Origin of the sequence: Sphingomonas sp. DBB INV C78 (assembly GCF_042693015.1) — a bacterium.
In the GTDB taxonomy this organism is placed as follows: Bacteria; Pseudomonadota; Alphaproteobacteria; order Sphingomonadales; family Sphingomonadaceae; genus Sphingomonas_E.
Genome location: NZ_CP170544.1, coordinates 4,828,995 through 4,884,827, shown reverse-complemented (window position 1 = coordinate 4,884,827; position 55,833 = coordinate 4,828,995). Strand labels below are relative to the sequence as shown.

56 protein-coding genes and 1 tRNA gene (2 of these 57 running past the window's edge) are annotated in these 55,833 nt (G+C 65.2%); 40 read left to right on the top strand and 17 right to left on the bottom strand.

The genetic code is table 11. The features are described 5' to 3' along the window. Both ACFB49_RS23355 and ACFB49_RS23350 read right to left on the bottom strand, forming a co-directional pair. A protein-coding gene (locus ACFB49_RS23355; protein WP_380874208.1) for an MFS transporter crosses the window boundary here: on the bottom strand, positions 1-11 show its 5' end (the start). The gene continues 1,672 nt to the left of window position 1, outside the view; 11 of the gene's 1,683 nt are visible here — the first part of the coding sequence; its start codon is at positions 9-11; its stop codon lies beyond the left edge, outside the window. Between the two features lie 86 nt (positions 12-97). Next, on the bottom strand, positions 98-610 hold the full coding sequence (locus tag ACFB49_RS23350) for a GNAT family N-acetyltransferase (protein ID WP_380874206.1): 513 nt from the start codon (positions 608-610) through the stop codon (positions 98-100). Positions 611-770: 160 nt separating this feature from the next. Between ACFB49_RS23350 and ACFB49_RS23345 the strand changes: the two genes are divergently transcribed. Beyond that, complete coding sequence (locus ACFB49_RS23345) at positions 771-1,796, top strand: YncE family protein (protein ID WP_380874204.1); 1,026 nt, start codon at positions 771-773, stop codon at positions 1,794-1,796. Positions 1,797-1,839: 43 nt separating this feature from the next. On the opposite strand, the gene ACFB49_RS23340 is transcribed toward ACFB49_RS23345, so the two are convergent. Then, entirely contained in the window at positions 1,840-2,556 is a 717-nt protein-coding gene (locus ACFB49_RS23340; RefSeq protein ID WP_380874203.1) for a hypothetical protein, read from the bottom strand. A 22-nt stretch (positions 2,557-2,578) separates the two neighbouring features. Further along, a complete protein-coding gene (gene bla / locus ACFB49_RS23335; RefSeq protein ID WP_380874201.1) occupies positions 2,579-3,475 on the bottom strand; it encodes a subclass B3 metallo-beta-lactamase in 897 nt (298 codons plus the stop codon). 276 nt (positions 3,476-3,751) lie between these two features. On the opposite strand from bla, the gene ACFB49_RS23330 reads away from it, so the two are divergent. Beyond that, entirely contained in the window at positions 3,752-4,543 is a 792-nt protein-coding gene (locus ACFB49_RS23330; RefSeq protein ID WP_380874199.1) for a hypothetical protein, read from the top strand. 1 nt (position 4,544) lies between these two features. On the opposite strand, the gene ACFB49_RS23325 is transcribed toward ACFB49_RS23330, so the two are convergent. Beyond that, the gene (locus tag ACFB49_RS23325; protein ID WP_380874198.1) at positions 4,545-5,414 is read right to left on the bottom strand and encodes a caspase domain-containing protein; all 870 of its coding nucleotides are present in this window, start codon (positions 5,412-5,414) and stop codon (positions 4,545-4,547) included. A 200-nt stretch (positions 5,415-5,614) separates the two neighbouring features. On the opposite strand from ACFB49_RS23325, the gene ACFB49_RS23320 reads away from it, so the two are divergent. Further along, positions 5,615-6,967: a hypothetical protein gene (locus ACFB49_RS23320; RefSeq protein WP_380874197.1), complete on the top strand. Its 1,353-nt coding sequence runs from the start codon at positions 5,615-5,617 to the stop codon at positions 6,965-6,967. A gap of 10 nt (positions 6,968-6,977) precedes the next feature. On the opposite strand, the gene ACFB49_RS23315 is transcribed toward ACFB49_RS23320, so the two are convergent. Then, positions 6,978-7,538: a hemerythrin domain-containing protein gene (locus ACFB49_RS23315; RefSeq protein WP_380874196.1), complete on the bottom strand. Its 561-nt coding sequence runs from the start codon at positions 7,536-7,538 to the stop codon at positions 6,978-6,980. A 127-nt stretch (positions 7,539-7,665) separates the two neighbouring features. On the opposite strand from ACFB49_RS23315, the gene ACFB49_RS23310 reads away from it, so the two are divergent. Then, a complete protein-coding gene (locus ACFB49_RS23310; RefSeq protein ID WP_380874194.1) occupies positions 7,666-8,643 on the top strand; it encodes a MarR family transcriptional regulator in 978 nt (325 codons plus the stop codon). On the opposite strand, the gene ACFB49_RS23305 is transcribed toward ACFB49_RS23310, so the two are convergent. Continuing rightward, positions 8,601-8,795 (bottom strand): hypothetical protein, encoded by a 195-nt coding sequence (locus ACFB49_RS23305; RefSeq protein WP_380874192.1) that lies wholly within the window; start codon positions 8,793-8,795, stop codon positions 8,601-8,603. The genes ACFB49_RS23310 and ACFB49_RS23305 overlap by 43 nt on opposite strands. A gap of 308 nt (positions 8,796-9,103) precedes the next feature. Here ACFB49_RS23305 and ACFB49_RS23300 point away from each other — a divergent pair, with 308 nt between their 5' ends. Next, positions 9,104-9,280 (top strand): hypothetical protein, encoded by a 177-nt coding sequence (locus ACFB49_RS23300; RefSeq protein ID WP_380874191.1) that lies wholly within the window; start codon positions 9,104-9,106, stop codon positions 9,278-9,280. A gap of 102 nt (positions 9,281-9,382) precedes the next feature. Next, positions 9,383-9,457 (top strand) — tRNA-Val (locus ACFB49_RS23295). Between the two features lie 21 nt (positions 9,458-9,478). On the opposite strand, the gene ACFB49_RS23290 is transcribed toward ACFB49_RS23295, so the two are convergent. Beyond that, a complete protein-coding gene (locus ACFB49_RS23290; protein ID WP_380874190.1) occupies positions 9,479-10,042 on the bottom strand; it encodes a helix-turn-helix domain-containing protein in 564 nt (187 codons plus the stop codon). A gap of 335 nt (positions 10,043-10,377) precedes the next feature. On the opposite strand from ACFB49_RS23290, the gene ACFB49_RS23285 reads away from it, so the two are divergent. After that, entirely contained in the window at positions 10,378-10,824 is a 447-nt protein-coding gene (locus ACFB49_RS23285) for a DUF6456 domain-containing protein (RefSeq protein ID WP_380880090.1), read from the top strand. A gap of 239 nt (positions 10,825-11,063) precedes the next feature. Here the strand turns inward: ACFB49_RS23285 and ACFB49_RS23280 are convergent, their stop codons facing one another. From ACFB49_RS23280 to ACFB49_RS23265, 4 genes are all read right to left on the bottom strand, one after another. Further along, positions 11,064-12,530 (bottom strand): NAD(P)(+) transhydrogenase (Re/Si-specific) subunit beta, encoded by a 1,467-nt coding sequence (locus tag ACFB49_RS23280; RefSeq protein WP_380874189.1) that lies wholly within the window; start codon positions 12,528-12,530, stop codon positions 11,064-11,066. Between the two features lie 99 nt (positions 12,531-12,629). Continuing rightward, on the bottom strand, positions 12,630-12,917 hold the full coding sequence (locus tag ACFB49_RS23275) for an NAD(P) transhydrogenase subunit alpha (protein ID WP_380874188.1): 288 nt from the start codon (positions 12,915-12,917) through the stop codon (positions 12,630-12,632). Between the two features lie 131 nt (positions 12,918-13,048). Further along, complete coding sequence (locus ACFB49_RS23270; protein WP_380874186.1) at positions 13,049-14,176, bottom strand: Re/Si-specific NAD(P)(+) transhydrogenase subunit alpha; 1,128 nt, start codon at positions 14,174-14,176, stop codon at positions 13,049-13,051. An 11-nt stretch (positions 14,177-14,187) separates the two neighbouring features. After that, on the bottom strand, positions 14,188-14,325 hold the full coding sequence (locus tag ACFB49_RS23265; protein WP_380874185.1) for an aa3-type cytochrome c oxidase subunit IV: 138 nt from the start codon (positions 14,323-14,325) through the stop codon (positions 14,188-14,190). A 170-nt stretch (positions 14,326-14,495) separates the two neighbouring features. On the opposite strand from ACFB49_RS23265, the gene ACFB49_RS23260 reads away from it, so the two are divergent. Beyond that, a complete protein-coding gene (locus ACFB49_RS23260) occupies positions 14,496-15,914 on the top strand; it encodes a sigma-54-dependent transcriptional regulator (protein WP_380874183.1) in 1,419 nt (472 codons plus the stop codon). 385 nt (positions 15,915-16,299) lie between these two features. On the opposite strand, the gene ACFB49_RS23255 is transcribed toward ACFB49_RS23260, so the two are convergent. Further along, on the bottom strand, positions 16,300-16,674 hold the full coding sequence (locus ACFB49_RS23255; protein WP_380874181.1) for a VOC family protein: 375 nt from the start codon (positions 16,672-16,674) through the stop codon (positions 16,300-16,302). 250 nt (positions 16,675-16,924) lie between these two features. On the opposite strand from ACFB49_RS23255, the gene ACFB49_RS23250 reads away from it, so the two are divergent. The 7 genes from ACFB49_RS23250 (at position 16,925) to ACFB49_RS23220 (ending at position 23,395) form a co-directional block, all read left to right on the top strand. Beyond that, positions 16,925-17,248: an endonuclease domain-containing protein gene (locus ACFB49_RS23250; RefSeq protein ID WP_380874179.1), complete on the top strand. Its 324-nt coding sequence runs from the start codon at positions 16,925-16,927 to the stop codon at positions 17,246-17,248. Positions 17,249-17,460: 212 nt separating this feature from the next. Next, positions 17,461-19,770, top strand: a complete 2,310-nt coding sequence (locus tag ACFB49_RS23245; RefSeq protein WP_380874177.1) for a bifunctional salicylyl-CoA 5-hydroxylase/oxidoreductase — start codon at positions 17,461-17,463, stop codon at positions 19,768-19,770. 11 nt (positions 19,771-19,781) lie between these two features. Next, positions 19,782-20,534, top strand: coding sequence for an SDR family NAD(P)-dependent oxidoreductase (locus ACFB49_RS23240; protein ID WP_380874175.1), 753 nt, complete (start codon positions 19,782-19,784; stop codon positions 20,532-20,534). Beyond that, entirely contained in the window at positions 20,531-20,998 is a 468-nt protein-coding gene (locus ACFB49_RS23235) for a MarR family winged helix-turn-helix transcriptional regulator (protein WP_380874174.1), read from the top strand. The genes ACFB49_RS23240 and ACFB49_RS23235 overlap by 4 nt, the downstream gene beginning before the upstream one ends. After that, complete coding sequence (locus ACFB49_RS23230) at positions 20,995-21,810, top strand: enoyl-CoA hydratase family protein (protein ID WP_380874172.1); 816 nt, start codon at positions 20,995-20,997, stop codon at positions 21,808-21,810. The genes ACFB49_RS23235 and ACFB49_RS23230 overlap by 4 nt, the downstream gene beginning before the upstream one ends. 2 nt (positions 21,811-21,812) lie before the next feature. Further along, positions 21,813-22,991, top strand: coding sequence for an acyl-CoA dehydrogenase family protein (locus ACFB49_RS23225; protein WP_380874171.1), 1,179 nt, complete (start codon positions 21,813-21,815; stop codon positions 22,989-22,991). Between the two features lie 11 nt (positions 22,992-23,002). Then, positions 23,003-23,395, top strand: coding sequence for a RidA family protein (locus ACFB49_RS23220; protein WP_380874169.1), 393 nt, complete (start codon positions 23,003-23,005; stop codon positions 23,393-23,395). 140 nt (positions 23,396-23,535) lie between these two features. Here ACFB49_RS23220 and ACFB49_RS23215 read toward each other — a convergent pair whose 3' ends face one another. Further along, complete coding sequence (locus ACFB49_RS23215) at positions 23,536-25,344, bottom strand: DUF885 domain-containing protein (RefSeq protein WP_380874167.1); 1,809 nt, start codon at positions 25,342-25,344, stop codon at positions 23,536-23,538. A gap of 202 nt (positions 25,345-25,546) precedes the next feature. Between ACFB49_RS23215 and ACFB49_RS23210 the strand changes: the two genes are divergently transcribed. From ACFB49_RS23210 to ACFB49_RS23190, 5 genes are all read left to right on the top strand, one after another. Further along, positions 25,547-26,842 (top strand): amidohydrolase family protein, encoded by a 1,296-nt coding sequence (locus tag ACFB49_RS23210; protein WP_380874166.1) that lies wholly within the window; start codon positions 25,547-25,549, stop codon positions 26,840-26,842. A gap of 14 nt (positions 26,843-26,856) precedes the next feature. Then, on the top strand, positions 26,857-28,116 hold the full coding sequence (locus ACFB49_RS23205) for an amidohydrolase family protein (protein ID WP_380874164.1): 1,260 nt from the start codon (positions 26,857-26,859) through the stop codon (positions 28,114-28,116). A 329-nt stretch (positions 28,117-28,445) separates the two neighbouring features. Next, positions 28,446-28,925 carry a hypothetical protein gene (locus ACFB49_RS23200; RefSeq protein ID WP_380874163.1) on the top strand — a complete coding sequence of 160 codons (480 nt, stop codon included), beginning with the start codon at positions 28,446-28,448 and terminating at the stop codon, positions 28,923-28,925. A gap of 101 nt (positions 28,926-29,026) precedes the next feature. Continuing rightward, positions 29,027-31,297 (top strand): TonB-dependent receptor, encoded by a 2,271-nt coding sequence (locus ACFB49_RS23195; protein WP_380874162.1) that lies wholly within the window; start codon positions 29,027-29,029, stop codon positions 31,295-31,297. Positions 31,298-31,393: 96 nt separating this feature from the next. Next, a complete protein-coding gene (locus ACFB49_RS23190) occupies positions 31,394-33,214 on the top strand; it encodes a DUF885 domain-containing protein (protein ID WP_380874160.1) in 1,821 nt (606 codons plus the stop codon). Here ACFB49_RS23190 and ACFB49_RS23185 read toward each other — a convergent pair. Then, positions 33,198-33,689: a MarR family winged helix-turn-helix transcriptional regulator gene (locus tag ACFB49_RS23185; protein WP_380874158.1), complete on the bottom strand. Its 492-nt coding sequence runs from the start codon at positions 33,687-33,689 to the stop codon at positions 33,198-33,200. The two genes, ACFB49_RS23190 and ACFB49_RS23185, sit on opposite strands and share 17 nt — an antisense overlap. A 96-nt stretch (positions 33,690-33,785) precedes the next feature. Between ACFB49_RS23185 and ACFB49_RS23180 the strand changes: the two genes are divergently transcribed. The 5 genes from ACFB49_RS23180 (at position 33,786) to ACFB49_RS23160 (ending at position 40,030) form a co-directional block, all read left to right on the top strand. Then, positions 33,786-34,574, top strand: coding sequence for a cyclase family protein (locus tag ACFB49_RS23180; protein WP_380874156.1), 789 nt, complete (start codon positions 33,786-33,788; stop codon positions 34,572-34,574). Positions 34,575-34,577: 3 nt separating this feature from the next. Further along, positions 34,578-36,701, top strand: coding sequence for a thiamine pyrophosphate-dependent enzyme (locus ACFB49_RS23175; protein WP_380874154.1), 2,124 nt, complete (start codon positions 34,578-34,580; stop codon positions 36,699-36,701). 145 nt (positions 36,702-36,846) lie between these two features. After that, positions 36,847-38,316: an indolepyruvate oxidoreductase subunit beta family protein gene (locus ACFB49_RS23170; protein WP_380874152.1), complete on the top strand. Its 1,470-nt coding sequence runs from the start codon at positions 36,847-36,849 to the stop codon at positions 38,314-38,316. Then, a complete protein-coding gene (locus tag ACFB49_RS23165; protein WP_380874150.1) occupies positions 38,313-38,579 on the top strand; it encodes a DUF3311 domain-containing protein in 267 nt (88 codons plus the stop codon). Before ACFB49_RS23170 ends, ACFB49_RS23165 begins: the two co-directional genes overlap by 4 nt. Next, positions 38,576-40,030, top strand: a complete 1,455-nt coding sequence (locus tag ACFB49_RS23160) for a sodium:solute symporter (protein ID WP_380874148.1) — start codon at positions 38,576-38,578, stop codon at positions 40,028-40,030. The genes ACFB49_RS23165 and ACFB49_RS23160 overlap by 4 nt, the downstream gene beginning before the upstream one ends. 4 nt (positions 40,031-40,034) lie before the next feature. Here the strand turns inward: ACFB49_RS23160 and ACFB49_RS23155 are convergent, their stop codons facing one another. Further along, positions 40,035-40,955, bottom strand: a complete 921-nt coding sequence (locus ACFB49_RS23155; RefSeq protein ID WP_380874146.1) for a LysR family transcriptional regulator — start codon at positions 40,953-40,955, stop codon at positions 40,035-40,037. A gap of 192 nt (positions 40,956-41,147) precedes the next feature. Between ACFB49_RS23155 and ACFB49_RS23150 the strand changes: the two genes are divergently transcribed. The 11 genes from ACFB49_RS23150 (at position 41,148) to ACFB49_RS23100 (ending at position 49,550) form a co-directional block, all read left to right on the top strand. Then, positions 41,148-42,071, top strand: coding sequence for a dihydrodipicolinate synthase family protein (locus ACFB49_RS23150; RefSeq protein WP_380874145.1), 924 nt, complete (start codon positions 41,148-41,150; stop codon positions 42,069-42,071). A 118-nt stretch (positions 42,072-42,189) separates the two neighbouring features. After that, complete coding sequence (locus ACFB49_RS23145) at positions 42,190-43,371, top strand: NAD(P)/FAD-dependent oxidoreductase (RefSeq protein WP_380874143.1); 1,182 nt, start codon at positions 42,190-42,192, stop codon at positions 43,369-43,371. 132 nt (positions 43,372-43,503) lie between these two features. After that, a complete protein-coding gene (locus ACFB49_RS23140) occupies positions 43,504-43,779 on the top strand; it encodes a (2Fe-2S)-binding protein (RefSeq protein WP_380874141.1) in 276 nt (91 codons plus the stop codon). After that, positions 43,772-45,130 carry an NAD(P)/FAD-dependent oxidoreductase gene (locus ACFB49_RS23135; protein ID WP_380874140.1) on the top strand — a complete coding sequence of 453 codons (1,359 nt, stop codon included), beginning with the start codon at positions 43,772-43,774 and terminating at the stop codon, positions 45,128-45,130. Before ACFB49_RS23140 ends, ACFB49_RS23135 begins: the two co-directional genes overlap by 8 nt. Positions 45,131-45,402: 272 nt before the next feature. Beyond that, positions 45,403-45,891 carry a VOC family protein gene (locus ACFB49_RS23130; RefSeq protein WP_380874139.1) on the top strand — a complete coding sequence of 163 codons (489 nt, stop codon included), beginning with the start codon at positions 45,403-45,405 and terminating at the stop codon, positions 45,889-45,891. Positions 45,892-45,912: 21 nt separating this feature from the next. Further along, positions 45,913-46,320, top strand: coding sequence for a RidA family protein (locus ACFB49_RS23125; protein ID WP_380874137.1), 408 nt, complete (start codon positions 45,913-45,915; stop codon positions 46,318-46,320). A 171-nt stretch (positions 46,321-46,491) separates the two neighbouring features. After that, a complete protein-coding gene (locus tag ACFB49_RS23120) occupies positions 46,492-46,872 on the top strand; it encodes a fluoride efflux transporter FluC (RefSeq protein ID WP_380874136.1) in 381 nt (126 codons plus the stop codon). After that, positions 46,869-47,969, top strand: a complete 1,101-nt coding sequence (locus ACFB49_RS23115; protein WP_380874134.1) for an RluA family pseudouridine synthase — start codon at positions 46,869-46,871, stop codon at positions 47,967-47,969. Before ACFB49_RS23120 ends, ACFB49_RS23115 begins: the two co-directional genes overlap by 4 nt. Continuing rightward, positions 47,966-48,628 (top strand): HAD-IA family hydrolase, encoded by a 663-nt coding sequence (locus ACFB49_RS23110; RefSeq protein ID WP_380874133.1) that lies wholly within the window; start codon positions 47,966-47,968, stop codon positions 48,626-48,628. The genes ACFB49_RS23115 and ACFB49_RS23110 overlap by 4 nt, the downstream gene beginning before the upstream one ends. Beyond that, the gene (locus tag ACFB49_RS23105) at positions 48,625-48,858 is read left to right on the top strand and encodes a hypothetical protein (RefSeq protein WP_380874131.1); all 234 of its coding nucleotides are present in this window, start codon (positions 48,625-48,627) and stop codon (positions 48,856-48,858) included. The genes ACFB49_RS23110 and ACFB49_RS23105 overlap by 4 nt, the downstream gene beginning before the upstream one ends. Next, positions 48,855-49,550, top strand: coding sequence for an ATP12 family chaperone protein (locus ACFB49_RS23100; RefSeq protein ID WP_380874129.1), 696 nt, complete (start codon positions 48,855-48,857; stop codon positions 49,548-49,550). The genes ACFB49_RS23105 and ACFB49_RS23100 overlap by 4 nt, the downstream gene beginning before the upstream one ends. Positions 49,551-49,554: 4 nt before the next feature. Here ACFB49_RS23100 and ACFB49_RS23095 read toward each other — a convergent pair whose 3' ends face one another. Beyond that, positions 49,555-51,177: an NAD(P)/FAD-dependent oxidoreductase gene (locus ACFB49_RS23095; protein WP_380874127.1), complete on the bottom strand. Its 1,623-nt coding sequence runs from the start codon at positions 51,175-51,177 to the stop codon at positions 49,555-49,557. A gap of 421 nt (positions 51,178-51,598) precedes the next feature. On the opposite strand from ACFB49_RS23095, the gene hrcA reads away from it, so the two are divergent. From hrcA to ACFB49_RS23075, 4 genes are all read left to right on the top strand, one after another. Further along, positions 51,599-52,642: a heat-inducible transcriptional repressor HrcA gene (gene hrcA, locus ACFB49_RS23090; RefSeq protein ID WP_380874125.1), complete on the top strand. Its 1,044-nt coding sequence runs from the start codon at positions 51,599-51,601 to the stop codon at positions 52,640-52,642. Continuing rightward, entirely contained in the window at positions 52,639-53,202 is a 564-nt protein-coding gene (gene grpE, locus ACFB49_RS23085; RefSeq protein WP_380874124.1) for a nucleotide exchange factor GrpE, read from the top strand. Before hrcA ends, grpE begins: the two co-directional genes overlap by 4 nt. A gap of 100 nt (positions 53,203-53,302) precedes the next feature. Next, a complete protein-coding gene (locus ACFB49_RS23080) occupies positions 53,303-54,679 on the top strand; it encodes an oligosaccharide flippase family protein (RefSeq protein ID WP_380874122.1) in 1,377 nt (458 codons plus the stop codon). Positions 54,680-54,798: 119 nt separating this feature from the next. Next, on the top strand, positions 54,799-55,833 hold the 5' portion of the coding sequence (locus ACFB49_RS23075; RefSeq protein ID WP_380874120.1) for a multidrug effflux MFS transporter. Its footprint extends 228 nt past the window's final position; 1,035 of the gene's 1,263 nt are visible here — the first part of the coding sequence; its start codon is at positions 54,799-54,801; its stop codon lies beyond the right edge, outside the window.

Genomic DNA, 55,833 nt, shown 5'->3' with positions numbered 1-55,833 from the left:
CGATGCGACATTGAACCTTCTCCCGCAAGCGGGAGAAGGATACGAAGCCTTATGAGCGCAGCGAATTAGGCGAAGTTGGATGGGGGCAAGTGCCCCCTCACAACGCCTTCACCAACACCGCGAAGGTCAGCGGCGGCTCCACCACCACCGGGAATGGCCTTTTCTCGTCAGTCACAACATAGCCGCGCCGCTCATAATAACGGATCAGTTCGGCGCGGAGGTCGATCACCGTCATCTCCATCCGTTCCGCCGCGAAACCACGCCGCGCTTCCGCCTCGGCCGCCGCCACCAGCAACTTGCCCAGCCCGCCCGCCTGCAAATCGGGATCGACGCACAGCAGCCCCAGATAACTGGTGCCTTCGCCTTTGTCGGTGATCTGCACGCAGCCGATGATCGCACCGTCCCGCTCCGCCACCAGCAGCCGCGTCTCGGGGTTCGCCAGGATCGCCTCCAGCGTCGCCATGTCGGTGCGCTGGTCGTCGAGCAGATCCGCCTCATGCGTCCAACCCTTGCGCGCGCTGTCGCCGCGATAGGCCCGCTCGATCACGGGATGGAGCGCGGCCAGGTCGGCCGCCGTGGCAAAGCGAATAGCGATGGGCGCATCGGTCATGCCGCTTCCCTAATCCGGAACGTCCCGAACGGGAATGCCCACCCGATCGAACGGGCCGATCTACGCCGCGGCCGGGCCAGATCGCCTTTCCCGGCTTGCTCGTCCGCCCAACCTCCCGAAAATGCGCCGCAATCACCATAGCAGCGGACGGGGTTCAGGGATGAAGCAGAGTTTCAGCGCATCGGTCATGCTGGCCGTCACGATGCTCGCCGGCTGCGCGAAGAGTGAGGCGGACAAGGCCGCGGCCCCCGCGACGCCGGTCTATCAGGTGGTGGATCGCATCAAGGGCGCCGACGGCAAATATGATTATGCCTCGGTCGACAGCGCCGCCAACCGCCTGTTCGTCGGCCGCGGTTATGGCGTGATGACCGTGGATCTCGCCACCAACGAGATGAGGACGCTGATCGAACGCGACAATGTCGCCGCCGTCCTCCTCATCCCCGGCACCAACCTGCTGCTCAGCACCAATGCCGAGACCAACAATGCGACGCTGCTCGATCGCACCACCGGCGCGGTCCAGGCGGACATCCCCACCGGTCGCGACCCCGATGGCGCGTTGTTCGATGCGCAGAGCGGCCTCGCCTTCGTGATGAACGGCGACAGCGAGGACATCACCCTAATCGACATCGCCACCGCGACCGCGGTCGCCACCATCCCCGCCGGCGGCAAGCCCGAAGCCGCAACCAGCAACGGCAAGGGCCGCGCCTTCGTCAATATCGAGGACGCCAACGCGATCGCGGTGATCGACATCGCCGCCCGCAAGGTTGCGACGCGCTATCCGCTGGCCGGGTGCAACGAACCGACCGGCATCGCTTATGACGCCGCGACCAATCTGCTGATCTCGGTCTGCCACAACAATATCGCCCGGCTGGTCGATGCCGATACCGGCGCCGACCGCGGCAGCTTCGCGGTCGGGGCGGGTGCCGATGGCGTGTTGTTCGATGCGGACAAGCGGATCGGCTTCGTCCCCTGCATCGATGGCACGCTGACCGTCTTCGCGCTCGATGCGAAGGGCAAGGCCACCGTCCTCCAGACGATCAAGACTGCCGATGGCGCCCGCACGGCGGCCTATGACGCGAAGACCGGCCGCCTCTATCTCCCCGCCGCCACCGTCGAACGCGACGACAAGGGCGAATATCTCACCGCGGCGCGCGATTTCAGCATCGTCGTGGTCGCTCCGCGCTAGAATATATCGTCCAGCCGCAGCGCCCCCGCCCCGACCCGGTCGATCACCGATAATCGACTTCAGGAAAGGGGGCGCGGGTCGCTCCGCGGCTCTTGGCGAAGGCGTTGGCACTGCGCCGCCCCTCGTCGAAGGCTTCACGCGCCAGCGCCCGGATCGCCTCATTCTGTCGCGCCCCGAAGCTCTGCTTGAAGTTCACGAACTCCGCGATCATCGCAGCACCGCCAGGCTTCCGGGCCAGTTGCTCGATATGGGCCTGCGTCTGGCCTTGCGCCGCTTGCGCAGCCGGATCGCCCTCCAGACGGGCCATCGCCTGCGTCGCCGTGTCGCCAGGCTCGAAGCTGATCTTCATCTGTCCCAGATAATCGTGCAGCGGGCGCAGTGCCGCCGCCAGTTCCAGCAATTGGCCGTCCTTCAGATCGCCTCCGAAGCTGCTGCGGATCTCGCCCTGAAGCCCGGCCGTCACCGTGGCCGATCTTTGCCGGACATGGGCGATCGACGCCGCGATGACGACATCCACGATGCCGGGATATTGTTTCTCCAGCTTCGTGATCTCGGGCGTGTCGATCAGGCGCTTTTTCAGGCCGCTGTCGATCATGCCTGCGCCAAGCTGCTCGATCGCCGTGTCCGGCACGATGGTTTGCGCGACGATCGCCAGCGATTGATCGCGCGATACCGACGTCCGCTCCAACTGGGCCAAGGCCGGGGACGCCGCGAGTATCGGCGCTGCCAGGCAATAGAGGATCGCCAGTCCGATTTTCATGCCGCCCCCCGCCGTGCTTTCCCTACCAGGCGCCTTCCGATTTCTCGGCCGCCACCAGCTTCATCTGCTGCGCCTCCACCCAGCGTGCATAACCGTCGGGGTCGATCCACCCACTCACGCCCTTTTTCGCGGCAAGCGCACGCTTTGCCTCGAAATTCGCGGCCTCGGGATGCGGCGTCAGCCAAATGTCCGGCTTCAGCGCCTGCAATATGTGGAATGTGCGCCGATAATCCTCATCGATGCCGGGATAGGACGGATCCTTGATCAGCCGATAGCCGGGGTTGACGCCGGTGCCGTCGGGAAAGGCGATGGTCAGCTTGCGGCCGTCCTCCTGCAGTTTCATCACCCAGCTCGTCGTACCGCGGGTGTGGCCGGGGGTCAGCCGCGCTGCCATCACCACATTGCCCAGCTTCACCGTGTCGCCGTCGCGCAGCACGCGATCGACCTTCACCGGATCGAAAGCGAAGTCGGATACCCCGCCATAGCGGAAGTCCGTGGCCCCGCCCGATTGGATCAGTTCGACCTCTGCGGCCATCATCGCCACCTCGGCCCCCGAAATATGCTGCAGATAGGCATGGCCGCCGACATGATCGACATGCGCATGGCCCGCTATCATCACCCGTATATCCTCGGGCCTGAAACCCAGCTTGCGGATCGACGCCGCGATCATCGGCCCCGATCCCGGCATACCGCTGTTGAGCAGGATATGCCCTTCCGTCGTCGTGATCAGCCAGGCGGAAAGCCCGCGCGTGCCGACGAAATATACCGGCCCGGCCACCCGCACCGGATCGACCGGCTCGTTCCAGTGGAGCGCCACAGCGGTCTTGTCGATCGCGAAGCCTGCGTCGGGCGCCGCCATGACCGGCGATGCCACGCAGGCCAGGCCCATCAGCAGCCGGACGGGAAATGGGATGCTCATGCGCTTCACCTACCATGCCGCCCGATCGGTGACGAGCCACCGCTCCACCCGGCAGGCCGGCCGCCCATCGCGCTGGCGATTTCCCTGACAGATGATCAAGCTATTCGCATGTCTAATCCGATCGCACTTCAGATCGTCTCCAGAAAATCTGAGCATCTCCTGAAATTCGTTGACGCACCGATATTTATTGATAGTCGGCCAACCCAAAGAACAGGGGGCGTCTGACCTTCTGGAGGGTCGCGGAAGGTTCGTTTTACTTTTCGCAGGGGGGTATTAATGCAGGTTAAAATTCTAACCGCCGCGCTTGCGGCGATGGGTTCGCTGTGCGCTTTTTCTTCGGCTGCCCAGGCGCAGGATGAGGCAGCGGAAAAATGGTCGGTGACGATCACGCCACGCTATCAGCAGCTTTTCTTCGACGCGAGCGGTGGCGAGGGCGACGCCATCACCTCGATGCCGACCTATGGCGGCTCGGTCGCGGTGCGCACGCCCGATACGCGCTGGGGCGTCATGGCCACCTACCTCACGGGGGACAAGAAGGGCGACTATGAATATGACAACGGCCCGAGCGTCTACAAATTCGATGCCGAGCGCGAGGAATATAGCCTGACCGGCGAATATACGCCGTCCGAAACCGGCATCACCCTGCTGTTCGGCTATCGCCATTTCAAGGCGGGCGCGGACGAGGTGCTGACCAACCCGCTGCCGGGCAATAGCGAAACCAACAGCAACACCTACAAGATCGACGCTGCCGAAATCGGCTTCCGCCTCTCCAGCCGTCTAGGCGTGGAAAGCAGCCAGTCGCTCTCGGCGCAGTTCACCGTCGGCATCGGCGGCGGCAAGCTCAACCGCAGCGAGGTGGAAGTGTTCGGCACCGGCACCAACTCGGATATCCGCAAGGATAGCGGCACCGGCTACACCGGTGAAATGGCGATCGGCTACAACATCTTCCTGACCAACAACCTGTCGCTCGGCGCTCGCGCTCGCGCCTATATCTTCTATGTCGACGTCAGCGACGCGGATCCGATATTCGCGCTGGCGCCGGAAGCCAATCTCTCGTTCCGCTTCTGATTCAGCCCGGCACCTGGAAGGGCGGCCTGGCCGGATTCTTTGGCTTGGGCGGCCCTGCCAGATAGATCGGCTGGCCCAGCGACCCCTGGCTCCAGGGGGATTGGGCGCCTTGGGTCACGCTCACGACATCGCCGGTCGTGAGCGTGATCACATCGTCCAGGCTGCGCCGTTCGCTCAATCGCTGGGCGATCGCCGTCGCGAACGGGCTGTTGGCGTCATAGGCCGATACATAATCGGCGGCCGTATTCTGCGGGTCGGTCGCAAAGACGACGCGCACGCCGGTGCCGCGCAGCTCGAACGCGCCCACCTTGCCGACGCCGCCTGATCGCGCCCCGAATGCGGTGAAGTTGAAATCGAGGCCCGCCGCATCGCCCGGCGCGGCGATGCTGCCCGCCGCCAGCGCACGGCTCGCGCCGCGGATCGCGCGCACGCCGGTCGCGTCACTGGGCAGGGCGCGGAACGGGTTGTTGCGGCACATATCGAGCATGAACACGGACGTGCCCGTCGCCGGCCGCACCGTCTCGATGATCGATTGCATGTCGATGAAGGTCTTGCCGTCGGCCAGCAGCAGATAATTGGCGCCGTCGATCTGCACGCCATGGCCGGCGATATAGACGAAGGCCAGCCCATCGCTGCGCAATTGCCCGACGAAGCTCGCGAGCAGGGCCTCCAGTTTCGTCAGGTCGGCATCTTCCACGCGCACGACCTGGCCGAACTTCAGCGCCTTCAGCCGCCGTTCGACCAGCGCCGCATCGGCGCGCGTATTGGCCAGCGCCAGATCGGCATGGCCGGCATAGCCGAACGCCAGCAACAGCGCCGAATGCTTGCGGTTATCCGCTTCCTGCGCGGCCAGCAACGGCCGCCCGAACATCAAGGCCGCCCCGCCGCCGAATATCACGCCCCGTCTCGAAACCACGCCCCCGCCCCGTCCGCTTCGCGATCAATCATCCCTTGTAGAGATGGACTATTAACGAGCCTGCCGGCCACCGCCAGTGGCTGAGGCGCGATACGGCTGACGACGCTCCATCGAAGCTGTGTTAGCTTCGGGCTTCCAGCGGGGGGCCTTGAAGCATGCGAGCGAGGGTCTGGGCAGCCATTACGGCCGGTGCGGCGGCGATCGCCGCGATCGCGGCTCTTCTCACCAATGTCGACACGATCCTGTCCAAACCGGATTCGATCCTGACCAAGAGCGGGCTGAAGAAGCCGTCCGCCGTCGCCGTCACCGTGCGGCTGGCCGATATCTCGCAGAAGGATCGCGAGACGCTGGTGCTCGGCTCGATCGCCAAGGATGTGGATGCGTCGCTCGTCACTTTCCTGGATTATGCGCAGGTGGGCGACGAATTCTGCCTGCAGGGCAAGCCGATGGACGGGTGCACCGGCGCGCCGGCAATCCTCTACCAGCCTCCGTATGACGCGATCGACTATTTCGACGGAGACGAGCCGCTGGTCGGGCCGTGGGGGCCGGCGGTGCCGGTGTTCGACGTGGTTTCGGTCCGCAGCGACGAGCGCGATATCCTGCTCGTCCAGCAATCGGTGGAATATGAGCTGGTCGCGGCGGATGATCGGCCGTTCATCCAGATCATGGGCAATGCCAACCGCGAAGGCACGGTGACGCTGGTCAACCAGTCATCGGCCAGGATCGACCATGTCGAGATCGACTATAAATTCGCCGATATCATCAATGCCGAAGCCGTCGAGACATGGCAGAAGGCCGAACGGAAGCGGATCGACTTCACCGGTTTCGATCACCAGGCGCGACTGGATGCGGGCTTCTTCACCGCCGCCAATTTGGTGCGCGATATCGAAACCGGCGAACCGATGACTGAGCGGGCTGCCTATACGCTGGACCTCAGCGGCGAGATATTGAAGGCTTATCCGGGCGCCCATTGGGAGGGCTATGCCGGGCCCTACGCCCCTGGCGGCGCGATCAAGCCGAAATATCTGACCGGGGTCGGGGAAACCCGGAAATATGCGCTGCCGAAGGAAGCGAGTTCCTGCGGCGAGGGCCGGGAATGCGACCGGGTGGTGATGATCGTCGGGCAGATCCGCGCCGTTTCAGCCAAGGGCGTCGCGTTCCGGTCCAACTTCGTGACGCCGGTCTACGTCTATTCCAACCGCGAATTCGGCGCGGGCGATGTGACGGTCGACAATTCGCAGCTGATGATGATCGGCGGCGATCGCGGCACCGTCACCAGGCCCGTCAATCTCGTGCTCAATGACGCCAGCCCGACGGTGCGCAGCCAGGTCGCTTTGATGTTCCGGCAAAGCGGCAAATATCGTGTCCGCTTCCTGTTCGGCACCAATGAGAAGAAGGAATATATGGCGAGCGACTGGCTGACGGTGCAGGCTTTTGCTCCGCCGGCCTTCATCGCCACCTATGATGCGATGCTGGCCGAGCGCGGGCAGAGCGGCGGCGAGGATTGAGCGGGGCGGATCAGGTGGACGCCACCTCGTCCGCCTCCGCCTCGCACGTCTTGCCGACCTCGCCGGTCGCCGCGACCTGATCGTAGAGCTGGCGCTGGCGTTCGCGCAGCTTCTCGCCGATCGCGTCGAGGTCGATCTTGCCCTTGGCATGCGCCTCTTTCGCGTCGGCGAACAGATCCTCGTCCTCCTCGTCGATATGGTGGATGGTTTCTTCGCCCAGCACATGCACCTTGGCCGCGAACAGTTCCTCGCTGCCATCGAGCTGTTCGAGCTCGGCGACGATGCGCTTGGCGGATTGGTGCTCGACGATGCCTTCATTCACCTCGTCATCGCCGATCACCGGCTTCAGCGCCGGGTAGAGGATCTCCTCCTCGATCGTCATATGGACGGTGAGGCGCAGGCAAAGCTCGGCGGCGATGTTGGCGAGTGCCGCCCCCTTTGTCCCTTCGGCCTGGTCGAACAATTCGCGAAAGCGGTGATGCTCCTCCTTCAATATCTCCAGCGCCAGGGGATCGTCCTTGGCAATGGCATGATCTCCCTGGCCATTCCGTGCCGCATATTTTCCAGCCATTCCCGTTCATCCCACCGTTGATATTTCCTCCAGAACGGAGGCGATTGGCCGGAGTTCCCGCATGACCATCCGGAACGGATATGGAACGAGGTTGAAATATCCAGAATGATGCGGGATTTGATCGGAGATGGACAAGATCGCCGACTATATCCCGCACGAACCGGTGGATTACCGGATGCCTTCGCTGCTCGCGGTCGGGGATGATATCCTCCTGCTAAGCGACATGGCGGATGCAGGCCGCGGGCTCGGCCTGCTGGTGGAAACGATCGCGCTCGACGATGCCGGGCTGCGCCGGATGGCGGAGGCCGGGCCCGGCGTGACCATGATGCTGGCGCTGGCCGCCGCTGATGGGCCAGCGACGGAGACGGCACTGGCGATCCTGCGGCAGCGTGCGGACCGCGGCATGGCCGGCCTGATCTGTGTGCCGCTGGCGGCGATCGATCGGGTGCAGGCAGGCGCCGAGCATCCCGGCATTCTGCTGCTGTGCGAGCCTTCGACAACGGATCTCGCCGCGGCGCTCGCCATCACCCATGCGCCGCCGCCGGCGCGGCTGAACGACAGCGGCAAGGCGGCCTCGCTCTATCCCCAGCTTCAGCAGCTGAGCGAACAGATGAGCCAGATCGCGCGGGCGCTGGCAAGCATATCGGGGGAAGAAGGGGGCGCCGCGGCTTCCACCGCGGCGCCCATACCGGCTTATGCGCCGGCACGTTGGCCCGCCCTGGAGGGGGCGGACGGGGAGCAACCCCCGGTGCGACCCGAAGGAGATGCAGCCCATGTTCGCGCCATCATTCGTGGACGGCGCTTGCGAGACAGCTATTTCCCCGCGGACCTGTTTGCCGATCCTGCCTGGGATATGCTGCTCGATCTGACAGCTGCCCGCCTGGAGGGGCGGCACGTCGCTGTTTCAAGCCTTTGTATCGCGGCCGCCGTTCCGCCGACGACGGCGCTCCGCTGGATCAAGACGCTCACCGAAGCGGGCACCTTCATCCGTATTGCCGATCCGCATGATGGCCGGCGCGTCTTCATCACGCTGTCCGATCCCGCGGCCGACGCGGTATTGAATTATCTCGCGGCGGCGCGGCGGATGACCTGCCCGGTGGTGTGATAGCTGCCGTTACGGCTCATGATATCGAGCTGAGCGCTGAACGCTTCCGCCAGCTTCGCATGCGCTTCCCGCAATTCCGGGCATTCAGCTTCGCACGCGCGCTTGGCTTCCTCCTGGTAGCGCTTCCAAAGATAATCCCAATTATAACGCATTACGCCCCTGCCCGCCGTCGGCGATCGATACACGGGGGCCGATCACCAGATTGCCCCCACGGCAGGCGGGGCTATTGCACCCGCCCCGGCGATTCGCGATTACGTAGAGTCCCTGAGCCGGATTCAATTTGTGGCTGATGCCGTAGCGGAAGGTGCGCGGAACACAGGCAAAACAATCTCGTAATGAAACTGATCGATGTCGTGGCGCGGTATGGCGGCGGGCGTATGGTGGGGCATTGGCGTCAGGGGTTTGCAAGCATAGCGCCAGCCTTGGGGAAGCTGCCGCTTGGAATGTGGAGGAGGCTTCCATGCCTGGTACCAACAGCGATTATTATGAACGGCGGCGGCAGCAATGCCTGCAATCCGCTGATAGTGCTGCGGATGCAGCGGTGGCCAAGGTGCATCGGAACTTCGCCGCCCATTACCGGACGGCAGCCAAATTGGCCGCGCGGCAGGAGGTATCGGGCCGGGCACCCAACGAATAAGGCCCGCCAATCGGCGAGTCGCGCGGGCGACTCGCCGGCGCCCGTGAAACAGGGCTTGGCGATCGGGAAAATGACGCTAAAACGCCCCGCACTTCATGGCGTGGGCGGTTAGCTCAGCGGTAGAGCGCCTCGTTTACACCGAGGATGTCGGGGGTTCGAAACCCTCACCGCCCACCATTTCCGACAAACCGACAGCAATCAGAGCGCGCGGACGAGCCGCGTGGCGACGGCGATCCAGGCCGGATCGGCGACGACCTGTTGGCGCGATCCCGCGCCAGGCGGCAGGATCAGCAGCTTGCCGCCCTCGCGCCCGATCAGCCGGCCGAAGACGAAGCGGCCTGCGGGGCGCGGCACCAGCACGTCGCGGTTGAGTGCATTGGCAAAGGCTTCGGGCGCGAGCCGGTCGCACCAGATCTCGTCCCCGCTGCGATAATCGCCCACCGCCGATTCGACGCGCAGGGCGAGCGCGCCATCGCCCGGCACCGGCGGGACGGCGGCGAGCGTCCGCCGCGGCGCGTGGGCGCCGTCCGCGCCGATCAATGCAGCCACCGGCAGATCGGTACGATCGGGCAATTGCACGAGATCGGCGGCGGCCACCCCCAGCGCATCGGCGATACGGTTGAGCCAGCCGACCGAAACCGTGCGCGTGCCGGTTTCCAGCCGGCCGATCGTCTGCGCCGTCGTCGGCGGCACGCAGCGATCGGCCACATCTTGAAGCGTCAAACCCTTGGCACGGCGTACATCACGGATACAGGTAATCATGACGTCTAACCTATCTGGTTCACAACTTTCCTACACCAACACCCCTATGGCAAGTCAATCCCGAACCATGGGAGAATCGGAAAATGGCTATGCCGATCGGCGCTGAAGCGAGGCGGATCATCGCAGCCCTGGAGGAAGGACAGCCGGCAAGGCGCCAGGCGGCCGGTTGGCGGGTGGGTGCGATCGACGCGCCTGACGATGTGATCGAACAGCTTTCGCGCGCCGACCTGGTGAAACAGACGCCGACCCGGCTGGCGCTGACGCCGGCGGGCCGCGGCTTCACCGCGCGCGCCACCCGGCCCGAAGCCGCGAACCGGCTGCTGACGGAAAAGGCGCTGCCGGGCGACGGCGCGGCACGGAACAGGCGCCCCGCCCGCAGCGTGACGGTGAACGGGGCAGAGTCGCCATTGGGCTGGCTGATGGCACGTGGGCTGGTCAGCCGCCGCCAGTTCGACGCGGGCGAACGGCTGCGGGCCGATTGGGAGATGGCCGGGCTATCGCCGCGGGTTACGATGCGCTGGGATGCGGCGCCGGTGGCGCGCGGCGCCAGGGGAGCCGACGCACCGCTCGATCCCACGCTTGCCCAGATCGCCGCCCGCCGCCGCTTCGACGCCGCGATCGCTGCAGCGGGGCCGGGACTTTCCGATATAGGCTGGCGGGTGGTGTGCGCCGGCGAGGGCCTGGAAGCCGCCGAACGCGCCCTCGCCTGGCCCAAGCGCGCGGGGAAGCTGGTTCTACTGCTGGCGCTCGACCGGGTAGCGGATTTCTACGGGATCGGGTGAGAGGGGCCGGGATACCGGCGGGCGCCACTTAGCCCCTCTCCCGCTTTCGCGGGAGAGGTTGGGTGAGGGTCTTCTTCTTACTTCTTTCCAACAAGAAATAAGAAGACCCTCATCCCCCCACCGCCTCTGGCGGCGGGTCCCTCCTTCTCCCGCGAACGCGAGAGAAGGCAGCTAACGCCCAAGACAGATCCCACGTCCCCAAAACAAGCCGGCAGGTCACCCCGCCGGCCGTCTGTTCATCAGTGGGCCATTGCCTTGACGATGTCGTCGACCATCTTCTTGGCGTCGGCGAGCAGCATCATGGTGTTGTCCATGTAGAAGACGTCGTTGTCGACGCCGGCATAGCCGACACCGCCCATTGAGCGTTTCACGAACAATACGGTCTTGGCCTTTTCGACGTCGAGCACCGGCATGCCGTAGATCGGCGAGGTCTTGTCGGTCTTGGCGGCCGGGTTGGTGACGTCGTTGGCACCGATCACGAAGGCCACGTCGGTCTGCGCGAACTCGCCGTTGATGTCCTCCAGCTCGAACACCTCGTCATAAGGCACCGATGCTTCGGCCAGCAGCACGTTCATGTGGCCGGGCATGCGGCCGGCGACCGGGTGGATGGCATATTTCACCTTCACGCCCTCGGCCTTCAGCAAGTCGCCCATTTCGCGCAGCGCATGCTGCGCCTGGGCGACGGCCATGCCGTAACCGGGGACGATGATGACCTGTTCGGCCTGCTTCATCAGGAAGGCGGCGTCTTCGGCCGAGCCGCGCTTCCACGGGCGCTGCTCCTTCGCCTCGCCACCGGCAGACGACGTATCAGCGCCGAAGCCGCCGGCGATCACCGAGATGAAGCTGCGGTTCATCGCCTTGCACATGATGTAGCTGAGGATGGCGCCCGACGAGCCGACCAGCGCGCCGGTGACGATCATCGCGGTGTTGTGGAGCGTGAAGCCCATCGCCGCCGCGGCCCAGCCCGAATAGGAATTGAGCATCGAGACGACGACCGGCATGTCTGCGCCACCGATCGGGATGATCAGCAGGAAGCCGATGACGAAGCTGAGCGCCGTCACGGTCCAGAACACCCAAGGTGCCTGATCGGTCAGGAAATAGGCGACGAGGCCGATGATCGCGGCGAGCGTGCCGAGGTTGATGACATGGCGCGCCGGCAGCATGATCGGCTTGCCGCTCATATTGCCGTTGAGCTTCAGGAAGGCGATCACCGAGCCTGAGAAGGTGATGGCGCCGATGGCGATGCCCAGGCCCATCTCGACGCGGCTGACCAGATGGATCAGCGGCCGTCCGACCGAATCCACGACGTCGGGCGAGGCGATGCCGAACGCCACCGGGTTGAGGTAGGCGGCCGCCGCCACCAGCACCGCGGCCAGGCCGACGAGCGAGTGGAAGGCGGCGACGAGCTGGGGCATCGCCGTCATCGCGATGCGCTTGGCGATCACGAAGCCGATGCCGCCGCCGACCGCGATGGCGATGGCGATCTCGATCAGCCCGGTATTGTGCAGGATCAGCGTGGTCGCGACCGCAATCAGCATGCCGATCATGCCGAAGCGGTTGCCCCGGCGCGAGCTGGTCGGGCTCGAAAGGCCGCGCAGCGCCAGGATGAACAGCACGCCCGCCACGAGATAGGCGAGCGCCGCCCAGCTCGGCACCGCGATATGTTCGGCCGCGGCGTGGGCCACATTGGTAGCGGCTTCGTTCATCTTCCTACTTCCCCCTCGTCACCCCCGGATTTCCGGGGGCCGGTCCCGCCGCCGGCGCGTCTCGCCGGCTGCGGGTGAGTTTGCTTCAGGCGAAGGGCCTCAGCCCTTCTTCTCCTTCTTCTTGTACATCGCCAGCATCCGCTCGGTGACTGCGAAGCCGCCGAAGATGTTGACGCTCGCCAGCGCCACCGCGATCAGCCCGAGCCATTTGGCGCCCGGCGCCTCGCTCGCCGCCGCCGCGATCAGCGCGCCGACGATGATGACCGACGAAATCGCATTGGTGACGGCCATCAGCGGCGTGTGCAGCGCCGGCGTCACCGACCAGACGACGTAATAGCCCACGAAGCAGGCCAGCACGAAGATCGACAGGATCGATATGAAGTCCATTGGGTCTTCCTCGCCTCAATCCCCCTCCCACTTGCGGGAGGGGTTAGGGGTGGGCAACCACCTCGAAACCTAGTTCAACCCTGGTCGGGGAGCCCACTCCCGACCCCTCCCGCAAGCGGGAGGGGAGCAATTCACCCCAGCAGCCGCTCGTGGACGACCTTGCCGTCCTTGGTCAGGCGGATGCCCTGCGTGATTTCGTCCTCGTCGGGCAGCACCGGGCCGCCTTTCTCCTTGTCCCAGAAAGCGGACAGGAAGTTGAAGAGGTTGCGCGCGAACAGCGCCGACGCGTCCGACGCGAGCCGGCCCGGCACGTTCCTGAAGCCGACGATCTTCACGCCATGCTTCTCGACGATCTCGCCGGCGACGGCGCCTTCGACGTTGCCACCGGCTTCGACCGCGAGATCGACGATCACGCTGCCGGGACGCATCGTCGCGATCTGCGCGTCCGAAATCAGGCGCGGCGCGGGCCGCCCCGGGATCAGCGCAGTCGTAATGACGATGTCCTGCTTGGCGAGGTGTCCGGAAACCAGCTCGGCCTGCGCCTTCTGATATTCCTCGGACATTTCGGTGGCATAGCCGCCCGCGCCCTCACCCTCGATGCCCGCGACATTCTCGACGAAGATCGGCTTGGCGCCCAAGGACATGATCTGTTCCTTGGTCGCGGAACGCACGTCTGTGGCGGAAACCTGCGCGCCCAGGCGGCGCGCGGTGGCGATCGCCTGGAGGCCGGCGACGCCGACGCCCATGATGAAGGCGCGCGCGGCCGAAACCGTGCCCGCCGCGGTCATCATCATCGGGAAGGCGCGGCCATAGACCGAGGCCGCGTCCACCACCGCCTTGTATCCGGCGAGGTTCGACTGCGACGACAGGATGTCCATCGACTGCGCACGGGTGATGCGCGGCATGAACTCCATCGCCAGCGCCTCGATGCCGGCTGCGGCATAAGCGTCCACGCGGGCGCGTTCACCGAACGGGTTGAGGCCGGCGACCAGCCACGCGCCCGGCTTGGCGCCGTTGAGCGATGCCGGCTCCGGCCCCTGCACGCCGAGCAGGATGTCGGCATCCTTGAGCACCGAAGCGCGGTCGGCGACGGTGGCGCCGGCGGCGGCATAGTCGGCGTCAGCGATCTTCGCGCCTTCGCCCGCACCCGACTCGACCGCCAGCGTCGCGCCGAGACCGATGAACTTCTTCACCGTCTCGGGCGAGGCGGCGACGCGGGGCTCACCCGCTGCGGTCTCCTTCAGGACCGCGATCTTCACGCCCGCCACTATCAGTTGGAGATCAGATAGATGACGAGCGCGGCGATGATCACGCACGCGATGGTGCCGATCTTCAGCAGCGAAAGAAATCCGCCATAAGTGCCCTCATGCGGCTTCATATCGTTCCCGGCGTCTTTATTTTCCGCCATTTTGTTTCCCCCAAGGGTAGTCGAGTGGGTGGGCCATAACGCCGCTCCTTGCCTGCCTCAAGCCTTAAGCGATGCCATGAAACTCTGATGTCCGCTTAAGCGTAGCTTTACCTGACTGGCATATTGGTGTGCGGACGGGTAATAATATTCGTTGGGGATAGGGGACTCGGATGGGGCGGGAAACGACGCGTGCGTTGCTGCTGATCGACGATGAGCCGGCACAGGGCCGCCTTGTCGCCGCGATCGCTGCGCGCGCGGGCTGGCGCACCCTCGTCGCCCGCGACGGCGCAGCCGCGCTCGCGGCGATCGAAAATGGCCCGCTGCCGATCGATGTCGTCCTCCTGGATTGCTGGTCACCCGAAGCCAATGGCGGCAATATCATCGCCACGTTGCGCACCGGCCACCCCAACCTGCCTATCGTCATGCTCACCGCACGTTCCTCCGTTGCCGCTGCGGTGGAAGCTATGCGAGCCGGCGCCAGCGACTTCCTCGTAAAACCGATAGCTCCCGATCGGCTGCTTGCCGCACTCGATGCCGCGGCCGATGGCAAGCCGGGCGAATTGCGGCCGATGGCGGAAAAGATCGGCAAGCTGCTCGCCTTCGATGAAGTGGTTGGCTCCGCTCCCGAATTCCGCGCCGCACTGGCGATCGCCGCCAAGGCCGCGCGGGCCCGCGTGCCGGTGCTGATCGAAGGCGAAAGCGGCGTCGGCAAGGAAGTGGTGGCGCAGGCGATTCACGCCGCCTCCCCGCGTGCACGGCGCCCTCTGGTCGCCGTCAACTGCGGCGCGATCTCCGCGAATCTCGTCGAATCGGAATTGTTCGGTCATGAAAAGGGCGCCTTCACCGGCGCCTTCGATCGCCATATCGGCAAGTTTCAGGAGGCCGACGGCGGCACCCTCTTCCTCGACGAGGTGGGCGAGCTTCCCTTCGACGCGCAGGTCAAGCTGCTCCGCGTCCTCCAGACCGGGGAGATCCAGCCGATCGGCGGCCGCGCCCAGCGCCATGTCGATGTCCGCGTCATCGCCGCCACGAATCGAACCCTGGTGGACGAGGTCGCGGCCGGCCGCTTCCGCGAGGATCTCTATTACCGCCTCAACGTCGTCCAGGTGACGATCCCGCCGCTGCGTGATCGCCCCGCGGACATCCCCGCGCTCACCCGTCACCTGCTCGCACGCATCGCCCAGCAGCCCGGCCTGCGCGGCCTCGGCATCACCGATGAAGCGCTCAAGCTGCTGATGGGTTTTTCCTGGCCGGGCAATGTCCGCCAACTCCAGAACGCTTTGTTCCGCGCCGCCGTGCTGTGCGACGGCGATGCGCTCACCATCACCGATTTCCCGCAGATCGCCTTCGAGACGCTGACGCCGACCACCAGCAGCGTGAACGGCAATTCGCTCCCCAACGCGGCCGGCGTCACCCTGTTCGAAGCGAACGGCCATATGCGCTCGCTCGAAGATATCGAGGCCGATGTCATCCGCCTCGCCATCGGCCATTATCGCGGCCGCATGACGGAAGTCGCACGCCGCCTCGGCATCGGCCGCTCGACGCTCTATCGCAAGCTCGGCGAACTCGGCATCGATCACGCGGCCTGACAGGCGCCGTCGCCGACGAAATCGCCTTCCTGCTGTCCAACACCTGCGCCCATATGACCGGCACGACCTTCGCGAGCGACGGCGGCTATTTGCTCTAGGCTGTGCGGACAGAATTCCGATGGTGAACGACCGTCGGATTTCAGGAGGCTACACCAAACCCCCGAACATCGGCAATGTCGGGGGTGGCGAATGTCCCTTCTTCGTCACCCCGGACTTGTTCCGGGGTCCACCGCCACGCAAGCGACACCCGCAACGGCTCTAGCCCGAACAGCGCCACAAGATCGTTCTATGGCGGATTGTCCCACTCGATCATCAATGTCGATTTGCGCGTCACGGTGGACCCCGGAACAAGTCCGGGGTGACGAGTGAGTGGAGCGATCTCCGATCACCCGCCCGACAGGCTCAGCACATTCCCGTCCGGATCGTTGAACCACGCCACCTTCGCCCCGTCCGGCGAAGTCCACACGCCCAGTTCGTCCTGCCCCATGCCGTCATAGATGGTCAGCTTGACGCCGCGTTCGCCCAACGCCTGCGCGACGGCGCGAACATCGTCGACATCCCAGCCGAACACCGGATGCGGGCCGCCCTTGTAATCGGGCATCACCGTCATCCGGATCAGCCCTTTGCCATTGCCGATGAAGTCGCCGAACCCGTCGGAGCTTTTCAGCGCCAGCCCCAGCGTGTCGCAGTAAAAGCCGATCGCCCGCTCGCGATCCGCCACATAGAGGAATGCCACCGGCGTGCTCGATTGCAGATCCATGGCTGCCCGCTCCTTCCCAGGCGGCGTGGACAAATACAAATCATGGCCGCTCTCGGTAATTTCTACACAATTGCCGCCTGTCAGGACACGCGGACCTTGCGGACCTTCTACTCCCCTCCCTGAAAGGGAGGGGTTGGGGGTGGGTTGGCGTGCGGAGCGCGCCTTACTAACCTTGCGTCATGTCGCGGGTGCCCGAGCATATGACAGCCAATGCGCGTGCCCTGCGCAACGGCCAACCGAAGCCGAACGCATGATCTGGCGACGGCTGTCACGTTTTCGACCGCGCTTCACCCGGCAATTGGTGGTTGGCCCCTACATTCTCGACCTCACCTGCCGATCGGTAAAACTGGCGGTCGAGTTCGACGGTAGCCAGCACCTCGGCGCCGAGGACTATGATGCGCGGCGCTCCCAATTCCTGGCGGACAATGGCTGGACCGTCATTCGCTTCTGGAACGGCGACGTTCTCGCCAATCCCGACGGTGTGGCTGAGGCAATCCTTGCAAAGACCGCCGAGTGCCTCGGCGGAACCCACCCCCAGCCCCTCCCTTCCAGGGAGGGGAGGAAGAGGGGCTAACGTCCACTCCCCCCGACACTCCAGCCCGTCGGGCGGCATTCGGCACATCCCGAAAGCTGACAATCGTTCACCAACCCCACCGCCAGCCACGAAATGCCGCTTTCGGGCCACCTGCCACACGCCGCTGACCATAATTTCAAACCTAAATATTTCATACTTGAACTTTCTCGCTCGCCAGCTATCCTCACCCCACTCATTCGGAAAGGTTGACGATGCGGATTGCGTGCGTGGGCGGTGGCCCGGCGGGGCTCTATTTCGCGATTGCGATGAAGCTCAAGAATCCGGCGCACGAGATCGTCGTGCTCGAACGCAACCAGCCCGATGACACGTTCGGCTGGGGCGTCGTCTTCTCCGATCAGACGATGGAAAATCTGAAGGCCGTCGATCCCGTCAGCGCGCAGACGATGATCGATGAACTCGCCCATTGGGACGATGTCGAAGTCGAGGTGAATGACGGCGAGACGACGACCAAGATCGGCTCGGGCGGCCACGGCTTCATCGGCATCGGCCGCAAGCGGCTGCTCAACATCCTGCAGGAACGCGCGGCCGAACTGGGCGCGGAGCTGCGCTACGGCGTCGAGGTCGATCCCGATCCGGAATCGGACCAGCTCAAGGATTTCGATCTCATCATCGCGTCCGACGGCCTCAACAGCCGTTTCCGCAAGAAATATGCGGATGAGTTCGCCGTCGACATCGACGTCAAGCGCAACCATTTCGTCTGGCTCGGCACACACCAGACCTTCGATGCGTTCAAGTTCCTGTTCCGCAAAACCGAACATGGCTGGATCTGGGCGCACGCCTATCAGTTTGCGCCGGATCTCTCGACCTTCATCGTCGAATGCGATCCCGAAACCTACGAAAGCTTCGGCTTCGCCAATATGTCGCAGGAAGAAACCTGCCGCACCGCGGAGGAGATTTTCGGCCAGTGGCTCGGCGGTCATGAACTGATGACCAATTCCAAGCATATCCGCGGTTCGGCCTGGATCAACTTCCCCCGCGTGATCTGCAACACCTGGCATCACCGCAACATCATCCTGCTCGGCGATGCTGCGCACACCGCGCATTTCTCGATCGGCTCGGGCACCAAGCTGGCGCTGGAAGATGCGATCAAGCTGGCCGAGGTGCTGAGCGACAATACGCATTCGCTGGAAGACGGCCTCGTCAATTATCGCGAGGAACGCCAGCTTGAAGTGCTGAAGCTGCAGAGCGCGGCGCGCAACTCGACCGAATGGTTCGAGACGCTGGACCGCTATCTCCCCTTCCACCCGATGCAGTTCACTTATTCGCTGCTCACCCGCAGCCAGCGCGTCAGCCACGAAAATCTGCGCCTGCGCGATCCCGCATGGTTGGACAAGCTCGAACGCTGGTTTGCCGAGGATGCAGGGCTGAAGACCGAGGTGGCGACGCCGCCGATGTTCACGCCGTTCCGCTTGCGCGGCATGGAGTTGCGCAACCGCATCGTCGTCTCGCCGATGGCGACCTATTCCGCGGTCGATGGCATGCCCAACGACTTCCACATGGTCCATTATGGCGCCCGCGCGCTGGGCGGCGCGGCTTTGGTCTATACCGAGATGACCTGCGTTTCGCCGACGGCGCGGATCACGCCCGGCTGCACCGGTATCTGGAATGACGAGCAGGCGGCCGAATGGGCGAATATCGTCCGCTTCGTGCAGGGTCAGGGTGGCGCGCAGATGTGCATGCAGCTCGGCCATTCCGGTTCCAAGGGCTCTACCCGCATCGGCTGGGAGGGGATGGACGAGCCGCTGGCCGACGGCAACTGGCCGCTGATCGCCGCCTCCGACGTCGCCTGGTCGGGCGGCAACGCCACCCCGCGGCCGATGACGCGCGCCGACATGGACGAGGTGCGCGACCAGTTCGTCGCCGCGACCGAGCGCGCCCACAAGGCCGGCTTCGCGATGGTCGAGCTGCATTGCGCGCACGGCTATCTGCTCTCCGGCTTCATCAGCCCGACGCAGAACAAGCGCAGCGACGAATATGGCGGCAGCCTCGAAAACCGGCTGCGTTACCCGCTGGAAATATTCCGCGCGATGCGCGCGGTGTGGCCGATCGACAAGCCGATGTCGGTGCGCATCTCCGCGCATGACTGGGTTGGCGAAAATGGCGTCACCCCGGCCGAGGCGGTCGAGATCAGCCGCGCCTTCATCCTCGCGGGCGTCGACCTGGTCGACGTGTCGACGGGGCAGGTGACCAAGGATCAGAAGCCGGTCTACGGCCGCATGTATCAGACGCCTTTCTCAGATCTGATCCGCAACGAACTCAAATGCGCCACCATGGCGGTCGGCAACATCTTCGAGGTCGATCATGTCAACTCGATCCTCGCCGCCGGCCGCGCCGATCTCTGCGCACTCGCCCGCCCGCATCTGATCGATCCGCAATGGACCTTGCGCGCCGCGGCCGAGCAGCGCTTCGCCGCCCCTCCCGTGCCGCCGCAATATGATGGCGGCTATCGACAGCTCGCGACAAATCTGGAACGCGCAGCCCAGATGGCGAAGCTGGGATAAGGGGCAAGGCGATGGGGACGCATGCAGTCGTAACCGGGGGTGGCAGCGGCATCGGCCTCGCCATTGCGCGCGCGCTGTTGGGCGCCGGCCATGCGGTCACGATCATGGGCCGCAACCAGGCGCGGCTGGATGAGGCGCTGGCCGCCCTTCCCGGCGCGCGGGCGATCGCCTGCGACGTCACCGATCCCGCCGATGTGGAACGCGCCTTTGCGGACGCCGTCGCGGCCGCGGGGCCGGTCGCGATCCTCGTCAACAATGCCGGCGCCGCGCCCTCCGCGCCCTTCGGCAAGACCAGCCTCGCCGACTGGCGCCAGACCATCGACGTAAACCTGATGGGCGCGGTCCACGCGATCCAACAGGTGTTGGATCCGATGCGCGAACTGCCGTCCGGCCGGATCATCAACATCGCCAGCACCGCCGCGCTCAAGGGTTATGCCTATGTTTCGGCCTATGCCGCTGCAAAACATGCACTTTTAGGGCTTACCCGGTCCCTCGCGCTGGAGCTTTCCAGTCTCAACCTGACGATCAACGCGATCTGCCCCGGCTTCGCCGACACCGACATCATCCGCGACTCCGTTGCCCGCATCGTCGCCAAGACCGGCCGCACCGAAGCCGAGGCGATGGCCGCCTTCACCTCGGCCAATCCGCAGAAGCGGCTGATCGATCCTGAAGAGGTCGCCGCCACCGTCCTCTGGCTCGTCTCCGATGCCGCGCGCTCAGTGACCGGTCAGGCCATCGCCATCGCCGGTGGAGAAGTGATGTGATCGAGAAGCATGGCGGCGCTCCGCACTCCAAGCTCTCGCTGCGCCTCTGGCTGCGCCTCCTCTCCTGCTCGACAGTGATCGAGAAGCGCATCCGCCAGAAGCTGATCGACGACTTCGACACCACCCTCCCCCGCTTCGACGTGCTCGCCACGCTGGCCCGCGCACCCGATGGCCTGACGATGGGCGAGCTTTCGACCGCGCTCCTCGTCTCCGGCGGCAACGTCACCACCGTCGTCCAGCGCCTGATCGAGGACGGCCATGTCGAACGCATCGCCAACAAGGCCGATCGCCGCAGCATCACCGTCCGCCTCACCAAGCGCGGCCGCGCCGATTTCCAGGCGATGGCCGAAGCGCATGAAGCGTGGATCGAAGCTTATCTCGCCGATCTCGGCGACGCCGAAATCGAAGCGTTGCTGGACGGCCTCAATCGCGTGCGCGCATCCGTCGAGAGGAACAAGTCATGACGTTCGATCCCACCAGTTTCGCGCCCACGCATTTCCGCTGGGCCTTTGCCGATGGCGTGGCGACCGTCACGATCGACAAGCCGTCGCAGAAGAACCCGCTCACCTTCGAAAGCTATGCCGAGCTGCGCGATACGTTCCGCGCGCTCGTCTATGTCCCGGCGGTGAAGGTGGTGGTCATCACCGGGGCCGAGGGCAATTTCTGTTCGGGCGGCAATGTTCATGATATCATCGGCCCGCTGACCAGAATGGCGATGCCCGAGCTGCTCGCCTTCACCCGCATGACCGGCGATCTCGTCAAGGCGATCCGCGGCTGCCCGCAGCCCGTGATCGCGGCGATCGACGGTGTGTGCGCCGGCGCCGGCGCGATCATCGCCATGTCTTCTGACCTGCGCATCGCCACCCCGCGCGCCAAGACCGCTTTCCTGTTCACCCGCGTTGGCCTTGCCGGCTGCGACATGGGCGCCTGTGCGATCCTGCCGCGGATCATCGGCCAGGGCCGCGCCTCCGACCTGCTCTACACCGGACGCGCGCTGGGCGCCGAGGAAGGCGAGCGCTGGGGCTTCCACAACCGGCTGGTCGAACCGGAGACGCTGCTCGACGAAGCGCTCGCCACCGCCCGCGCGCTGGCCGCCGGGCCGACTTTCGCGCACGGCATGACCAAGACCCAGCTCAACATGGAATGGAATGTCAGCCTCGAAACCGCGATCGAGATGGAGGCGCAGGCGCAGGCGATCTGCATGCAGACGCAGGATTTCACGCGTGCTTATGACGCCTTCGTCGCCAAGCAGCAGCCGGTGTTCGAAGGAAACTGACGATGGCCGACACGAGCTTCCTCGACTGGCCGTTCCTCGACCAGCATCATCGCGACCTCCATGGCCGCCTGTCCAAATGGTGCGCGGATCATGACACGCAGCTCCACCACGAGACCGGCGATGTCGAGGCGGATTGCCGCGCGCTGGTGAAGCTGCTCGGCAAGGCGGGCTGGCTGCGCCTCGCGGTGCCGGCGGCGCATGGCGGCCTGACCGAGAAGCTCGACGTCCGCTCGCTTTGCCTCGCCCGCCAGACACTCGGATACCATTCGGGCCTCGCCGATTTCGCCTTCGCCATGCAGGGTCTCGGCACCGGCGCAATCAGCCTGTTCGGGTCCGAGGCGATCAAGGGGCGCTATCTGCGCAAGGTGGCGCGCGGCGAGCTGATCGCGGGCTTTGCGTTGTCGGAACTGGAAGCCGGATCGGACGTGGCGGCGATGGCCACCACCGCCACCAGGGTCGACGGCGGCTATCTGATCAATGGCGAAAAGACCTGGATCTCGAACGGCGGCATCGCCGACATATTGACGCTCTTCGCCCGCACCGGCGGCGCGCCGGGCGCCAAGGGGCTTTCGGCCTTCGCCTTCCCGACCAGCACGCCGGGCTTCGAGGTGGTGGAGCGGATCGACGTGATCGCGCCGCATCCGCTGGCGACTTTGCGCTTCACCGATTGCTTCGTCCCCGACGACCATCTGATCGGTGGTGAGGGCGACGGCTTCCGCATCGCCATGGCGACGCTCGACGTGTTCCGATCGACCGTCGGCGCCGCCGCGCTCGGCTTTGCCCGCCGCGCGGCGGACGAGGCGCTGGAGCGTGCGTCCACCCGTCAGCTTTTCGGCAAGCCGCTGGCCGACCTGCAACTGACGCAGGCCGCGCTCGCCGATATGGCGCTCGGCATCGACGCCAGCCAGCTCCTGATCCTGCGCGCCGCCTGGGCCAAGGATCGGGGGCAGGAACGCGTGACACGCGAAGCGGCGATGGCCAAGCTCCACGCGACCGATGGCGCCCAGCAGATCATCGACCAGGCCGTCCAGATCTTCGGCGGCATGGGGGTGAAGAGCGGCACGATGGTCGAGCGACTCTATCGCGAGATCCGGGCGCTACGTATCTATGAAGGCGCCAGCGAGGTGCAGAAGGTGGTCATCGCCCGCGCGGCCCTCACCGCCCATCAAGCCGGTAAATAAGGACAAGACATATGCGCACGCTGCAACCCGCCGGCTGGCCGCGCCCCAAGGGCTATGCCAACGGCATCGAGGCTTCGGGCCGTACCATCTTCGTCGCGGGCCAGATCGGCTGGGACGAGACCGAGACCTTCCATGCCAAGGACTTTGCCGGCCAGTTCGAACAGGCCCTCCGCAATATCCTCGCGGTCCTGGCCGAGGCTGAGGCAGGCCCGGAGCATATCGTCCGCCTCACCTGGTTCATTACCGACAAGCAAGCCTATCTGTCGGACGCCAAGCGCGTCGGCGAAATCTATCGCGAAGTGATCGGCCGCAACTATCCCGTGATGTCCGTGGTCCAGGTCACGGCGCTGATGGAGGACGAGGCGCTGGTCGAAATCGAGGCGACGGCGGTGGTGTCCGCCTGATTTCTGTTCCTCCCCAAGCTCGCTTGGGGAGGGGGACCATGCGCAGCATGGTGGTGGGGCAATCCGACCGTTGCACAATGCCCCTCCACCGCTCTTCGAGCGGTCCCCCTCCCCGAGCAAGCTCAGGGAGGATAAGGACTCTAAGCCCGCCCGCCGCCGGCCTTGATCCAGTCGAGGATCTTCGCCTCCAGCACCGCCATCGGCAGCGCGCCGGTATCGAGCACCTGATGGTGATAATCGCGCACGTCGAACTTCGTCCCCAGCGCCTTGGTCGCGCGTTCGCGCAGCTCGCGGAACTTCAGTTCGCCGATCTTGTAGGCGCAGGCCTGCCCCGGATAGGAAATGTAGCGATCGATCTCGACCGCGACGTCGCGCGGCGCCATCGAGGTGTTGTCGAGCATATAATCGATCGCCTGCTGGCGCCCCCAGTGCTTGGCGTGGATGCCGGTATCGACGACGAGACGGACGGCGCGCAGCATCTCCATGTCGAGATGGCCGAACCACTGCATCGGATCGGTGAACATGCCGAGTTCCGGCCCGAGCGATTCCGCATAGAGGCCCCAGCCCTCGGTGTAAGCGGTCGACTGGCCGCTCCGCAGCAGCGGCGGCAGCTTCATATTTTCCTGCGCCAAGGTCAGCTGGAAATGGTGTCCGGGAATGCCCTCGTGCAGTGTCAGCGTCTCCAGCGTGGGGATCGGCCGCGTGTTGAGCATCGACATGTTGAAGAACAGGATACCCGGCGAAACCCCGTCCGGCGGGCCAGGCCGATAATAGCCGGTGCCGCGCTGATCGCCGAGCGCGGGCAGCGGCCGCACTTCGAACGGGGCCTTGGGCCGTTCGTGGAACAGCTTGGGGATGCCCGGCCAGATCTTCGCCTCGATCGCCTTGAAGCGCGCGAGCAGGTCTTCGGGCTTGGTGTAATAATATTTCGGGTCGGTGCGGACATGCTCGAAGAAGGCCTTGAGGTCGCCCTGGAAGCCGACCTTGGCCCGCACCGCCTCCATCTCGCCGCGGATGCGTGCGACTTCGGACAGGCCGAGCGCGTGAATATCCTCGGCCGAACGCGTGGTCGTGGTGTGGCGGGCGAGATCGCGCGCATAGAGCGCCGCGCCATCCTTCATCGCCCAACGGCCCGGCGCCTCGGTCGCTGCCGGCAGATAGGTATCGCGCAGATAGGACTGCCAATTGCGGTAGCCAGGATAGACCTTGTCGGCGATCATCGCGCGATAGTCGGTGGTCAGCCGCTGGCGATCCGCGCCGCCGATCGCTTCCGGCATCCGCTTGATCGCTGCGTAGAAGGGGCTCTCCTCCACCGGCAGCTTCAGCATCGCATCGACCTGCGCCAGCACGTTGGTGACGATGATCTTCGGCTGGACATAGCCTTCGGCCTTGCCCTGCTTCAGCCTGGCGACCGTGTTGTCGAGGAAACCGACAAAGCCTTCGAGCCGCTTCAGGCCATTCTCATAGTCCGCGACGCTCGCGAACGGCGCGCCGGCGCCGGATACGAAATCCGGCAGCTCGACCTGCAACCCGAAGGAGGCATCGAGCGGCGCCTTGCGCTGCACATCGAACAAACCGCTTTCGAACAGTTCGAGCGTCTGGCGGGTGCGATAATCGAAGACATCATAAGCGATGCGATCTTCCGCCGGCAGCGCCGCACGGTCGATCCCGCGAAGCGCGGCCAGCTCGCGCGTCTTGTTGGCACGCAGCGTCTGCGCATAGCTGTCGGACAGAGGATCGACGAAAACCGCCTCGACCTTCTTGCCCTTGCCCGCCGCCGCGATCGGATCGAGCGCGTCATCGGCGGCCGCACTCTGATCGAGCAGCGCACGAAGCTGCGTCGAAACATTGTTCCCCTGCGCCAGCGCCGGCGCGAACGGGATCGCCGCGCCTGCCATCAGCAGCCCCAGCGCATGACGCCGCGAAAGGCCGGTTTGTCCGTCGAGCATATTCAACCCCCTCAACCGCTTGATCGAGTGATCCTGCGCATCCCTTGCTCAATACGGAACAACCGGATGAATAATTTGCGTCAATCGCAACGATATCAGGAAAGGTTGCGCATTGTGCCCGGCCCGCGCAATCCCGCACTGTCAAAAACCGAAGCCGTGGCCGCCGCGATCGTGATCGGCCGGTTATCGATGAGGGGTCAGCATGAAATTCTCGCGTTTCACCATCGCATTGGCCGCGTCGGCCGCATTCGCCTTGCCCGCGCTGGCGCAGTCTCCCGCCAAGCCCGTTACCGCCATCGTCGGCGGTAATGTCGTCTCGGTCGACGGTGCCGCACCGATCCAGAACGCGACCGTGCTGATCGAGGGCGAACGTATCGTCCAGGTCGGCCCCTCTTCTTCCGTCATGGTGCCGGCGGGTGCCACCGTCATCCCGATGCAGGGCAAGTGGCTCGTGCCCGGCCTGATGAACATGCACACCCATCTTGGCCTCAAGCTGCCGGGCGCGCAGGGCAACGCGCTGCTCAACGAGACCGACGCCGAAGAAGCGCTGCGCATGGCCGACAATGCGCGCAAGACGCTGCAGGCCGGCGTCACCACCGTGAGGCTGACGCATGAGGACCATGGCATCGATTTCGCGCTCGATCGTTCGATCAAGGCGGGCGAAGCGATCGGCCCGCGCATCCAGTCCGCCGGCGAACTGATCGTGCCGACCGGCGGCCACGGATTCCTGGAAGCGGACGGTCCGGCGGAATTCTCCAAGGCGGCGCGCACCCAGATCAAGCGCGGCGCGACCTGGATCAAGATCGCCATTTCGGGCGGCATTTCCGACACGCACGGCAGCATTTCGGCGGCACCGATGACCGATGAGGAACTGTCCACCCTGATCGATGTCGCCCACCGCAACGGCGTGAAGGTGACCGCGCATAACGGCTCCACCGAAGCGGCCCTGCAGGCGCTGAAGTTCGGCATCGACTGCTTCGAGCATGGCTATCACCTCAATGACGAGGTGCTGAAGCAGATGAAGGCCAAGGGGGTATGGCTGGTGCCGACGATGGTCGTCAGCCAATCCGGCGCCTACGAATTCTACCGGAAGATCGGATCGCCCGACTGGTATATGGAGCGCGTCGCCTCGACGGGCAAAGATCATTGGGCGATGATCCAGAAGGCGATCAAGATGAACATCAACATCGCGCTTGGCACCGATCAATTCCCCTATGAACCCAATAGCGGCACCACCGCGACCGTCGCCGAGGCAGAACTCTATGTGAAGGCCGGGATGTCGCCGCTGCAGGCGCTGCAGGCCGCCACCATCCAGCCGGCGAAGATGCTGGGCATGGACAAGGATGTCGGCCGTATCCAGACCGGCCAATATGCCGACATCATCGCGGTCGACGGCGATCCCACCAAGGATATCGGCACGCTGCGCACCATCGGCTTCGTGATGAAGGGCGGCACCGTCTATCGCGACGACGCCGATCCCGCGCGCATCGCGCATTGATCGGGGGCGGTTTGATGAAGAAGCATCTCGCATCCATCGCGGCGATCGCGGTCGCCCTCACCCCGCTTCCGGCCTTCGCGCAGGTCACCGCGCTCGTTGGCGGCAATGTCGTCGATATGGGCGGCAAGGCGCCGATCCGCGATGCGGTCGTCCTGATCGAAGGCGACCGGATCAAGGCGGTCGGCCCGGCTGCCACGACACCCGTTCCGGCCGACGCCAAGGTCGTGCAGATGCAGGGCAAGTGGCTGGCGCCCGGCCTGATGAACATGCACGTCCATCTCGGCCTCAACCTGCCCGGCGCGGGGCGGCTTTATAATGAGAGCCCCGAGGCCAAAGGCCTGCGCATGCTCAACAATGCGCAGAAGTCGCTTTACGCGGGCACCACCACCGTCCGGCTGACCGGCGAGGATGGCGGGATCGACTTCGCGGTGAAGAAGGCGATCGACAACGGCACCTTCGATGGCCCACGCATCCATACGGCGGGTGAATCGCTGGTGCCGACCGGCGGCCACGGCAAGCTTGAGGTCGACGGCCCCTATGCCTTCGCCAAGGGCGTGCGTGAGCAGGCGAAGCGCGGCGCGACGTGGATCAAGCTCGGCATCTCCGGCGGTATCTCCGACACGCATGGCGACATCGCCGCCTCGCCCTTCACCGACGAGGAAATGAAGACCGCGATCGAGGTCGCCCATCGCAACGGACTGAAGGTGACCGGCCACACCGGATCGCCCCAGGCGTCCGAATATGCGCTGGAGCAGGGCATCGACTGCTTCGAACATGGCTATTGGTTCACGCCCGAACTGCTCAGGAAGATGAAGGCCAAGGGCACCTGGTATGTGCCGACGATCGTCGTCAGCCAGAAGGGCGCACTGGAATTCTACAAGAAGATCGGCTCGCCGCCCTGGTATCTCGAGCGACAGGCGTCGGTCGGCAAGATCCACTGGGAGACGCTGAAGTCCGCGATCAAGGAAGGCGTGAACATCGCGCTGGGATCGGACCAATTCCCGTTCGAGCCCAATGAAGGCACCACCGCCACCGTGCGCGAGGCGGAGCTTTATGCGGAAGCGGGGATGACGTCGCTGCAGGCGTTGCGTGCCGCGACGACCGAGCCGGCGCGCATGCTGGGCGTAGAAAAGGAAGTGGGCGATCTCAAGCCGGGCTTCTACGCCGATATCATCGCCGTCGATGCAGACCCGTCCGCCGATATCCGCGCGCTCCGCACGATCGGCTTCGTGATGAAGGGCGGCAAGACAGTCCGCAACGACTGGACCGACTGACCCGTCCGTCCGGCCTCTTCCGAAAAATAATTGCCGTCGCGGTGTCGTAACCGCGGCGGCAATCCCGTCTTCAAGGCGGAGGCCGACGCTCACGGTCTGTTCGATGCGCTCGCCGAAGTTCGAGATTCGCTGGATGATCAACTGCGAGGCCGCGGATTGTTGGGATCTGGCCCGGCTCTCGCCAAGCCGACAGTCGAGCTAATTTGCATCAAACGCAACGATCATCACTTTGCAATGCCGTTGCAACAACACTGCAACTAACGGACACTCCCCTTCAAGAAATCGCCGCCGAAAGCGCGGTCGCAACAACGAAATAAGGGGGTTGGACGATGAAGATGCGAGTGCTCCTGTGCGCGGCAGCCATGCTCGGCCTCGCTGGACCGGCCTATGCCGAAAAGCCCGCGACCGACGCGGTTTCCAAGATGTTCATCTGGTGGAACCAGGCGTTCAAGACGCCGGGAGCCTACACGCCGGAAAATTTCGCCAAGCACTTCACGCCAGATGCCACGCTGACGCTCGAAGGCCGCACCGTGATCAACGGCGTCGAGGAGTGGGCGAAGCACTTCCAGAAGATTCAGGCGAGCGGCGCTGAAGTCGAGATCGTCGTGCCGTTCAAGGAAGTCTTCGAGAAGGACGGCATGATCTATAATTATCATGTCATCCGTTCGCGCCGCGGCGGCAAGCCGAGCTGCGCGCTGGCCGCCGGCCACGCAGTGCTGCGCGACGGCAAGATCGCGTCGATCACTCTCGTCCGCCACACGATCGATCCGGCGAAGGAGCCGCTCGACCCGCAGTGCTGGACGAACTGAACAGAAAGAGACGGCCGCGTCGCATGAAGGCGCGTCCTGGAGAGGCTGAAAACTTGGTGCCGACGGCAAAGTCCGCGGCAGGCGAAGGGGGTTTTGAAGTTATGATGGGTGCAAACAAGCAGGGCCGTACCGCCCAATTCTTCGGCAAGGCCGCGCTGATCGCGATCGCCGCTGGCATCTCCGCCACGCCGGCGTTCGCGCAGGAAGAAGCCGCCGCGGCAGACACCGGCGCCGCCGACGACATCGTCGTCACCGCACAGCGCCGCTCGGAATCGATTCAGAACGTGCCGATTTCGATCACCGCCGTCACCGCGGACACGCTGAAGAAGCAGAACGTGCAGAGCGTGGAGGATTATTTCGCGCTCACGCCGAACGTCAGCTTCCAGTCCAACGGCTCGCGCGACCGCAAGGATCTGGCGATCCGTGGCATCTCGAACCAGCTCAATCCCTACGCGGACGTGCGCCAGGCGACCTCTGCGCTCTACATCGACGACTTCAACGTCTCGGCCGCGACCAGCAACCCGCAGATCGTCGATCTCGAGCGGATCGAAATCCTGCGCGGCCCGCAGGGCACCTATTTCGGCCGCAACTCGGTCGGCGGCGCCATCAACGTCAGCACCAAGAAGCCGGTCAACGAGTTCGAGGGCGAGATCGAGCTCGATTATTCGAGCTTCGACACCAAGCGCATCCAGGGCACCGTGAACGTGCCCGTGATCGACGGCATCCTCGCCCTTCGCGCCTCGGGCCAGTATGAAAAGTCCGACGGCAATATCGAGAATATCAACCCGATCGGCGGCGGCAACGACAGCAAGTTCTACACCGGCCGCATCCAGGCGCGCTTCACGCCGACCGACGCCATCACCTGGGACTTCCTCTACAACTACTCGAAGGAAACGCTGGGCATGCGCGCCGGCGTTCCGACCGGGTTCGTCACGCGCACCTGGGCCGGTGCCTATTACGGCCAGCCGGCCGGCTATGTCGGTGATCCGGATGGTGTCGGCTTCTTCCCGGAGAATGACGATCAGGTGAACTTCAACCGCCCGCAGAGCGTCGGCACCAAATATGATTATCTGACGTCGCGCCTGCAGTGGGATTTCGACATCGCCACGCTGACGGCGGTGGTCGGTCACCTGGAATCCGACGTCTTCAACTATGGTGACGTCGATGGCGGCAGCCGCGACTTCTTTTACGAAGATCTGAAGCTGACCCGTAAATCGACCAGCGGCGAAGTCCGCCTGCAATCGAACGGCAAGAACTTCCTCGATTGGAGCATCGGCACCGCCTACGGCAAGGATTCGGGCGTTACCAACCAGAGCACCTTCAACGGCACCGAGATCACCTTCGCCTGCCCCGGCGGCGTGTCGTGCAATGGCCTGGAAGTCACCGGCCTCGATTCCAAAAGCTCCACCCGCTATTTCGCGCTGTTCGGGCAGGGAACTCTGAATTTCACGGATCAACTGTCCTTCACGGCAGGCGTCCGCTATTCGTGGGAAAAGACGAGCAATCTGGCGGAGACCCGCTCGAGTGAGGTTGTGACCGGCGTCAACGACCGTTCTGCGGCTTTCGAGGACGTTTCGCCGAAGTTCACGCTCAGCTACAAGGCCGACACGAACTGGCTGCTCTTCGCGACGGCTTCGCGTGGGTTCAAGTCGGGCGGCACGCAGACCAGCACGAGCGCATTCCTGCAGAACGAATTCGATCCGGAAACGCTGTGGAACTATGAACTCGGCACCAAGTTCGATCTGTTCGACCGCCGCGTTCGTATCGACATCACCGGCTTCTACATGGATTGGAAGGACGTCCAGCAGACCATCAACTTCCAGTTCAATGACAATGGCCAGTTCCGCAGCGTCAGCGGTATCGCCAATGCGGCGGCGGCTGAAAGCTATGGCATCGAGGGCAGCTTCGACGCGAAGATCACGCCGGAATGGACGCTTTCGGGCCAGGCCGGCTACAACAAGTCGAAGTTCAAGGACTACCCGAACGCGCTGATCAACGGCACCGTGCTGGACATTTCCGGCCGTCCGCTGGTGAACGCTCCGAAGTGGACCCTCGGTGCGCAGACCCAATACACCCAGCCGATCATGGACAATCTCGAAGGCTTCGGCCGGCTCGAGTGGAACTATCGCAGCCGCACGCTGTCGCACCCGTTCGGCTATCTCTACGCTGACTCGCCCTTCTGGGCGCCCAGCTACAACAATGTGAACGTGCGTCTCGGCGTCGAAACCGAGAAGTACAACGTCACTTTCTATGTCGAGAACCTGTTCAAGGAAAAATACTACGCCAACGCCTATGAGAAGGCGTTCTACTCGGGCGTTCAGGTCGAGCCGTCCTACCGCCGCATCGGCGTCAACGCCGGCTACAAGTTCTAAGTCCCCCCTGGGCGGTTTCCGGCGACGGGAACCGCCCTTGTCTTTCGCCTCTCCCGTCGTCACGAGAGGCCTCGCTATCTTTTCTCGGAGAATGCCATGATCGACCGTCGTCGCTTCCTGGAGGCCTCGGCGGCCGGCGCATTGTTCGGCGTCGCCGGCGCACCGCAATTCGCTTTTGCACAAGGTTCGGCCGATGCCGCCCTGGAAGCGCTGCTCCAGCGCCACGCCGAAGCCTATCTCCACCGTTCGCCCGAAGAGGCGACCAGCAACAATTATGATGTCGGCGCGAACGCGAACCTGCGCGCGCTGCTAGACGATCGCTCGCTTGCCGCCCGCGCCAGTGATCGCGCCGCCATCGCGCAGGCTCTAGCCGACCTGAAGCGGATCGACCGCGCGGCGCTCGGCCAGCGCGCCGCGCTCGATTATGATGTCGCCGCCTTCGTCTATGAAACGCTGGCCGATCTGCTCGGCCGCTATGGCTATGTCGACGGCAATCTGCGGCCCAGCCCCTATGTGGTGAGCCAGATGAACGGCGCCTATTATTGGCTGCCGGATTTCATCGGCGGCCGCCACCCGATCGACACCAAGGCCGATGCCGAAGCGTGGCTGCTGCGCGTCGCAGCGCTCGCCACCGCGCTCGACCAGGAAACTGACCGCATCCGCCACGACGCCGGGATCGGCATCATCCCGCCCACCTTCGTGATCCAGAAGACGATCGCGCAGATCAAGGGCCTGCGCGACGGCGCGCCGTTGCAATCGGCGTTGATCGCGCCTGCACTGGCAAAGATAACGGCCAAGGGCTTTGGCGACTATGGCGCCCGCGCCGAAAAGATCTTCCGGACCCGCATCGCCCCCGCCCTTTCGCGCCAGATCGCCGCGCTGGAAGCGGTTGCGCCTAAGGCCGTCGACACCGCAGGCGTATGGCGCCTGCCCGATGGCGACGCTTATTATGCGGCCTCTGTGCGATCGAACACGACCGCGGACATCGCGCCCGGCGAACTCCACAAGGTCGGCCTCGCCCAATGCCAGCAGTTGATCGCCGAGATCGACACGCTGCTGAAAGCGCAAGGGCTGAACCAGGGCAGTGTCGGTCAGCGGATCGCCGCGCTGAATGTCGATCCGCGCTTCAAGGTCTCGGACGATGATGCCGGCCGGGCGAAGCTGATCGCGCTTGCGGAAAGCTCGCTCAAGGATGTCACCAGCCGGTTGCCGCAGGCGTTCGGCAACACTTCGCTCAACCCTATCGTCGTCCGCCGCATTCCGCCGGCGATCGAGGCAGGCGCGCCCGGCGCCTTCTATTCGGAAGGCGCGCCGGGGCAGCCTGGCGTCTATTCGCTGAACCTGAAGGATCCCGGCGAGCACGCAACCTGGCGACTGCCGACGCTTACCCACCATGAGGGGATTCCCGGCCACCACTTCCAATATAGCGTTCTGGCGCACGCGCCGGAGATGCCGCTGTTCCGCAAGATGGTCCGCTTCTCGGCCTACACCGAGGGTTGGGCGCTCTACGCACAGCAGGTGGCAGATGAACTCGGCGTGTATGAGAACAACCCGTTCGGACGGATCGGCTATCTCCAGTCGGAACTGTTCCGCGCAGCGCGGATCGTGGTCGATACCGGCATCCATCATGAGCGCTGGACCAAGGACCAGGCGGTCAAGTGGATGGTCGAGAATGCGGGCGAGCAGCCCATCGCGACCGAGCGCGAAGTGACGCGCTACGCCGTCTATCCGGGCCAGGCCTGCAGCTTCAAGGTGGGCGCGAACCGCATCGTTGCCGCGCGGGAAGCCGCACGCAAGGCGATGGGCGCGGGCTTCGACGTGCGCAAGTTCCACGATCTTGTGCTGGAATCGGGACCGGTGCCGCTCGCCGTGCTGGAGAAGGCGGTCGCGGCCTGGGCGGCTACCCCGCCCCGTTGATGGCGTCGAGATTGTCCTGGAGCTTGCCGAGCAGGCCAACCAGGCGATCGAACTCGCGGGCGGAGAAACCACGGATCAGCCGGGCATAGACCGGCGCCGTGGTGGCGCGGGCCAGCGCGAGCTTCTCTTCCCCCGCGGGCGCCAGATGGACGTCGGTGACGCGGGCGTCGTCGGGATTTGGGCCGGTCTCGACGAGGCCGGCATTCCGCATCCGTTCTATGATCCGCATCATCGTCGAAAGATTGATGACCGCCGACTCGGCGATGCGGCCGACGCTGCGCGGCGCCTGTTCGCCAAGGATCATCAACACACGCCAGGTGGGGACATCGATGCCGATGGTGCGAAGCCGCGCCTCGATCAGGATGTTGTACCGACTGGCTGCGCGATTGAGCAGGTAGAACGGATATTTGTCGAGCTGAAAGGCCGGGGTGCCGGGATCGCCGAGGGTCCGGTTGTCACACAGGTTCACACTCATTCGCCCCACTCCCTTGCGAGCGCAGCAACAATATAATGGTTGCATATGCAAGTGAATATGACATTCTGATCCGCATATTTCGCGGGAGAGACAAAAATGGCCAGCCAAGGCGCCGATACCCTGACAGCTTTGACGAGCGGCATCGCATCCGGTGCGATCCGCACGGTCGACCTGACGCAGACGCTCTCGTCCGACACGCCGACGCTGGTGCTGCCGCCGGAGTTCGGCCAGTGCAGCCCGTTCGTGGTCGAGGAGATCAGCCGCTACGACGAGCGCGGCGTCGCCTGGTACTGGAACAATTTCACGGTGAGCGAGCATACCGGCACGCATTTCGATGCGCCGGTGCATTGGGTGACGGGCAAGGATCTGCCCAACAATGCGGTCGACACCGTGGCCCCCGCCGATTTCGTCGCGCCCGCAGTGGTGATCGATATCTCCGCCAAATGCGCCGCCGATCCCGATTATCTGCTGACAGTGGCCGATATCGAGGCATGGGAAGCGGACCATGGCCGCATCCCGCCGCGCCACTGGATCTTGCTGCGCACCGACTGGTCGAAGCGTTCGGTGGACGATTACACCAACCGTCGCGAGGACGGCGCGCACACGCCGGGGCCGTCGACCGAGGCGGTGCAGTTCCTGGTCGACAAGCGCGATGCGCATGGCCTGGGGGTCGAGACGATCGGCACCGATGCCGGCCAGGCGCATCTGCTCACCCCGCCCTACCCCGCCCACACATTGTTCCACGCGGCCGGCCGCTATGGCTTGCAATGCCTGGAGAACCTGGACCAGCTTCCGGCGACGGGTGCGGTGATCGTGGCCGCGCCGCTGAAGATCAAGGGCGGTTCGGGCAGTCCCTTGCGCGTGCTCGCGCTCGTCGCAGGCTGAGCCATGGCCGAGCGCTCGTTCAAGAAGGAAGTCGAGAAGCTGCGCGTCGGCGCGGGCGAGACGTTCGAGGGTGAGGGCATCCTGGCCGTCACCAAGGGCCTGCTGCAGGCAGGCGTGGCCTATGTCGGCGGCTATCAGGGTTCGCCGATCAGCCATTTGATGGACGTGTTCGCCGATGCCGATCCGCTGCTGAAGGAACTCGGCGTCCATTTCGAGACGAGCGCCAGCGAAGCGACCGCGGCAGCGATGCTGGCGGCGTCAGTGAACTACCCGTTGCGCGGCGCGGTCGCGTGGAAATCGGTGGTCGGGACCAATGTTGCGTCCGACGCGCTGTCCAACGTCGCTTCGGGCGGCGTCACCGGCGGCGCGCTGGTGATCGTCGGCGAGGATTATGGCGAAGGCTCCTCGATCATGCAGGAGCGGACCCATGCCTTCGCGATGAAATCGCAGATGTGGCTGCTCGATCCGCGGCCGAACCTGACCAGCATCGTCGATATGGTGGAACGGGGCTTCGAGCTTTCCGAGGCATCGAACACGCCCGTCATGCTGGAACTGCGCGTGCGCGCCTGCCACGTCACCGGCAAGTTCACCGCCAAGGATAACAAGCGCCCGGCGATGACGGTGGGCGACGCCGCCAACAATCCCAACCGCGATACCGACCGGATCGTGCTGCCGCCCGCCAACTTCTTGCACGAAGTGGAGAAGATCGAGAAGCGCTGGCCGGCGGCGGTGCAGTTCGTGCGCGACCGCAAACTCAACGAGCGTTTCGGCCCCGCAGCGGGCGACGTCGGCATCATCGTGCAGGGCGGGCTGTTCAACACGCTCAACCGCGCGCTCGAACTGGTCGGTCTGTCCGACGCCGAAGGCAATGCGCAGGTTCCGATCTATTGCCTGAACGTCACCTATCCGCTGATCCCCGAGGAAGTGACCGCCTTCTGTCGCGGCAAATCCGCGGTGCTGATCGTCGAGGAAGGCCAGCCCGAGTTCATCGAGCATGAGCTGAACACGATGCTGCGCAAGGCTGACCTGCAGACGCGGATCATCGGCAAGGACGTGCTGCCGCGCGCGGGCGAATATTCGGGCGCGGTGCTGCGCGACGGCGTGGCGAAGTTCCTGCGCCAATGGGCGCCGGAGATCGCGCCAGCCGAGGACGCACTGCCCGCACCCAATGTGGGGCCGAAGGATATTCCGCAGCGGCCCGCGGGTTTCTGCACCGGCTGCCCGGAACGGCCGATCTTCACCGCGATGAAGCTGGTGGAGCGCGAGTTGGGGCCGAGCCACGTGTCGGCCGACATTGGCTGCCACCTGTTTTCGATCCTGCCGCCGTTCAACATCGGCAACACGACGATGGGCTATGGGCTGGGGCCGGCGGGCGCATCCGCCTTCCGCCCCGACGGCAAGCGCGCGATCGCGATCATGGGCGACGGCGGTTTCTGGCATAACGGGCTGACTTCCGGCATCGGCAATGCCGTCTTCAACAAGGACGACACCGTCACGCTGATCGTCGACAATGGCTATTCGGCGGCCACGGGCGGGCAGGACATCTTGTCATCCCGCGCGACCAATCCGGTGCGCACCACCAACCACCCGATCGAACGCGCGGTGCGTGGCGTCGGCGCGGACTGGGTGCGGACGATCGACCGCACGTATGACATCAAACGGATGCGCGACACGCTGAAGGAAGCGCTGACGACCGAGACCAAGGGCCCGAAGGTCATCGTCGCTTCGTCCGAGTGCATGTTGAACCGCCAGCGGCGCGAGAAGCCGATCAAGGCCAAGGCGATGAAGGAGGGCAAGCGCGTGGTGCGCGAGCGTTTCGGCGTCGACCCCGATACCTGCACCGGCGACCATAGCTGCATCCGCATTTCCGGCTGCCCATCGCTGACGATCAAGCCCAATCCCGATCCGCTACGCCGCGACCCGGTGGCGCATGTCGACAATAGCTGTGTCGGTTGCGGGCTGTGCGGCGAGGCAAGCCATGCCGCCGTGCTGTGCCCCAGCTTCTACCGCGCGAGCATCGTGACGAACCCGAGCGGGTGGGACCGGTTCAAGCAGAAGGTGAGCGGGGCTGTGATCGGGTGGATGCAGCGGCGGTTCGATGCGGCGCGCGCGGCGAGGGCGTTTTGATGAGCAGCGCCTACGCCACCCACCACCGTCACCCTGAACTTGTTTCAGGGTCCACCTTTCCACTCGCACCGAAATCGCCTGTGGCGCGGTGGACCCTGAAACAAGTTCAGGGTGACGAGGGAAATATTGGAAAGGTGATCGCACAATGACCCGGCAGCGTATCACCCTCGCCATCCTCGCGCTGGGCGGACAGGGCGGCGGCGTGCTCGCCGACTGGATCCTCGACCTTGCCAAGCATCAGGGTTGGCGCGGTCAGGGCACGTCGGTTCCCGGCGTCGCGCAGCGGACCGGATCGACCGTCTATTATGTCGAGATGCTGCCCGAAAGCGTGGCGGCCGATCCGGTGCTAGCACTGATGCCGGTGCCGGGTGACGTCGACGTGGTCATCGCATCCGAACTGATGGAAGCAGGCCGCGCGATCCTGCGCGGCTTCGTGACCAAGGATCGCACGACCCTGATCGGATCGACCCACCGGATCTTCGCGGTTTCCGAGAAATCGGCGATGGGTGACGGCCGCGCATCGAGCGAGCGGATCGCCGCGGCGTGCGAAGAGCGCGCCCGGCGCTTCATCGGCTTCGACATGGACGCCGTTACTGAAGCATCGGGCAGCGTCATCAGCTCGATCATGTTCGGCGCGCTGGCGGGGAGCGGCACATTGCCCTTCCCCCGCGAAGCATTTGAGGATGCGATCCGCGCGAGCGGAATCGCCGTCGATTCCAATCTGCGCGGGTTCGAAGCGGGTTATCAGGCGGCAGGCGCCGGCAAGATCGTGCTGCCGCCGGTGGCGACAAGCGACGTGCCCGTGCCGACCACCGAGGCCGGCCGTGCGCTTGCCCATCGCGTCGGCACGCTGCCGATCGCGGCCCATGCCAATGCGCTGCACGGTGTCGCCCGGCTGACCGACTATCAGGATGCGGCCTATGCCCATCTTTATCTCGACCGGCTGGAACCGATCGCCGCCTTTGGCGACGCCGAACTGACCGCCGAGACCGCGCGGCATCTCGCGCTCTGGATGAGCTATGAGGATACGGTGCGCGTCGCCGACCTCAAGATCCGCGCCAGCCGCATCGACCGTGTGCGCAAGGAAGTGCGGGCGAAGGACGATCAGATACTGGGCGTGACCGAATTCATGCATCCGCGCCTGCGCGAGGTGTGCGAGACGCTGCCCGCGGGCATCGGCCGTTTCGTGTTGAACAGCCCCGGCCTGTCGAAGCTGCTGGAGCCCTTCTTCCGCGCAGGCCGCCATGTCGAGACGACCAGCCTGCGCTGGTTTCTGATGCTGCGGCTGCTGGCGGGGATGCGGCGCTTCCGCCGATCCTCGCTGCGTTTCCATGAGGAACAGGAACGCATTGAAGGCTGGCTGGCGGCGATCCGCCAGGTGGCCGCGCGGGATACTGTGCTTGCGACCGAGGTGGCGCGGGCGCAGGGGTTGGTGAAGGGTTATGGCGACACGTTCGAGCGTGGCTTGGCCAATTTCGCGACGGTGATGGCGGCCGTGGATACTGTGGATGCAGCCGGCTTGGCACGGCTGCGCGCGGCCGCGCTTGCCGACGACAAGGGACAAAAGCTGGCCGAAGAGCTGGCGGCATCGGGTACGCAAAGGGCAATTGCATGAGTAACCAAGAACCGGCGGCGGCGCGCAGCTTTGCGCATCGCTGGCTGCTGCTGATCCCCTTCCTTTGGCAGGTCGGCATGGTGCCCTTCGTCAACGATGTGGCGTGGCGGCCGCTCTCGCTCCCCTTCCCGATGGTGTGGCAGATGGTGGGGATCGTCATCACCTCGATCCTCATCGCGATCGTCTTCAAGATCGACCAGGCCCAGGAAGGGCCTGAGCCAGAGGACGTGGCCGCACGCCCCAGCGGCGGCGACCTGCATTGATCCTCGCCCTCACTCTCGCGATCGTGCTCGGCACGATGGCCGGCGCCATGCTCTATGGCCAGCGCCAGGCGCGCGCCAAGACGATGGCCGAATGGGCGGTCGGCGGCCGCAAGTTCGGTGTGCTGATCTTCTGGTTTTTGAACGCCGGCGAGATCTACACGACCTTCGCGGTGCTCGGCATCTCGGGCTATGCCTGGGCCTATGGCGCGCCGGCCTATCTGGCTTTCTGTTCCGTCTCGCTGTCGGCAACACTCGGCTATTGGCTGATGCCGCGCATCTGGGAGGCGGGGCGGAAATATGACCTTGTCACCCAGGCCGATTTCTTCGCGACGCATTACAAGGCGACTTGGCTGGGCGTGGTCGTCGGCGTGTCGGGCATCTGCGCGCTGGTCGTCTATGTGCAGATCCAGATTGTCGCGCTCAGCATGATCGTGCGGCTGACGCTGGGGCCGGAGGTGGCGCCGCTGACCGCCGCCTTGATCGCGGCCGGCGTGATGTTGGCCTTCGTCTATGTCGCCGGCTTGCGCTCCGCAGCCTTCGCGGCGGGGGTGAAGGACGTGCTGATGGTCGTCATCATGATCGGCCTGTGCGCGACCGTCGCCTCCAAGGTCGGCGCAGGTTCGATGCTCGACGTCTACCGGCTGGCGCAGGACACGCATCCCGGCATTGGCAGCTTCCCTGGCCTGCAGCCGGAAGCGGGGCTATCGACGACCTGGCTGATGACGGCGGCGCTCAACGTGGCGCTGGGCAACTGGATCTTGCCGCATATGTTCCAGCTCTGCTTTTCTGCCGGGAGCAAAGCGACGATCCGCCGCAACGCGATCTGGCAGCCGCTTTATTCGCTGTCCTATTTCTTCATCATCCTGATGGGCTTCGGCGCGCTGCTCGCCGGCACGCAACCTGCGGGCGGCGACACCAATGCGGTGCTGCTGCAATTCGTGTCGGACAGCTATCCGGCCTGGGCGGTCGGGCTGTTTGCGGGCACCGCCTGCTTGCTGGCGCTGGTGCCGGGATCGGTGCTGCTGCTGACCTCGGGCTCGATCTTCAGCCGCAATGTCGTGCTGCCGTTCAAGCCGGACCTGACTGAGCGGCAGACCTTGCTCATCTCGCGCCTGTCGATGGTGGCATTTGCGGGTGTGGCGGTGTGGCTGACCTTGGGCGGATCGAAGTCGCTCGTCGAGATCGGCCTGTCCGCTTATGCCGCGGTCGGCATGCTGGCGCCGGGCGTGTTCCTGGCCTTCACATGGCCGCGCGCGCATGCCGCGGGTGTGTTCGCGGGGATCGTTGCAGGCTATTGCGCGCTGCTGCTGCCGCAGGCGCAGGAGCTGTGGAACCTGATCCTGCCGCAATGGGACCATGGCCTGATCGCCATGGCCGTGGATGGCGCGGTGGCGGTGGTCGCCTGCCTCGCGATCCCGGCGCGGCGGGCAGCGACACCCGCCATCGCCTGAGCTGTCAGGCCGCGACCACCCGGTCTGCCTCCGTCCACGTCTTGAGCTTGGCTTCGAGGATGCCGAGCAGCCGCGCCGGTGCGCCGTCGAGCTGACGGCCGAGGCGGTGGATCAGGCTGACGGTGCTGTGCTCCAGTTCGGCTTCGAGCAGCGGCCGGGCGACCAAGCTGCCCTCCTCGATCTCGGTCAGCGCGGAGATGCGCGGCAGCACCGTCACCGCACGGCCGGCCTTGGCGGTATCGCGCATCATCGCCAGCGAGGTGGTGACGAGCCGCGGTTCCAGCCAGGTCTGCGCACGCTTTTCCGCATCGTTCAGGATGGTGCGGATGCGGAAGCCCTTGGGCGGCAGGCAGAGATCGAAGCGAGCGAGATCCGCCAGCGTAAGCGAGGATAGCCCCGCCGCCGGGTGCCGCGGCGCGCACACCACCATCAGCGGCTGCGAGACCGCGGTGCGCGTGCGGATCTTGGGTTCGCTGGTGGTGTTGAGGATCATGCCGATATGGGCTTCGTCGTCGAGCACCATGCGCACCAGATCGGTCGTAGTGCCGCTGGTGACGGTGACGGCGATGCCGGGGTTGCGGCGCTGGAAGCCGTCGATGATCGCGGTGAAGGCGGCGCCAAGGAAACCTTCGCCGACGGCGAGGTCGATGCGGCCGGTCTTCACCTCGCGCAATTCCTGAAGCTGATTCATCAGCGCCTCGCGATCGGCGAGCTGATTGCGGTGATATTCGAAGGCCAGCCGCCCCGCATCCGTCAGCCGGATCGAGCGGCGACCGCGTTCGATCAGCGCGATTCCCATGTCCGCTTCGAGCTGGGCGATCTGACGACTGATCGACGATACCGCCACGCCGATCTTGTCGCTGGCGAGACGCATTGATCCGAGACTCGCGGCCTCGTAGAAATAATTCAAAGCGTTATCCCACATGGGTACGTGCTCCCCGATATTGTGAACAGACGGCCTTTCTGGCTCTATGTGACCATGCTGCGTCATCTTTGCAGCAAGCGCAATGATATTCGCCCTTTGTTGCTCTTGCCGCGAATGACGTAACATCGCAACACAGGCTGACCGGCGGGTGGGACTGCACGCCGGACACGCTTTCCAGGGGGTGTTTGCGTTTTGACGACCAAGCGATCCCGCGTCGATTGGCGCGGCTATATTCCTGCCATCACGACGCCGTTCGACGCCGCGCACAACCTTGATCTCCAGGGTCTCGGCCGCTTGCTCGAATGGCTGCACGGCGAAGGCATGCACGGGCTGGTGATTGCCGGCACGACCGGCGAATGGCCGAGCCTTTGCAGTGCCGAACGCAAGCAGCTTTTTCAGGCCGTTGGTGCGCAGCTTGGAGGCAAGTTGCCGCTGCTGGCGGGATGCACGGCGTTCACCGCGCGCGAAGTGCTGGAATTTGCCGAGGTCGCGGCGGAAAACAGGTTCGACGGCATTCTCGTCACCCCCCCACCCTATTTCCGCCCGAACGCCGATGAGATCGTCGGCTTCTACGAGGATATCTCCAGGGGATCGCGCCTGCCGATCTGCGTCTATAACTGGCCGCCGGGCACGGGTATCGACCTGCCGCTCGAGGTGTTGAAGCGGATCGCCGACATCGAGAATGTCGTCGCGATCAAGCAATCAACCGGCGACCTGCGCCGCTTCGTCAACACCTTCTTCGCGCTCAATGAACAGGTGCGCGTGTTCGGCCATTCGATGGACGAGCATGGTCTGGCTCTGCTGGAAGCGCGTGGCGGCGACGGCACAATGGGCGCGGGCGCGGTGCTCGGCCGCACGCATCCCGACTTCTACAACCATCTCTGGGCGGGCGATGTGGATGCCGCACGCGCCTGCGGTGCCAGGGATCGCGTGATCCTGGACGAATGGTACACCCAGGATCTGGTCGGCCGCTTCGGCTCCGGCCCCGCCATCCTGAAGGCGGCGCTGAATGCGCAAGGGCTGCCCGGCGGGCATGTCCGCCGGCCGCTGCATGATGTGTCCGCGGAAGACAGCGCGCGCATCCGGAAAACGCTGGTTTCGCTCGGGCGGATCTGATCCGCGGTTGACTTTACCCCGGCGCTTCCCGTTCGTGTCGAGCGTAGTCGAGACACGCAGCTTAACGCCTGCGGTACGTCCCTCGACTTCGCTCGGGACGAACGGATAGGGGGAATTGGTGACGGTAGCGAAGGCGGACGTGCTGGTGATCGGCGGTGGCCTGATCGGCTGTGCCACCGCCTGGCGCCTTGCCCGCACCGGCGTTCGCGTCACCTTGCTGGAGGCCGGCGACATCAACGCCGGCTCCTCCGGCCAGAATGCCGGATCGCTGCATTTCCAGATCGAGCGCCGTTTCATCGAGAATGGCGAGGCGCTGGCCGATCAGGCCGCGCGGATCGTGGCGCTCAACCGGCTGGCGATCGAGGACTGGCGCGGGCTGGAGGCCGAGCTTGGCGCCGACCTGCACGTCACCATGGCGGGCGGACTGATGGTCGCCGAGACGCCCGAGCAGGTGGCGATGCTCGAATCCAAGGCGCGGCGCGAAAGCGCCGAGGGGCTGGCGAGCCGGCTGGTCGACGGAGACGAAGCGAGAAGCATCGCCCCCTATCTCGCCCCCCATATCCTTGCCGCCTGCCATCTGCCCGATGAAGGCCACGCCGATCCGCGCGCGGTGACACCGGCCTTCGCCGCGGCGGCGCGGGCCGCGGGCACCGACATCTACACGGGCGCAGCCGTGCGGACGATCGCGTGTGAGGCGGGTGGTTTCCGGGTGCGGACGGTCGATGCGGAGTTCCGGGCAGACAAATTGCTGATCGCGGCGGGCGCATGGATCGCGCGCATCGCCGCGCTCGCCAACCTGCACATGCCGCTCTACCCGGTGGCGCTGCTGATGAACGCGACCGAGCGAACGTCGGCCGCCCTGCCACAGCTCATTCAGCATGTCGGACGACGGCTTTCGATGAAGCAGACGCATGCCGGCAACATATTGATCGGCGGCGGCTGGCCTTCGCGGCTGGCACAGAAGCGGGACGGCGGGTTCGATCTTTCGGCGAAGGCGAGGATGATCGAGACGTCGCTGGCAGGCAATCTGCGCGCCGCGATCGACACGGTGCCAATGGTGGAACGGCTCAACCTGATCCGAAGCTGGACCGGCGTGACCGCGATCAGCGCCGACCAGTTGCCGATCGTCGGTGAGGTGCCGCGCACGCCCGGCCTGTTCGTCGCCGGTGGCGGATCGGCCTTCACGCTGGGACCGACCTTCGCCCGGCTGCTGGCTCGCGCGATTGCGGGCGAGCGGGTGGCGGAACTCGACCTGCTCTCGCCGGCGCGGTTCGAGCATCTCAACAGTTTCATGGGGTGATGGGGATGGAGAACAACATCTCTCGTCACCCTGAACTTGTTTCAGGGTCCACCGTGCGACAGGCGGTGCCGGCGCATGTGGAACAGTGGATCCCCGCCTTCGCGGGGATGACGGATTTGGCAGGGGCGCCGGATGCGGGTTGAGGCCAACGTCGAACGCGGCACCGCCGTCACCATCATCGTCGACGGCGCGGCGGTGCCGGCCTTTGCTGGCGAGACGGTGGCAACCGCGATGCTGGCGTCGGAGCGGCTGGACTTCCGCGCCGACACCGCCGGCCAGCCGCGCGGGCTTTATTGTAACATGGGGACGTGCAGCGAATGCCTCGTCACGCTGGTCGCGAGCGGGCGGCGCGTGCGGGCGTGCCTAACGGAAGTGCAGGATGGGCTGGAGGTCGCGACCCGTGGCTGACGCCTTCGACCTCGTCATTATCGGTGGTGGACCGGCGGGCCAAGCGGCGGCGCTGGCGCTCGACGGGCATGGCCTATCGATTGCCGTGGTCGACGAACAGCTCCGGCCGGGAGGGCAGATATTGCGCCAGCCGCCAGCCACCTTCCGCGTGGCGAACTGGCTGCCGGGGAAGACCTATGACCCGTTGAAGGCGCAGCTCGCCCGGTTCGCGGCGCTGGACAGTGTCGAGTGGCTGGGCGGCCATAGCGCTATCGGATTGCTGCGCGACGGCGAGGGCTTCGCGGTGCAGGCCAGTGGGCCGGAGGGCGCGCGGCGATTGGCGACACGGCGCGTGCTGGTGGCGGCGGGATGCCAGGATCTGGCTGTACCCCTGCCGGGCTGGACCCTGCCCGGCGTATATGCGGCGGGCGGCATCCAGGCTTTCGTGAAGAGCCAGCAGATAGTGCCGGGCGAACGGGTGGTGTTGGCGGGGACCCATCCGCTCATGCTGATGATCGCGGCACAGATCGTCGCGGCGGGCGGCACCGTCGCGAGCGTGCTATTCGCGCAGGACATGGGGACGATGGTCCGGAGCGTGCTGGCGCGAACCGGCGCGGCCCTGGGCTATGCCACGGACCTGATGGCGGCCGCCGGCGCGATGATGGCGCTACGACGGGCGGGCGTGCCGGTGCGCTTCGGCGTGGGGCTGGAAGCGGTGCTGGGCGATACGCGGGTGACGGCCGTGCGGACCAGCGCAGGCGAGATCGCCTGCGATGCCGTGGGGCTGTGTTACGGCTTCGTACCGCAATCGGCGTTGCCGCGGATGGCGGGCGCCAGGGTGCGGCCTGCCGGACCTGCGGGCGGCTGGGCGGTACTTGCCGACGAATGGATGGAATCCTCGATCCCCGGTCTGTTCGTCGCCGGCGAGACGACCGGCGTGGCCGGCGCGCCGGCGGCAATGGCGGCGGGCGAACTGGCCGGGATCGGCATTGCACGCAAGATGGGCCTGATCGACGCAACCACCGCATCGCGTAGCGCCGGAACACCCCGTCGCGCCCATGCCGACCGGCTGGAGTTCGCGGCCTTGCTCGATGCCGTGGCCGATCCGACCGGCCACCTCCCCCGCCCTGCCCCGGACACGATCGCCTGCCGCTGCGAAGATGTGACCTTCGCCGCGATCGACGCGGAGATCGCGGGCGGCGGATCGGCCAATGCCGTCAAGCTGGTCACGCGCTGCGGCATGGGGCCGTGCCAAGGGCGCAATTGCGAGCCAACATTGCTCCGCCGCATCGGCCGCGCCGACGACCCCGGCTTCACCCAGCGATTCCCGGCCCGCCCCGTGACGATCGGCGATCTGGCGGGACCGGCCTGACGTTGCAGACGTTCCTCCCCTCCCTGGAAGGGAGGGGATCAAGGGGTGGGTTGGCGAGCGTCAGCGAGCCTTTATCATGTGACGCGTAAAGCTACGCCGGCGGGCATCGAGCCCGTCGGCTTCGCGACCCACCCCCAACCCCTCCCTTCCAGGGAGGGGAGGAAGAAGGATGAGCCAGCGTTGCGCGCGCAGCAACGATCTTTGCCCATCCGTTGCGTTGCGGCCTGCCGCACCGCCCGACACATTCGCCATACCCTCAACCGGAGTTCGCCATGACCGCCGCGCCCGAAAAGCCCAAGATACTTGCCGTCGACCATATCAGTTGGACGGTGCCCGATCTTGAGGAGGCGCTTGCCTTCTATTGCGGCGTGCTGGGCGCGGAGGAGCTGTTCCGGCTGGGGCCGCTCGACGCCGCCGACATTCCGCCGGAAGCGGATGGGCGCGACTGGATGGAGGCGCATGTCGGTGTGCCCGGCGCGAAGCTGACGCTCGTCATGCTGAAGCTCACCGACAATATGAACTTCCAGCTCGTCCAATATGACAAGCCTGCCGATCGCCGGCAGGATCTGCCACGCAACTGCGACCGCGGCGGCCATCATCTCGGCCTCAAGGTCGACGATGTCGACAAGGCGATCGCCTATCTGGAAGCCCATGGCTGCAAGGCTTCGGAGATCATCCACATCACCGACGGGCCGATGGCGGGGAAGAAGAATGTCTATGTGCTCGATCCATTCGGGCACCAGCTTGAGATTGTGGACTGAGCTTTCAAGGGAAATCCGAACATGCCCAACAGCAAGATTAACCCCGCCGGCCTCTATGACGCGGTCGGCTATGGATTCTCCCACGCGGCGCTGCAGGAGGGCGGCAGGACGCTGCACCTCGCCGGGCAGGTGGCTTGGGACAAGGAATGCAATGTCGTGGGCGGTGATGACCTTGGTGCACAGACGCGCCAGGCGCTCGCCAATCTGAAGGCGGTGCTGGCCGAGGCCGGAGCGACGCCCGCCGATATCGTCCGGCTGCGGACCTATGTGGTGAACCACAGCCCCGACAAATTGGGCGTGGTGCTGCCCGAGATCGGCGCCTTCTATGGCGACACGACGCCCGCGCCCAACACCTTCCTCGGCGTTGCCGCACTGGCGCTGCCGGACTTCCTGATCGAGATCGAGGCGACGGCCGCGCTGCCGGGCTAGAGCCTGATCGATTGAGGTGGAAGCGCTTTGCGCTTCCGCCGAAATCGTGAATCAGGCTCTATTCATATGGTTGAGACCTTGATTCACGTTTCAGGCTGATCCAGCCTGAAACGATCAAGGTCTAAGCCAAGAGGGCTGTTCACCCACGGCATCGCGGGGTAGAGGGGCGCCATGCCTCCGCTTCTTCTCGTGATGCTGGGCGGCGCGATCGGCGCCGGCCTGCGCTATCAGGTCACGCACATCGCCTATCAGATCATGGGCCCCGGCTTCCCCTGGGGTACATGGATCATCAACCTTGTCGGCGGCCTGCTGATGGGCATCCTGGTCGGCGCGCTGAGCGTCGGCGACCCCGGCGCCACGGCGCCGCTGCGCCTGATGCTGGGCGCGGGCGTGCTCGGTGGCTTCACCACTTTCTCGGCCTTCAGCCTGGAGACGGTGGGGATGCTGCAATCGGGCGGGCATGTGATGGCGGCGGCCTATGCGGTGTCCTCCGTCGCGGGATCGGTGGTGCTGTGCATCATCGGCCTGTTCATCGGGAGGGCGCTGGCATGAGCAAGGATGCGGAGAATGTCCGCCAGTTCACCGTCGGCGACGATGATCATGGCATCAGGCTCGATCGCTGGTTCAAGCGCCATCTGCCGGATGCGAGCTTCAACACCGTGTCGCGCTGGGCACGGACCGGGCAGCTCCGCGTCGACGGCAAGCGGATCGCGCCGGGCGACCGGATCGAGGCCGGGCAGATCATCCGCGTTCCCCCGGCGGACAGCGCGCCGGCGCCTGCCGCCAAGCCCAAGAAGGTGCGGCCGCCGCTTTCGCCCGAGGATACGGAACTCGCGCAATCGATGGTGATCCACCGCGACAAGGCGGCGATCGTGCTCAACAAGCCGCCCGGTCTCGCCACGCAGGGCGGGACCAAGACCGAGCGGCATGTCGACGGGATGCTCGACGCGCTTGTCTTCGAGGCGGAGGGGCGGCCGAAGCTGGTCCACCGGCTCGACAAGGATACGTCGGGCGTGCTGCTGGTCGCGCGATCGGCCAATGCCGCGGGCCATTTCGCCAAGGCGTTCAGCAGCCGCACCGCGCGCAAGGTCTATTGGGCGCTCATCACCGGCGTGCCTTCGATCGAGGACGGCATGGTCGAACTGCCGATCGGCAAGCAGCCCGGCACCGGCGGCGAGAAGATGCATGTCGACGAGAAGGAAGGCTCGCCGGCCCGCACCCGCTATCGCGTGATCGAGCGGGCGGGGAACCGCGCCGCCTGGGTGGAGTTGCAGCCTTATACCGGCCGCACCCATCAGTTGCGCGTCCATATGGCAGCGATCGGCCATCCCATTGTTGGGGACGGCAAATATGGCGGTCAGGAAGCCTTTCTGACCGGGGGCGTCAGCCGCAAGATGCACCTCCACGCGCGGCGGCTGCGCGTGGATCATCCCGACGGCGGGCAGATCGACGTGAAGGCGGAATTGCCGGCGCATTTCAGCGAGAGCCTTGAGCTGCTGGGCTTTGATCTTGCCGATGGCGACGCCCTGCCGCTGGACGAACCCAAGTTCAGCGAGACCGCCGAAGGCAAACGCCGCGCGATCAGCGCCGCCGCCAAGGCACGCCGAAAGGATCGCAAGGGGGAGCGACGCGGACGGGGTCGGAAGTGAGCAACTTCCTCGCCGTATTCGATTGCGACGGTACGCTCGTCGATAGCCAGGCCAATATCTGCGACGCGATGGAGGAGACCTTCGTGCGTGCGGGGCTGGTCGTGCCGAGCCGCGATGCGGTGCGGCGGATCGTGGGGCTGAGCCTGGTCGAGGCGGTGCGCGAACTTCACCCCGAGGGCGAGCCCGAGCTGCACCATGCGATGGCGCAGAGCTACAAGAGCTGTTTCCACGATCTGCGTGCACGGGGAATGGTGGCGGAGCCGCTGTTCGACGGGATCGTCGAGACGATCGTGGCACTTGAGACGGACGGCTGGCTGCTGGGCGTCGCGACCGGCAAGTCCGATCGCGGGCTGAACCTGTGCCTTGCCCATCATGGCATTGCCGAACGCTTCGTGACGTTGCAGACGGCGGATCGCCATCCGAGCAAGCCGCACCCGTCCATGCTGATCCAGGCGATGGCCGATGCCGGGGCGGAACCGGCGACGACGGCGATGATCGGCGACACGCGCTACGACATCGCCATGGCCCAGGCAGTCGGCGCGATCGCGATCGGCGTCGCCTGGGGCTATCATGAGGCGGACGAGCTTTTTGCCGAAGGTGCGGACCGCGTGGCGCTCCACCCGCAGGAGCTGACCGCGATCCTGAAGGAGATGAGATGACACCCGACGAACGCGACCGGCTGGCGCGGACGCGCTACGCCATATTGTCGGCGATGCGGGCGAGCGGCGTGCTGCTGATGGTGCTGGGCCTGTGGATCTGGAACGGCAACATCCTGCGCGAAGGCGGCATGCCGATCCTGGGCGTGCCGCTGTTTGCGATCGGCTTCGTGGAATCGCTGCTGCTGCCGCAGGTCTTCGCACGCAAATGGCGGACCCCGCCCGAGCCATGAAGCGCTTCTACAAGCAGGTGGCGGCCGTTCCCGGGCCAGACGGGATCGCGATTCATCTCGACGGACGGCCGGTGAAGACGCCCGCGCGCAATGCGCTAACGCTGCCGACCGCGGCGCTGGGCGACGCAGTGGCTGCGGAATGGGAGGCGCAGGGCGAGACGATCGACCCGCGCTCGATGCCGCTGACCGGCCTCGCCAATGCCGCGATCGACCAGGTGGGGCCCGATCCGGCGAAGTTCGCGCGTGATATCGCCGCTTATGGCGAGACCGACCTCACCTGCTATCGCGCCGACGAGCCCGAGGATCTGGTCGCGCGGCAGACCGAGAAATGGGACGCGCTGCTCGATTGGGCGCGGGGGCGCTACGACGTTCATTTCGAGATCGTGACCGGGATCATGCACAAGCCGCAGTCGACGGCGACGGTCGCCCGGCTGGCCGAGGCGGTGGCAGCGCAGGACGCCTTCACGCTTACGGCCCTGTCGCCGCTGACGACGATCGGCGGATCGCTGGTCGCGGCGCTCGCGGTGATTGAGGGTGCGGTTGCGGCCGAGGATGCCTTCGCCACCACCCATCTCGACGAACTATGGCAGGCCGAGCAATGGGGCGAGGACTATCTCGCCACCGAGGCGCGCGAGATACGACAGCGCGATTTCCTGGCGGCGGCACGGTTCGTGGCGTTGCTTGAAAGCTGATCGTTCAGGCTTCGACCAGCTTCTTTGCCACGGCTTCGGCGACCTTGATGCCGTCGATCGCGGCGGAGAGGATGCCGCCGGCATAGCCCGCGCCCTCCCCCGCCGGGTAAAGGCCGGCGAGGTTGAGGCTCTGGCCGTCGGGGCCGCGGGTGATGCGGATCGGTGAGGAGGTGCGGGTTTCGACGCCGGTCATCACCGCATCGGGATGATCATAATTGGCGATCTGTCGGCCAAAGACGGGCAGCGCCTCGCGCAGCGCCTCGATCGCGAAGGGCGGCAGGCATTGCGACAGATCGGTGAGGTGGACGCCCGGCTTGTAGGAGGGCACCACCTCGCCCAGCTCGGTCGATGGGCGACCGGCGAGGAAATCGCCGACTTTCTGCCCCGGCGCGGCATAGCTGGAGCCGCCGGCGACATAGGCAAGCGATTCCCAATGCCGCTGGAATTCGATGCCGGCGAGCGCATCGCCGGGATAATCGCGTTCGGGATCGATGGTGACGACAAGACCCGAATTGGCGTTGAACTCGGCGCGCGAATATTGGCTCATGCCGTTGGTGACGACACGACCTTCTTCCGATGTGGCGGCGACCACGCGGCCGCCGGGGCACATGCAGAAGCTGTAGACCGTCCGCCCGTTCGCCGCCTGATGCGAGAGGCTGTAGGCGGCCGCGCCCAGATCGGGATGCCTGGCGCAATCGCCGAACCGCGCCTTGTCGATCCAGGATTGCGGATGTTCGATGCGCACGCCGATCGCGAAGGGCTTGGCCTCGATATGGACACCGCGATCGTGGAGCATGTGGAAAGTGTCGCGCGCGCTGTGCCCGACCGCCATCACGACATGATCGGCGGCAAGGTAGTCGCCATTGTGGAAATGGAGGCCACGGAGCCGACGGCTGCCATCGGCGAGAGTTTCGATGTCGAGATCATCGACGCGGTGGCCGAAGCGATATTCGCCGCCCAGTTGCTCGATGGTGTCGCGGATGCTTTCCACCATCGTCACCAGCCGGAAGGTGCCGATATGGGGGTGCGCATCGGTGAGGATTTCGGGCGGCGCGCCGGCCTTGACGAATTCGGTCAGAACCTTGCGGCCGAGGAAGCGGGGGTCCTTGACCCGGCTGTAGAGCTTGCCGTCGGAGAAGGTGCCCGCCCCGCCCTCGCCGAACTGGACGTTCGATTCGGGGTCGAGCACCGAGCGGCGCCACAGCCCCCACGTATCCTTGGTGCGTTCGCGCACCACCCTGCCGCGATCGACGATGATCGGCCGGAAGCCCATCTGGGCGAGGATGAGGCCGGCGAGCAGGCCGCAGGGGCCGGCGCCGATCACCACCGGGCGCGGGCCGGCATAATCCGCGGGCGCTTGTGCCACGAAGCGATATTCGGTGTCGGGCGCGCGGTTTACATGGCTGTCGGCGGCGAAGCGGGTCAGCACCGCATCCTCGTCCTTCACCGTCACGTCGATTGAATAAACGAGCTGGATCGCCGACTTGCGGCGAGCATCATTGCCGCGGCGGGCGACGGTGAAGTCGATCAGATCCGTCGCCGGTATGTCCAGCCGCGTGAGGATGGCGGCGGGCAGGTCCTCGGCCGGATGATCGAGCGGCAGCTTGAGTTCGGTGATGCGCAGCATCCGCCGCCTTTAGCCGTGCGGGTTGCAGAGCGCCATCGGGGAACGCCCCATCCCTCGAACCACCAGACCACGATTGCGCTTCATGCAATCGTACGGTTGCATTTTCTAATCGCTTTCTACCGCATCAGTAGACTATCTATTGTGCAGCGCACAAAAAAGACGATCCGAACCATCTGGTAGCCTTGCCAGGCGGGCGTTTCGCTCTTTTGCGCACCGCGGCTATTCCGCCGCGCAACGGAGACTGATCATGCGTATGTTCGAAGCGGCAACCAGCCTCGCGCTGGCAATTGCCTCGCAGGCGCTCGCGGTCGGGGTGATCCTCACCTTCTGACCCGAACCTGTTGATGAAGGCGCCCCGCCCGGCAATGCCGGCGGGGAATGCCCCCTTCCGCAGGCCCGACTCTCCGCCTAAGTTACCGGTGTGACGACGAACCCACCGATCAGCGAACTTTCCGCCAGGGCGCGCGACATCTTCCGCGTCGTCGTCGAAAGCTATCTCGATACCGGCGCACCCGTGGGATCGCGCACCATATCGCGCCTCGCCGGGCTCAACCTTTCCCCCGCCTCGATCCGCAACGTCATGCAGGATCTGGAGGAGCTGGGACTTCTTGCTGCACCGCACACATCGGCCGGACGAATGCCCACAGAAAGCGGGCTGCGCCTGTTCGTCGACGGGATGATGCAGGCAGCCGAGCCGTCGCCCGAGGAACGCGCCGCGATCGAGGCCAGGATCAGCGGCGGCCCGGTGGAGGACGCGCTGACCGCGGCCAGCGCCGTCCTGTCCGGTCTCTCCTCCTGCGCGGGCATCGTGCTGGTGCCGCGGCGTGAACCGGTGCTGCGCCAATTCGGTTTCGTCCCGCTTTCCAGCCAGCAGGCGCTGGCCGTCCTGGTCGGTGCCGACGGATCGGTAGAGAATCGCGTGGTCGAGCTGCCGCCTGGCATGCCGCCGCATCTGCTGGCCGAGGCCGGCAATTATGTCAGCAGCCAGCTTGCCGGGCTGACCTTGCGCGAGGCCGAGGACAAGCTGCGCAACGAAATCGGCCGCGGCCGGACGATGCTGGATGCCGCCGCGGCCGACCTGATCGCCCGCGGCCTTGCCATCTGGTCTGAAGACGGCGCCGCCCGCCCGGTGCTGATCGTGCGTGGCCAAGCCAATCTGATCGACCCGGCGGCCGCCGCCGACCTCGAACGCGTGCGGCAATTGCTGGAGGAACTGGAGAGCAAGGAGGAGATCGCCCGTCTGCTCGACAGCGCGCGCGCCGGCCAGGGGATGAAGATCTTCATCGGATCAGAGAACAAACTATTCTCACTTTCCGGCTCATCCGTGATAGCGGCCCCCTATCGCGGCGGCGACGGCCGCGTGGTCGGCGTGGTCGGCGTGATCGGGCCGACCCGGTTGAACTATGCGCGCGTCGTTCCCATGGTGGACTTCACTGCACAGACACTGACGAGATTGATGGCATGAGCGACGAAAACACCCCTGAAACCAACGCCACCGAGGCGAAGGAAGCGATGCCCGAGGGCAGCATGCGCAACCCGCTGGCGGATCTCGAGGCCGATATCGAGAAGTTCAGGACCGATCTGCTCTACGCCCAGGCCGAGACGCAGAATGTGCGCCGCCGCCTGGAAAAGGAGAAGGCCGACGCAATTGCCTATGCCGCGACCGGCTTTGCCCGCGACATGCTTTCGGTCGCCGACAATCTCGCCCGCGCGCTCGCCGCGATCCCGGCCGAACTGGCGAGCGACGAGAAGCTGAAGCCGCTCGTGACCGGCATCGAGATGACCGCGCGCGAGCTGGAAAATGTGTTCCAGCGCAATGGTGTCACCAAAATCGCCGCGATGGGCGAGCCGCTCGACCCCAATCGCCACCAGGCAATCATGGAGATGGAAAGCGCCAGCGCCGCGCCGGGCACGATCGTCCACGAAATGCAGTCCGGCTACATGATCAAGGATCGGCTGCTGCGCCCGGCGATGGTGGGCGTGGCCAAGGCACCGGCCGGCCAAAGCGTCGACACCCAGGCCTGATCCCAGACACGAAGGGGCGGCCGATGTCACGATCCTGGTATCGCGCGGCCGCCGACCTGCTGCACTGCATGCATGAGGCCGATGCCGAAACGGTGATGCCTTGAACGCTTCGCGCGGCGCACCCGCCAATCGCCATGTCGCCCGCCTGCTGGAACTGGCAGCGCGTCCGTCGAGCCTGATCCTCGTTTCGCTGATCATCCAGAATGGTCTGCGGCTGATCAGCTCGGCGATCCTGACCCGCCTGCTCGACGTTCATGATTTCGGCGTGATGGGGATCATCGTCTCATGGACGGTGATCCTCGTCATGGTTTCGGACATCGGCTTCTTTTCGCTGATTACCCGCGACCGACGCTTTTCGGATTCGCATTTCCTCGACGCGATATGGTCCTTCCGCGTGATCCGCGGCTTCGTACTCGCGGTCGCCATGGGGCTGCTCTGCCTGCCGATCGCCTCCTTTTCCGGAAAGCCGGAAATCGCCGCGCCATTGATGGTTTCGTCGCTGGTGCTGATTTTCGAAGGCGCGCAATCGCTATTCTACGCGACCGGCCCGCGCCAAGGGCGGCTGCTGCAATTGACGATCCTGGAGATCAGCTGCGCGGTGTTCCAGCTCTTCTTCACGATCGGGCTGGCGCTGCTGATGCCGAGCTATTGGGCGCTGGTGTGGGGCTATATCGCATCGACCGGCGCGAAGGCGGTGGGTAGCTTCCTGGTCAGCGGCACGCGGCGACGGTTCCGCATCGACATGCCGATCGTCCGCGAACTGATCCGCGATGGGCGGCCCTTCTTCGTTTCGAGCGTGGCCACCGTGTTCGTCCGCCAGATCGACAAGGTGCTGCTGTCGCGCTTCATGCTGCTGGCACAGTTCGGCCTCTATACGCTCGCGTCCAACCTGCTGGCCTTTCCGATCACGGTCGCCGATTCCTATTCGCGGCGATCGCTCTATGTCGCCTATGTCGACCGGCGGGCGGAAGACAGCGGGCCGATCCATGATTTCTACCGATCGTTCGGGCGGAATTTCACCCGCCTTTACATCATGGGCGTCGCCGCACTGACGGGCGCGGCCGAGGCGATCACGCACATCCTCTATGACAGCCGTTACTGGAATGCGGCGACTTATATGTATCTGCTCGCGCCATCGATCTTCCTGCGGCTGCCGGCATCGCGGATCGAGCAATATCTGCTGGCGCATGGAGAGGACTGGCCGCAGAGCGTCGCCAATCTGATCCGGGCGGGATGGCTCGTGATCAGCCTGCCGCTGGCTTATTCCCATGGCGGGCAGTTCTGGATGATCGCGGTAATCGGTCTCGTCGAAGTGCCGGTCTATGGCTATCTGACGATCCGTGCCCGCAAGATCGCGGGCGGCTTCCACTGGCGCGAAAAGATCATCTGTACGGCGCTTGCCGCGGTGACGCTGGCAGCGGCGGTGGCCGCGAGCGGACTGGGCCTGAAACTGGTCGAAGGCCAAAGCTTCCCCTGACCGCAAAGCTTGACAGGAGCCCGTAAAAAAGGCTCTAGGCACCGACGTTTGCGCGGCTGGCGAAGGTTGCGCCCCTGCCTCCCCTTTTCAGGGGAAGCCCGTGAAAATCGAGGTCGATGATGTCCCAAGCCCCCGGCGTTCACGGCGGCTCGCCTTCGTTCCGCATGAGTTTCCGCGAATTCGTCGGGCTCGTCGCGATGCTGATGGCGATCAATGCATTGGGCATCGATTCCATGCTGCCGGCGCTGCCGGCGATGGGCCATGCGCTCGACATTGCGAGCGAGAACCAGCGGCAGTGGATCATCGCGGCCTATGTGTTCGGCTTCGGATCGACGCAGCTGATCTATGGTCCACTGGCCGACCGCTATGGCCGCAAGCCGGTCCTGATCATCAGCATGAGCCTGTTCGTCGCGACCAGCGTCCTTGCCGCCTTCGCCTGGGATTTCCAGTCGATCATCGCCGCGCGCGTGTTGCAGGGCGTGTGCGCCGCCGCTTCCCGCGTCCTCGCCATCTCGATCGTCCGCGACCGTTTCGAAGGGCGGCAGATGGCGCGGGTGATGTCGCTGTCGTTCATCGTCTTCCTGGCGGTGCCGATCCTGGCACCGAGCATCGGCCAGTTGATCCTGCTGGTCGCCCCCTGGCCGGCCATCTTCCTGTTCCTGGCGCTGTTCGGCGCGACCCTGGTCGCCTGGGCCAGCCTGCGCCTGCCCGAGACGCTGCACCCCGAAGACCGGCGGCCGATATCGGTGGCGAAGATCACCAGCGCTGCGCGGGTGGTACTCGGCAACCGTTATTCGCTGGGCTACACATTGGCTTCGACCATGTTGTTCGGCTCGCTGCTGGGCTTCATCAACTCGTCCCAGCAGATCTTTGCCGACACCTTCCGCCAGCCGACTTTGTTCCCCATCATCTTCGCCGGCATCGCCGCGTCGATGGGCATCACATCCTATACCAACTCGCGGATCGTCGAGCGGCTGGGCACCCGCCTGGTTTCGCACGCCGCGCTGATCGGCTTCATCACGATTTCGGTAATCCATGTCACGGTCGCAGCAACGGGCCATGAGACTTTGGTCAGCTTCGCCGTGCTGCAGGCGCTGACGATGGGCTGTTTCGGCCTGGCGGGATCGAACTTCGGATCGATGGCGATGGAACCG

What these genes read in the sequence shown, in the direction of transcription:
- ACFB49_RS23350 (WP_380874206.1), bottom strand. Translation starts at nt 610, where the DNA reads ATGACCGATGCGCCCATCGCTATTCGCTTTGCCACGGCGGCCGACCTG.
- ACFB49_RS23345 (WP_380874204.1), top strand. Translation starts at nt 771, where the DNA reads ATGAAGCAGAGTTTCAGCGCATCGGTCATGCTGGCCGTCACGATGCTC.
- ACFB49_RS23340 (WP_380874203.1), bottom strand. Translation starts at nt 2,556, where the DNA reads ATGAAAATCGGACTGGCGATCCTCTATTGCCTGGCAGCGCCGATACTC.
- bla (WP_380874201.1), bottom strand. Translation starts at nt 3,475, where the DNA reads ATGAGCATCCCATTTCCCGTCCGGCTGCTGATGGGCCTGGCCTGCGTG.
- ACFB49_RS23330 (WP_380874199.1), top strand. Translation starts at nt 3,752, where the DNA reads ATGCAGGTTAAAATTCTAACCGCCGCGCTTGCGGCGATGGGTTCGCTG.
- ACFB49_RS23325 (WP_380874198.1), bottom strand. Translation starts at nt 5,414, where the DNA reads ATGTTCGGGCGGCCGTTGCTGGCCGCGCAGGAAGCGGATAACCGCAAG.
- ACFB49_RS23320 (WP_380874197.1), top strand. Translation starts at nt 5,615, where the DNA reads ATGCGAGCGAGGGTCTGGGCAGCCATTACGGCCGGTGCGGCGGCGATC.
- ACFB49_RS23315 (WP_380874196.1), bottom strand. Translation starts at nt 7,538, where the DNA reads ATGGCTGGAAAATATGCGGCACGGAATGGCCAGGGAGATCATGCCATT.
- ACFB49_RS23310 (WP_380874194.1), top strand. Translation starts at nt 7,666, where the DNA reads ATGGACAAGATCGCCGACTATATCCCGCACGAACCGGTGGATTACCGG.
- ACFB49_RS23305 (WP_380874192.1), bottom strand. Translation starts at nt 8,795, where the DNA reads ATGCGTTATAATTGGGATTATCTTTGGAAGCGCTACCAGGAGGAAGCC.
- ACFB49_RS23300 (WP_380874191.1), top strand. Translation starts at nt 9,104, where the DNA reads ATGCCTGGTACCAACAGCGATTATTATGAACGGCGGCGGCAGCAATGC.
- ACFB49_RS23290 (WP_380874190.1), bottom strand. Translation starts at nt 10,042, where the DNA reads ATGATTACCTGTATCCGTGATGTACGCCGTGCCAAGGGTTTGACGCTT.
- ACFB49_RS23280 (WP_380874189.1), bottom strand. Translation starts at nt 12,530, where the DNA reads ATGAACGAAGCCGCTACCAATGTGGCCCACGCCGCGGCCGAACATATC.
- ACFB49_RS23275 (WP_380874188.1), bottom strand. Translation starts at nt 12,917, where the DNA reads ATGGACTTCATATCGATCCTGTCGATCTTCGTGCTGGCCTGCTTCGTG.
- ACFB49_RS23265 (WP_380874185.1), bottom strand. Translation starts at nt 14,325, where the DNA reads ATGGCGGAAAATAAAGACGCCGGGAACGATATGAAGCCGCATGAGGGC.
- ACFB49_RS23260 (WP_380874183.1), top strand. Translation starts at nt 14,496, where the DNA reads ATGGGGCGGGAAACGACGCGTGCGTTGCTGCTGATCGACGATGAGCCG.
- ACFB49_RS23255 (WP_380874181.1), bottom strand. Translation starts at nt 16,674, where the DNA reads ATGGATCTGCAATCGAGCACGCCGGTGGCATTCCTCTATGTGGCGGAT.
- ACFB49_RS23250 (WP_380874179.1), top strand. Translation starts at nt 16,925, where the DNA reads ATGATCTGGCGACGGCTGTCACGTTTTCGACCGCGCTTCACCCGGCAA.
- ACFB49_RS23245 (WP_380874177.1), top strand. Translation starts at nt 17,461, where the DNA reads ATGCGGATTGCGTGCGTGGGCGGTGGCCCGGCGGGGCTCTATTTCGCG.
- ACFB49_RS23240 (WP_380874175.1), top strand. Translation starts at nt 19,782, where the DNA reads ATGGGGACGCATGCAGTCGTAACCGGGGGTGGCAGCGGCATCGGCCTC.
- ACFB49_RS23230 (WP_380874172.1), top strand. Translation starts at nt 20,995, where the DNA reads ATGACGTTCGATCCCACCAGTTTCGCGCCCACGCATTTCCGCTGGGCC.
- ACFB49_RS23225 (WP_380874171.1), top strand. Translation starts at nt 21,813, where the DNA reads ATGGCCGACACGAGCTTCCTCGACTGGCCGTTCCTCGACCAGCATCAT.
- ACFB49_RS23220 (WP_380874169.1), top strand. Translation starts at nt 23,003, where the DNA reads ATGCGCACGCTGCAACCCGCCGGCTGGCCGCGCCCCAAGGGCTATGCC.
- ACFB49_RS23215 (WP_380874167.1), bottom strand. Translation starts at nt 25,344, where the DNA reads ATGCTCGACGGACAAACCGGCCTTTCGCGGCGTCATGCGCTGGGGCTG.
- ACFB49_RS23210 (WP_380874166.1), top strand. Translation starts at nt 25,547, where the DNA reads ATGAAATTCTCGCGTTTCACCATCGCATTGGCCGCGTCGGCCGCATTC.
- ACFB49_RS23205 (WP_380874164.1), top strand. Translation starts at nt 26,857, where the DNA reads ATGAAGAAGCATCTCGCATCCATCGCGGCGATCGCGGTCGCCCTCACC.
- ACFB49_RS23200 (WP_380874163.1), top strand. Translation starts at nt 28,446, where the DNA reads ATGAAGATGCGAGTGCTCCTGTGCGCGGCAGCCATGCTCGGCCTCGCT.
- ACFB49_RS23195 (WP_380874162.1), top strand. Translation starts at nt 29,027, where the DNA reads ATGATGGGTGCAAACAAGCAGGGCCGTACCGCCCAATTCTTCGGCAAG.
- ACFB49_RS23190 (WP_380874160.1), top strand. Translation starts at nt 31,394, where the DNA reads ATGATCGACCGTCGTCGCTTCCTGGAGGCCTCGGCGGCCGGCGCATTG.
- ACFB49_RS23185 (WP_380874158.1), bottom strand. Translation starts at nt 33,689, where the DNA reads ATGAGTGTGAACCTGTGTGACAACCGGACCCTCGGCGATCCCGGCACC.
- ACFB49_RS23180 (WP_380874156.1), top strand. Translation starts at nt 33,786, where the DNA reads ATGGCCAGCCAAGGCGCCGATACCCTGACAGCTTTGACGAGCGGCATC.
- ACFB49_RS23175 (WP_380874154.1), top strand. Translation starts at nt 34,578, where the DNA reads ATGGCCGAGCGCTCGTTCAAGAAGGAAGTCGAGAAGCTGCGCGTCGGC.
- ACFB49_RS23170 (WP_380874152.1), top strand. Translation starts at nt 36,847, where the DNA reads ATGACCCGGCAGCGTATCACCCTCGCCATCCTCGCGCTGGGCGGACAG.
- ACFB49_RS23165 (WP_380874150.1), top strand. Translation starts at nt 38,313, where the DNA reads ATGAGTAACCAAGAACCGGCGGCGGCGCGCAGCTTTGCGCATCGCTGG.
- ACFB49_RS23155 (WP_380874146.1), bottom strand. Translation starts at nt 40,955, where the DNA reads ATGTGGGATAACGCTTTGAATTATTTCTACGAGGCCGCGAGTCTCGGA.
- ACFB49_RS23140 (WP_380874141.1), top strand. Translation starts at nt 43,504, where the DNA reads ATGCGGGTTGAGGCCAACGTCGAACGCGGCACCGCCGTCACCATCATC.
- ACFB49_RS23130 (WP_380874139.1), top strand. Translation starts at nt 45,403, where the DNA reads ATGACCGCCGCGCCCGAAAAGCCCAAGATACTTGCCGTCGACCATATC.
- ACFB49_RS23125 (WP_380874137.1), top strand. Translation starts at nt 45,913, where the DNA reads ATGCCCAACAGCAAGATTAACCCCGCCGGCCTCTATGACGCGGTCGGC.
- ACFB49_RS23120 (WP_380874136.1), top strand. Translation starts at nt 46,492, where the DNA reads ATGCCTCCGCTTCTTCTCGTGATGCTGGGCGGCGCGATCGGCGCCGGC.
- ACFB49_RS23115 (WP_380874134.1), top strand. Translation starts at nt 46,869, where the DNA reads ATGAGCAAGGATGCGGAGAATGTCCGCCAGTTCACCGTCGGCGACGAT.
- ACFB49_RS23105 (WP_380874131.1), top strand. Translation starts at nt 48,625, where the DNA reads ATGACACCCGACGAACGCGACCGGCTGGCGCGGACGCGCTACGCCATA.
- ACFB49_RS23100 (WP_380874129.1), top strand. Translation starts at nt 48,855, where the DNA reads ATGAAGCGCTTCTACAAGCAGGTGGCGGCCGTTCCCGGGCCAGACGGG.
- ACFB49_RS23095 (WP_380874127.1), bottom strand. Translation starts at nt 51,177, where the DNA reads ATGCTGCGCATCACCGAACTCAAGCTGCCGCTCGATCATCCGGCCGAG.
- grpE (WP_380874124.1), top strand. Translation starts at nt 52,639, where the DNA reads ATGAGCGACGAAAACACCCCTGAAACCAACGCCACCGAGGCGAAGGAA.